The following is a 42,355-nucleotide window of genomic DNA, read 5'->3' on the forward strand; positions in this document are numbered from 1 at the left end:
GTGACGTAGGCGTAAAAAACGATTACCAATCGTCCATAAAAAAGCCCCGATCAGATCGGGGCTTTTTGCTTTCTCGATTCGCCGACTCAAGCAGCAATCGTCAAATCGTTCCGAGCGAGACCATTAGTCCCAGCTCAACGCACCACCAGTTTGATACTCGATCACTCTCGTCTCAAAGAAATTCTTCTCTTTCTTCAAGTCCATGATCTCGCTCATCCAAGGGAACGGGTTGGTCGTCCCTGGATACTCTTCCTTCAAACCAATCTGGCTCAAACGACGGTTAGCGATGAACTTGAGGTAGTCCTCCATCATCGCCGCGTTCATGCCCAGTACGCCGCGAGGCATGGTGTCGCGAGCGTATTCGATCTCCAGCTGAGTGCCCTGCAGAATCATCTGCGAAGCCTCTTCTTTCAGTTCAGCATCCCACAAGTGCGGGTTTTCGATCTTGATCTGGTTGATCACGTCGATGCCGAAGTTCAGGTGCATGGATTCGTCGCGCAGGATGTATTGGAACTGTTCTGCGACGCCGGTCATTTTGTTGCGGCGACCCATGGAGAGGATCTGGGTGAAGCCGCAGTAGAAGAAGATGCCTTCCAGAACGCAGTAGTAAGCGATCAGGTTGCGCAGCAGCTCTTTGTCGGTTTCAACGGTGCCGGTTTCGAACTTCGGATCGGAGATCGAACGGGTGTACTTCAGGCCCCAGGTTGCCTTTTTAGCGACCGACGGGATCTCGTGGTACATGTTGAAGATCTCGCCTTCATCCATGGCCAGCGATTCAATGCAGTACTGGTAGGCGTGGGTGTGGATCGCCTCTTCGAACGCCTGGCGCAGGATGTACTGGCGGCATTCCGGGTTGGTGATCAGGCGGTACACGGCCAGCACCAGGTTGTTGGCAACCAGGGAGTCGGCGGTGGAGAAGAAGCCGAGGTTGCGCATCACGATGCGGCGCTCGTCGTCGGTCAGGCCTTCCGGGTTTTTCCAGAGGGCGATGTCGGCGGTCATGTTGACTTCTTGCGGCATCCAGTGGTTTGCGCAGCCGTCCAGGTACTTCTGCCAGGCCCAGTCGTACTTGAACGGTACGAGTTGGTTAAGGTCGGCGCGGCAGTTGATCATCATTTTTTCGTCGACGGCAACACGCGCGCTGGCACCTTCGAGTTCGGCCAGGCCTTCAGCGATGTCCAGGGTGTCGAGTGCCGCTTTGGCGCGTTTGATAGCGGCCGAGTCGGAGGCTGTTACGGCGCGGGCTTCCTGGGCGGCAACACCACCGGCGGCGTCCAGGCGGTCCATGTTGGCTTCGGTGGCGTGACCGGCGTTGGCGCCTTTGACAGCGGTTTCACCTTCGTCTTCTTTGTCGAATTCGTCCCAGCTCAGCATGACGTGTCGTCTCCTGCGTGAGGGCCTATGCCCGTGTGGTAACACTGATGGTTTGGTTGGCACACGGCCATAGGCCACTTGGATCTAAGAAATGTTGCTGCAGTCGCGATGTACGCACGCAAAAACATGAATAGCTTCGGGGGCTGGCCCGCTGTCGCTAAGGGGCGCTGTCTGTTCAGCGTCTCCCTGGCCCATAAGGCCGGATCTGCGTGGTTTTCAGCCCGCTCAAAGGGATATGCAGCCCCCTTTGGAGGCCGGCAGTATACGGCTTTTGTACAGGGTATTTCAGCCAGTATTTTTTTAGCGTGGGCGACGAAACGCACTAAATCGGCCTGGACTTAAGCATAGTCGTTGCTGGGCGAGGGTTTGCTCGAAAGCAAGTTTTTCTGACGTAAGCCGGGAAGCGTGCAAACGCGGTGGCTTGAGTGAGGCGAGGGGAGGTTGCGTGGCGAACCAAGCCCGGTTGAAACCGGGCGTTGAGTCGATGCGATGTCAGCTCAGGCGATGCCCATTGGTGCGATCGTAACCGTCTTCGGCAAAATAAGCTGAACGGGTGCTGTCGTAACCGTCTTCGGCAAAAGAGGCAGAGCGTGTGCTGTCATAACCATCTTCAGCGAAGTGGGCCGAGCGGGTATGGCTGTAGCCATCCTCGGCAAATGTTGCGCTGTGGGTGCGATCATAACCATCAGCCGCAAAGGCTGCACCGGCTAGCAAGGACAGGCTCAGGATCAAAACACGTGTACGTTTCATTTAATATTTTCCTGGCGATAAAGGCGCAGGCAGGCAACTGTTCAATGCCAATGAATACACTTGAAAGTTGCAGTTAAGCGCCACATTAAATCGCTTAAACATATGAGTTGATTGACCGCTCTGAAAAAACGAAGCGCTCAATTAACCGTTGGAGCAGCCATTGCCCATGACGCGGTATTCCAGTGTGTGCTTCACACCTTGTGAATCTTCGTAAACCATGCGGGCCGGAACCACTTCGCAGACATTCGGGATTTCGCTCATGGAAATCACCTTGGCAATATCGAGGTCGGACGAGTAGGAGTAATGCTCAACGGCCGGTTGCTGGCTGGAGTCTTGAGTGTTTGCTTCACCTGCCAGGGCGGTCAGACACACACTGCTCAGTGCCAGAACTAACAACGCTTTCATGACTTGGTTACCTGTTTTTGGGGCGAGAGGGGTCACGCAACCCTTGTGAGGTTGCGTGTGAAACTAAAGGGTTAAAATGCGATTCAACTTGCCTTCGTGGGGGCTCTAACTTGCGTTAATCGCAGTGCCTTGGTAAGCGAGATGAATTTTAGGCCGGTGCAGGGCGGGCATATAGAGGGCGTTTTGATAAAGTCTGTTGACAGATTCTGCAACAATCGTCGAAAACAGGACGGGTTTTCAGGTTTCACACGATTTTCGTCCGGTGGTATCGCTCGGTAAGTACCGTGCTTGAGCCTTACGCTTAAAAACCACTGTTTTTCTGTGTGTTTCTTACTACCAACGTCGAATGGTTCTCAGGCCCGGGCCCGGCTAAAACAGGGTCATAAAACAACAACTACAAACATTGAGGTATGAAACATGAGTGCCGCTTCCCTGTATCCCGTACGCCCTGAAGTTGCAGCCCATACGCTGACCGACGAGGCGACCTACAAGGCCATGTATCAGCAATCCGTCGTTAACCCCGATGGTTTCTGGCGTGAGCAAGCCAAGCGTCTCGATTGGATCAAGCCGTTTACGACCGTCAAACAAACCTCTTTCGACGACCACCATGTTGATATCAAGTGGTTCGCGGACGGTACTCTTAACGTCTCTTACAACTGTCTGGACCGCCACCTTGCCGAGCGTGGCGATCAGGTCGCGATCATCTGGGAGGGCGATGACCCTTCTGAGCAGCGCAACATCACCTACCGCGAACTGCACGAAGATGTGTGCAGGTTGGCCAACGCCCTGCGCGGCCAGGACGTGCACCGTGGTGACGTGGTCACGATCTATATGCCAATGGTGCCGGAAGCGGTAGTGGCCATGCTGGCCTGTACCCGTATCGGTGCGATCCACTCGGTGGTGTTCGGCGGCTTCTCGCCTGAAGCGCTGGCCGGTCGGATCATCGATTGCAAATCCAAAGTCGTGATCACGGCTGACGAAGGCCTTCGCGGCGGCAAGCGCACGGCGCTCAAAGCCAATGTCGACGTGGCACTGACCAACCCTGAAACGTCGAGCGTACAAAAAGTTATCGTCTTCAAGCGTACTGGCGGCGAGATTGACTGGTACCGTCACCGTGACATTTGGTACAGCGACTTGATGGACGTGGCATCGATTCACTGCGCGCCCAAAGAAATGGGGGCTGAAGAAGCGCTGTTTATCCTCTACACCTCAGGTTCCACCGGCAAGCCCAAGGGCGTTCAGCACACCACTGGCGGTTACTTGTTGTACGCCGCGATGACCCATGAGCGGGTCTTCGACTACCGCCCGGGCGAAGTCTATTGGTGCACGGCCGACGTGGGTTGGGTCACGGGCCACACCTATATCGTCTACGGGCCGCTGGCCAATGGCGCGACCACTGTGCTGTTTGAGGGCGTGCCGAACTACCCGGACATCACCCGGGTGTCGAAAATCGTCGACAAGCATAAGGTCAACATCCTCTACACCGCGCCAACGGCGATTCGCGCCATGATGGCTGAAGGCCAGGCTGCGGTGAAAGATGCCGACGGTTCCAGCCTGCGTTTGTTGGGCTCGGTGGGTGAGCCGATCAACCCGGAAGCCTGGAACTGGTATTACACCACTGTGGGCAAAGAGCGCTGCCCGATTGTGGACACCTGGTGGCAGACCGAAACCGGTGGTTGCATGATGAGCCCGCTGCCGGGTGCCCATGCCCTCAAGCCAGGCTCTGCGGCCCGCCCGTTCTTTGGTGTGGTACCGGCGCTGGTTGATAACCTGGGCAACCTGATTGAAGGCGAGGCGGAAGGCAACCTGGTGATTCTGGATTCTTGGCCGGGCCAGGCCCGTACCTTGTATGGCGACCACGACCGTTTCGTCGACACCTACTTCAAGACTTTCCGCGGCATGTACTTCACCGGCGACGGTGCACGTCGTGACGCCGATGGTTACTACTGGATCACGGGCCGTGTGGATGACGTGCTTAACGTGTCCGGTCACCGCATGGGCACGGCTGAAATCGAAAGCGCTATGGTTGCTCACCCTAAAGTGGCAGAAGCGGCGGTCGTCGGCGTGCCGCACGACATCAAGGGGCAGGGCATTTATGTCTACGTCACCCTGAATGGGGGAGAAGAGCCGAGCGAAGCCTTGCGCCTGGAGTTGAAAAACTGGGTGCGCAAAGAGATCGGCCCGATTGCCTCGCCGGATGTCATCCAATGGGCCCCGGGCTTGCCGAAAACCCGCTCGGGCAAAATCATGCGTCGTATTTTGCGCAAGATCGCCACTGGCGAGTACGACGGCCTGGGCGATATCTCGACGTTGGCTGACCCGGGTGTGGTGCAGCACTTGATTGACACGCATAAAACCATGAACGTCGCGTAACACGCGAACCGCTTCACCGAACCCCGCCCGGCCATGCCGTGCGGGGTTGCCGTTTAATCGGTAGGAGCAGCCGGTCGACGCTCGATTGCTCGCGATCTTTTGATCCTTGGATCAAAAGCCAGATCAAAAGATCACGAGCAAGCTCGTTCCTACAGGCCTTGCTCCGTTCGGTCAGCGTCATTTAAGGGGGGCCTTGGATCAAAAGCACGGTGTTCACGCGTAGGAGCTCGATTGCTCGCGATCTTTTGACCTTTAAAACATCGCGAGTAATCGAGCGCCAACAGGCCTTGCTTTACCCCCAGCGCTTGAATGTCAGCGCCGAGATTCGCGTCTGCACATAGGTGTGGGCAGGCGAAGTGGCTACGCCGGTCATCATGATCAAGGCCAGGCTGTCCTCCTTAAACCGCAAGGTTCCGCACAGGGTTAACAGGCTGTCTTCATACGCCGCGGTGATTGCCAGCGATTGATGTGACAGCCCGCTGGCGGCTGCATTGATATCCGTGAAACCGGACACTTGAAAATGCTTCGATGCATGGACCAGGCTCCCATGTATTCGACCGAAACGCCCTTCGCTTTCAGCTTCTATATGCAGCTTCATGGCGGTCCCGTCGTGGGCCATCCAGGTGCCTGTCAAGCTGCTGATAGACCGCTTCGGTACCGAGGGCACCGGGGCTGGGGCCCCGTGAGGCGTGACAGTACTGCGGCGGTACACCAGCCTGTCGGCATAGGTGCCCGCGCCGGCCAGTGCCGGGAAGTCGCTGCTGGCCACCAGTAAGTGCGAGAGTGTCAGTACTTCTTCAGTGCCCTCAAGGCTGATTTGCCCGTACAGGCTGGACGACCAGTTCCAGCTGGGGTCGGCCGGGCCTTCGCCCACGGAGTGCCATTCGATGGCCAGTGCCACGGGCTGGCTCATCTCCGGGGTGGCTGGTGCGTGTAGTTGATAGCCCGTCACCTCATACAGGCCAACCGACCCGGTTGATGACTGGTAGAAACCGAAGACGTGCTGGCCGTAGACGCTCAGGGTCATCAACGAGCCATAGTCATTGGTCCAGGTGCCCGCGACAGAACCCTGATGGGGCTGAGGCGTGGAGGGCGTCGGTTTTGACGCGGGTGGCACCAGGCTGACTCTTTCAGTGGTAACTGCGCGGGGGCCAGGTGTGAAGGTTTTTTTAGAGGGGCGGGTAATGATCTGCGGCCCGTCGGGACGATTGAATAACCAGATGCCGACGGGAGCCAGCGAATAGCCCTGGCCTTTGCATTGCACGACTCGGTATTCGTAGACGGTGTAGCACTGTTCCATCACCAGTGAGCCGACCAGCACCAGGTCGGTTAAGCCCAGTGGCGCAAACTGTGGAATGGTTTGCCCTTTTTGTGGGCCTTCCTCGATCAACACGTTGTAGAGGTCGGCCCCTAATGTGATCTCACCGTCTTCGAATCCCAGTACGACATCCGGGTTGCCCCCCAGTGCGATGCGCTGCAGGGTTTTGCGCATCAGCGTGTCATCGCCCTTGAACTGCGATGAGCCGGAGTCCAGAGCGAAGCCGATGTCGGTGGCCAGGGTTTCGCCGCCGACGCTGTAATGGCTCAGCCCGGACGACCAGATGTATTCCACGCCGGGTACTGTGGTGTAGGCCGACCACGGCAGGAACAGATGCGGGCCTTTGAGTTTGCTCATATCAAGAGCTCCCATCCGGCAGGTGCCGCGGTGGGTGGCCGGGTCCCAGTCGAAGCACACGTAAGGCTGGACAGGATCTATGACGTGATTGCGTAACAGCTCTAGAAACAGAAACGAATTACGCTCCTCGGCATAGGCGCTGCTCGACGGCAGGCCAATGCCACCGTCCCAGTCCAGTTGGCGAAACTGTTCGCCGGAATAACGGGCTGCCAAAAACACATTCATGGCCATCGTATTTTTGTTGGGCAGCGTCAGTACATCGGAGCCGGCTTCGACTTGCATGGTGCCCCAAGGCCCGAAACTGTAGGGGCGTTGCAGGCAATCAGTGAAGGCAAAGGTGCGCGAGCGCTGGTAGTTAAAGCGTTTGGCGCTGTAATGCTGGCATTGATCCGGTTGGCACAGTGTCGACGTTGCCCAGGTGATGTTGGTGCCGGTGTCGAGTGCCAGTTTTAGGGGTTGGCCGGGGGTGCCCAACTGCAAGGGCGAGTACCAGGCCGTAGCTCCATTGTTTTGGAGCGGGCCACGGTACATGTGAAAGACAAGGCCGTTTTCCAGTGAGGGTGAGGGCATAGTGAGTGATTTCCTTATGAGGGGTGATGGCATATCCATGCCAGGCACGTATTGAAATGGGTTTTGGAGGGGTACGATGTCCTCCAAACCCAGGAACGTTGTCGGAAAGGGCAACAGTTTTTGCGAGACGCGATTACCGCAAGGCCTTGCCCTCGGTTTCGGGGATGAACAGGACCAGCAGTACGGTGATCAACATAAAGCCGTTAATCAGGGTGACGGTCAGGTTGAAGGACGAACCGTAGGCAATCAGCGCGCCGATCAGGCTGGGAGCCATGATATTGGCCACTCGTTGGGCGAACACCGCCCAGCCGTAGCCGATCGTGCGCAGCGGCGTGGGATAGAGCTCGCCGATCCACGCCCCCCACACGCCCCAAGCACCGAGGCTGAAGAAAGCCAGGGTGAAATTGCTCAGGTACAGCATGCTCAGGCTGTGTACGTTGGCAAAGCCATAACCCGCCACGACGGCGGCGCTGATAAATACGACGATGGTTTTTTTGCGCCCCCAACGCTGCGTCAACCATGATGCGGTCATATAGCCCGGGATCATGAATAACGCCGACAGGGCGATAAACCCATAGCTTTGTGGCAGGTTCAGGCCACGTTGCTGCAACAGGGTCGGGAGCCAGGTTTGCAGCCCCCAATAGCCCCACGAGAAGGTGAAGTTGACGATGATCAGCAGCACGCTGATTTTGCACAACGCGGCGCTGAACAGTTCCCGTTGATGCCCTCGGGTGGTCTGGTCGATGTGCAGTTGGCAACTGTCGGCGATGTTCACGGCCCCCCGACTCAAGCGGTGAATAACCGCTCGCGCTTGCTGCTGTTTATTCACGCCTGCCAGCCAGTAAGGTGACTCGGGAACCCAATAGGCGACGACCAGTGCCCACAGGCTGCCTAAAGAACTGAACACAATAATCGCGCGCCAGCCCAAAGGCAGCAGCCAGACGGTAGCGCCGAGCGCCAGCAGCATGCCCGCAGGCCACCCCGCTGCAAGGTAGACCGACAGCGCACCGCGATAACGCAGCGGTAACAATTCCTGGAAGTGGGCGAAGGTGACCACCATCATGCCCACCGCTGCCACCCCGGACAGCAATCGCAGCCCATATAGCGACAGGTAGTCAGGCGCAAAGGCGCTGGCCAGCGAGATAACCCCGTACAGTGCCAGGCTCCAGATGATGGCGCGCTTGCGCCCCATGCGTTCGGCAGCTTTGCCCCAGGCCAGCGAACCCAGCAGCATGCCGATAAACATGGCACCGATCAGGTTGCCCACCGCGAGTGTATCGAGGGCGAAATCCTGGGCGATCAACGGTGCGGTGTAGACGATGATCATCATCTCCCAGGCCTCGATGGCGAACACAAAGAACAGTGCCAGGCCGCTTTTCAAATGTTCGCGGGTCAAGGGCACGTCCCTGAAGAGCTCGCCCACCTGCAAGGTGGACGCGCCGGTATCGACAGCCGGTGTTGAGGTGTGATGGCTGATGCTCATGGAAGCCCCCCTAAGCGATGATGCGATGACCAATAGGTGCGGGTTCCTGAAACAGCCCGAACGCCTGTATTTCGGCTTCGGACGGGGGCTCGCAGCTGCCGACCTGGCTGGGGTTCCAGCCGAAGCGCCGCTTCATGCCGGCAAGGGCCTCGGCCATTTTGAACGCCGCGATAACCGGGTCGATGACGGGCACGCCGATTTCTGCCTGTACCTGCTCAAAGAACCCGAATTCAAGGGTGCAGCCAAGGACGATGGCCTCCGCGCCATCCTCTTCAACCGCCAGGCGTGCCTGTTGGATTATTTTTTGCCGGGTGAGGGCGTGATCCCGCTGGAACTCGTCAACCCCCATCCCGAGCGAGCGCATCGACGCCAGGCGTTTTTGCGCGCCGTATACCTGGACCCGCGCGTGCATTTGCTCCATCCATTTGGTGCGCCCGACAATGATCGAGAAACGGTTAGCCAGGTTGGCCGCGACCTGCAGGCTGGCTTGGCACGGGGCAAGGATGAGCGTGTTGCCCGAAATTTCGCGGGCGTCTTCCAGTGCCGGGTCGTAGAAGCACCCCACCACCAGCGCGTCTATCTGCTCTTGGGCGCTGGCGCGAGCGATGCGTACGATGGGGCCGTAAGTCAGCGCTTCATAGGCGCGGTACTCCAGGTGCGTCGGGCTGTGTTTAAGGTCCAGCGATACCACATCGACCTGAGTGGACGGTTGTTTGATGGCGTGCAGCAGTTGCGCAATCGGGGCATCGTAGGTGGGATGACCAATGGGGTTGAGCCAGCGCACCGATACGGGCACGTCATGGGGCAGAGCAGTGAAGGCAGGGGTGGCCATGGGTAAATCCTCAACAGTCTTCAGGGCGGGGAAAAGCAGCTAGAAAAACTTCACCAAGGCCAGGGTCAAGGCATTGGAGCGCTTGAGATTGGCGCTGTGGTAGTAGTCAAAATTCAAGTTGGCGGACACGAATAACCCTGCGCCGGAAAACCCGCTGTAGGTCATGGACGGCCCGATTTTGCCGGCCCGTGAGGGTTTGAAGTCGGAGGCAGAGGTGTTGTTGAGGTGGTAAACGTGATGCACCCCCAGCCACAGGTCTTCGTTCACCTGATACCCGGCGGCGATATCGGCCAGCCACAGGCTGACGCCCCCGCGCAGGCGAGTGGGGTCGCTGCTGCCCAGGTCTGTGTGGTTGCGGTTGCGGGCGGCGTAATGAATGCCGGCCGGTGTGAACGTGGCACCAAAGCGGCCGATTCGCAGGTAGTTGGCGACGCTGAAGCTCACGGCATAGCGGTTGGCAAAGGCACCGTGCCCGGCACTGTCGTCGTTGCCGTTGGGGAACTCCACCATCAGGGTCGGGTTGGTCCAGAAGGTGGTGTCGTTCGCCAATCCGTATGTGCTGCCCGGTTCCACCACGTTGTAGTAATAGGCAAATCCGAGGTTGGGCGAGGCCACGCCCCAGGCGTTGCTGTCCACAGCTCCTCGCGTACTGGCGTAACCGGGAACAGCACCGGCCCAGAACTGCAATTGATCACGTTGGGTGCCGGTAAAGCCGGTTTCAGAAAAATAGGCCAGCACGGTGTTGCCGGCGATGCTGGTCTTGCCATCGCTGGTGCGGTTGATGACGGGAAAGGACTCCACCGCCCAACTGCCCGGTTTGCCCGGTTGGCCGAAGCCAATGAATTGCTCGGCCATGGCGTGGGGGCTGAAGGTCAGCATCAGGGCGAATGAAAGACCTGCGAGCGGGCGCAGTGAGCGATGTGTGTTCATCTTCATGTGCTCTTCTTGTTGTTGTGGTGCGCAGCGTGACGAGCGGTTACGTGCGGTGTGACGGGGGTAGCCTCATCCCTTGAGGCCGTAGATCTGTTGTGCGGTCCGGGCGTCGATGTAGCCGTTTTTCAGATCGTTGCGCACCGCGCTTTCACAGCGCTGTGCGGCGCGCCCATAACCGCCTCCGGCCCCTGTGCGCACGCGCACCAGGTCGCCTGCATTCAGAGGAATGCTGCTGGCCATTGCATAACGCTCGCGCAGGCCGTTTTGGCGAATCACTTCCACGTAGTTGAGTGAGCCCGGCGCGCCGTGCTCCAGCCCCCAGGGCGGGATGACTGAACGGGTGTAGCCACAGGTCAGGAAGCTGTTGTCGGCACGGACCCGATAGTCGATGCACACCCCACGGCCGCCGCGAAACTCGCCGTGGCCGCCGGGCTCATCATTGAGCGTCATACGTTCGACGTACACGCCGTAGCGGGCCTCGCAGACTTCCGCGGGGCAGTTGTAGGTTTCGCCATGCAGGCCCGAGTACACGGCGTTGTTGCCGTCGCGGCCCGGCTCGCCCCCCCAGCCGCCGATTTCTGGCTCCACCAGGGTGAACACACGCCCGGTGTCCGGGTGACGGCCACCAATAATGGTGGCGCATACCGAGGCAAAGTTGCCTGCCGGGAGCCGATCCGGGAACGCCTTGGCCAGGCAGCGCAGAATCAGGTCGTGGACGCGAATCAGATTTTCGAAATAGAAACCTTCGGCGGCCGGAGGCCGGGCGTCAAACAGTGAGCCAGGCCGCGTGAGTACCGTGAGCGGGCGAAAGGTACCCCCATTGGTCGTGCCTTGCGGTGCGGTCAGTGCCTTGAATGCCATTTGTGCGGCCACCACTGCCCCGTCACGGCTGAGGTTGGTGGGGCCCTGGCACTGATCGGGGTTGTCGCGCAGGTCAATGATCAGTTCGCGGTCGCGGATCTCGAGGCTAAGGTGGAACTCGCTGCCGTCGTCCTGGGGCTCCCGCAGGCTCAGGCTGCAGTTGGGTAACGCGTGCAGGGCTTTTAGCGAGACCCTTTCGCCCAGGTCCATAAAGTCGCTCATTGCCTGCAAAAACACCTCGGTGCCATACTTTTTCGTCAACTGTTGCAGGCGCTGCGCACCGCCGCGTACGGCGGCCACGCCCGCCCATAGATCGCCTTCCAGAAAGTCCGGCATCCGTGAATTGGCCAGCAGGATCTGCAGCACGGAGCGAATGGGGTGCCCGCGGCTGATCAACTTGACCGAGGCCAGGCGCAAGCCTTCCTGGAAAATGTCGACAGCCTCGGTCGAGAGTGAACCCGGCACCATGCCGCCGACATCATTCCAATGGGCGATGTTGGCCGTCCAGGCCACCCGTGTGCCGTTGGCGAACACCGGCATGGCCAGCACCACGTCGTTAAGGTGAGTGACGGCCCCTCCGTCGTGGGGGTCGTTGCTGATAAACACATCGCCCTCCTCAATGTCCTCGGGCGTGTGTGTGAGCAGGATGTTTTTCACGGCCTTGTCGAGCACCCCCACAAAGGCCGGAATACCGGCCCCGGAACTGGCCATTTCGCCCTCGGCGTCGGTGATCCCCGTGCCCATGTCCAGTACTTCGTAGATGATCGGGCTCATGGCGGCTTGGCGCATGGCCGCAAACATTTCATCGGCAATGGCCTGCAATGCGTTCTGGATGATGTCGCGGGTAAACATGTCGAGGGTGTGCATGTTCAGGCTCCGTCACCCGCCAGGGTGATATGCAGGTTGCCCAAGTGATCGACCCCTACGTGGTTGCCGGGGTGGATCACGACGGTGGTGCCTGCGTCTTCAACAATGGCCGGGCCGTTGAAGTTCATCTGCGGCTCCAGCAAGGCGTAGTCATAGAGAGTTGCTTCGTGGATGCCTTCCAACACGTAGTCCACGAAGCGTTTTCCCTTGCAGGCCGCTGCCACTGAGCGACCGGTGACAGGCAAGGATTCGGGCTTCAATTTGCCGATTTGCGCGACCGCGATCAGGTGAAAGCCGACGATTTCCACGGGGGCTTCCAGGCGGTAGGTGTAGTGCTGTTCGTAGCACAGATGAAAGCGCTGTTCGATCTGTGGCCAGTGTGTGTCAATGCGCTCCTGATCATGGAGCGGCACTTGCACGGCGTGTTCCTGGTTTTGATAGCGCAGGTTGCAGTGGGCGGTCAGGGTGACCTGTTTGGCCGGGATGGCTTCGGCGTCGAATTGCTTGCACACGGTGAGCATCAGGTCGCCCAGAAAGGCCTGAGCCCTGGTCAGGGCGTCCACCTGGGTAGTGTCGGTAAAATGGTTAATAAACAGGTCTCGGCGCAGGTCGGAGAGGGTCATGCCCCACGCTGAAAACACCGCTGCGCTGCGTGGTACGATGACTTTTTTAACCCCCAACTCCTGAGCCAGCGCCACGGCGTGGAGCGCGCCACCGCCACCGAAAGCCATGAGGGTCAGTTCACGCGGGTCATGGCCGCGGCTCAGGGACACCAGCTTCAGTGCGTTGACCATGTTGTCGTTGGCCAGCCGCACGATGCCGCGAGCCACTTCCTGTGTCGGCAGTTGTAAACGTCGGCTGAGCAGGCTGAGGCCGTGGTCGACGGCGGCCAGGTCGGCCACCAGCTCGCCGCCGCAAAAGTAATCGGGGTTGATGCGGCCCAGGGCCAGGTTGGCGTCGGTGGTGGTGATGTCGACGCCACCGTTGCCATAGGCTGCCGGGCCGGGCCGGGCACCGGCGGATTGAGGGCCGACATGCAGCTTGTCGAAATCATCGACCCAAGCAATGGACCCCCCGCCGTTGCCGATCTCAACCAGGTCCACCACCGGCACCATGATCGGGTAACCCGCATTGACGTGATTGCGTTCGATCCAATAGTCGGTCTTGATCGTGACCTGACCATTGCGGATCAAGGCGCATTTGGCCGTGGTGCCTCCGATGTCCAGCCCCAGCAGGTTGGGCTCATTGATCAGCCCCCCCAACTCGGCCGCCGCCCAGAAACCACTGGCCGGCCCTGATTCGACCATCGTGATGGGGGTTTGCCGGGTGTGGGCCACGCTGTCGACGCCACAGTTGGACTGCATGATGTACAACGGTGCGGCGTAGTCTTCGGCTTTTAAGCGAGCTTGCAAGGCGTCGAGGTAGCGTGCGGCGATGGGTTGCACATAGGCCGACAGCACCGTGGTGCTGGTGCGCTCGTATTCGCGCCACTCGCGGGTGATTTGGTGCGATGCCACCACCGACACGTCGGGCCAGAGCCGGCGGACCTCAGTGAGCACTGCCTGTTCATGGGCGGTGTTGGCGTAGGCGTGCAGCAGGCAAATGGCAATGGCCTCCACCCCATCGGCGCGGAAGGCGTCCAGAATGTCGGGCAGCGTAGAGAGGTCCAGCGGCTCACGCTCCTGGCCATCGGTGCTCAGGCGCCCGCCAATTTCACAGCGCAGGTAGCGCGGTACGAAGGGCGGTGGCTTGACCCATTTCAGGTTGAAGTAGTCCGGGCGATTGGCCCGCGCAATCTCCAGAACGTCGCGAAAGCCCCGCGTGGTAATCAACCCTGTTTTAACCCCTTGCCGTTCGGTCAGGGCGTTGATGACGACGGTGGTGCCGTGCGCGAGATAGTCGACGGTGTTCAGTTCGACATTGGCCTTGCGAATAACGTTGAGTACGCCCTGAGCGAAGTCGGGTGGCGTGGTATCGACCTTGGCTGTGCGAATCACTTGCTGGCCAGTCACCGCGTCCGTTTCGAACGCCACCAGATCCGTGAATGTGCCTCCCACATCGGTGGCGACACGTACCGTTTTTCCATCCATCACCACGTGAACTCTCCTGGTGCTGTGTGTGTTGGGGTATGGGCGGGCGAATACCAGAAGGCCCTGACCGTTGAACACGATGCTAGGCGCGCCGGGTGCTGGTTGACAGGCGCGGGACGGGTAGGTTGGCGAGATTCCTGCGCAGGACTTACCCGCCTGGGTGGGGGGGTGAGTCAGAACCTCCCAATGGCCTGGAATCTAAGGGCGAACACCCTCCAGCAGGCCTTGGCGCAGCGCTGCGCTGATGGCCGCTGTGCGGTTGTCCACCGCGAGTTTTGCGTAGATGTTTTTGAGGTGGAATTTGATCGTGTTCTCGGACAGGTTCAGGCCTTGCGCGATGACTTTGTTTGGCAGCCCATTGGCCAGCAGGCCGAGGACTTGAGCCTCCTTGGGGCTTAATAGAATTGTGGGGCGCACGGGATGCGCTCGCCAGCCTCGCAGGCGGGTGATAACGCAGGGCATTGAGGGGAGGGCGTCGGGGTTGCGCTCAAGGGCGGGCAGTAACCACGGGCCCACTTCCAGTAGCAGACCGGGCAGGGCATCAGGCGAGATGGCGGCGAGGGTTTGCTGCTCTGCCTGAGGGTTGATATCGACCTGTGCCTTGCAGGCGGCAGCCAGTGCCATCAATTCCAGGCGCCAGCGGGGGAGCTGCAAGCCTTTTTCCTGAAGCTTTGTTCCTTCGCGTTGCAGGCGATTGAGGGCGACAAGGGCGGCACCGGTGGCGATCTGCAATCTGGCTTGGGCCAGCGTCGCGGCGTGTTGGGTGCGCCAGTCTTTGGGCGTGGCGGCCATGCCTTCGAGATTGATCTGCGTGGCCTCTTTTCGCGCCTGGGTCAACAGCCCGCATTGCACCAGCACTTCAATCCGCCAGGCGTGTACCAACTGATGCAAGCGCTGCCAGTTGCGTGCCGTGGCGTGCTCTGCAACGTGTTCCAGTTCATGCAATGCGGGTTGCAAGCCTTTGGCGCGCAATGTGGTGCGCCATGTCACCTCGGCTGTATTGGCCACAATATCCAGCCAGCCCTCGGTATGCTCCAGAGAGGCCCAGCCGTCCTGTAACCAGGGGGGGACGTGCGACCATTCGCCTTGCCAGTAGCAGTGTTGAGCTTTCAAGCACCCGATCAAGGCTTTTAGCGAACTCTCGGTACCGAAATGGCTGAGCACGAACGCCAGTGCCTTATCCATCAAGTGCCGGGCGGCCAGGATATCCCCGGACAGCGCCAGCGCCTGGGATTCATGAATGTTGCAGTAAATTTCTCCACGCGGGCTGGCAACCAGATGCATTTTGATTTGTGCGGTGCGAACGCTTTTCAGTGCGCCGTTGATATCGCCATTAATCATCAGCGCCATGGTGTCAACGCACGCCAGCGTTGCTTGTATCAACATCTCTTCCTGGGGATCGGTGCACAGCCGAGGGCGGTGTTCAACCGTGTGTTCAAAGTGGTCCAGGTAGGTATTTGACAGGGTGTTAATGAGGTGGAAGTCGCGGATTAACCGTGGGTCGCCCTGCAGGTTGTGTTCTGCCAGGCTCAGCAATTGGCTGCAAAACGCATGGTTACCCAATTTGGCATGCAGGTACGCTTGCAGCAGCAACAGGTCGGGTGCGGTTTGTCGAGCCTGCTCATCAAACTGCTGGATCAGGCTTTGGGCGTAGCGAATGCCTTTGCTCAGCACCAGTGACCAACCGCCCGCGCGCACCACCAGGCTGATGGCCAGGTCTGTGTCCCTGGCCTGCAGGGCGTGGGCCACAGCCTGTACCCAATCGTTGGCCTGCGCCAGCCATAGAGCTGCCGCCTGATGAATGTGCTGTGCCTGGTGGGTGTTGACCCTGGAGCTGAGAAAGTCTCGCAGCAATCGGTGATAGCGAAACCATTGGCACTCAGCGTCCAGCGGAACGAGCAGGGCCTCGAGATGACGCAGTTGCATCAGCAGGTGGGTGCTGTCGGTGCGCCCGCGCACAGCGTCTGCCAGCTCTGCATTAAAGCGGGCCAATAATGAGGTCTCCAGCAGGAAGGACTGGCACTCGGTCGACAGGCTCGCCAGGATTTGTTCGGCCAAATACTGCGCGATATCGGTGACACCTCCAGAAAATGCGGTGAGCCCGAACAGGCAGCCATGACTGCTGGCCAGCCACACGCGCGCCAATTGAACTGCCACTGCCCAGCCTTCGGTGGTGCGGTGCAGTTGCAGTGCGTCTTGCGGTGCCACCGTGGGCCCAAGAATGCGCCGGGTTTCGTCTGGGGACAGGCTTAACTGCTGTGCTGGCACTTCATGCATCCAGCCCTTTGCCCGCCAATGTGAGAGCGGCCATGCCGGGCGGGTACGGCTGGCGACCACGACGTGCAGCCAGGGCACGGTGTGTTCGATAAGGGTTTGCAAGATGTGATTGACTTCGTGGCCGCCCACCGCGTGATAGTCATCCAGCAGTAAGGTCACGGGCTGTTCTGACTGCTCCAGCGCGTGTGCCAGCGCCCGCAGCGTGCGGTGTGGTTGTGCGTCCAGCGACTGCGATTCGGCCAGCCGTGACAAATGCCCCAGCTTCAGGCCGCTGCGCTCAAGCGCCAGGATCAGGTAAGCCAGAAAGCGATTGGGTTCGCCATCGGCCTCGTCCAGCGACAGCCAGGCGACGTTGGCGTTGGGTGTGCATTTAAGCAGTTCCTGACGCCATTGCATCAGCAGCACCGTTTTGCCATAGCCGGCCGGTGCGACCAACAGCACCAGGGGCACGTGGCCATGCGTGTGCAAAGTGGCCAGCAGCGTCTCGCGTATCTGTGAGGTCACAAGCGTTTTGGGTGGTGTGATCTTGCCGATCCAGCACCATGAGCAGGAAGCGCTGTACAGAGGGTCATGTGTCATGGGGATAGGCCAATGTCTAATCTGGAGCCTTGAGAGATTGCAGGCCTGCAAGGGGTGATCAAAGTCGGTTGCCACTAATATTTCTGTAGGGTGGTTCTTGCGAAGCGCGAAGAATTCTCTGAAGAGTGCACAGGTGAATTTTGGGTGTTACCCGATATGTAACCGTCGTGCACCACGCTGGGGCCTATCAACACTGTTAGCACCGTTTTAGAGCGCTCGCGGGCGCTTAAAATAATAAGATGAAACGCTACACTTGCCGGAATAGAAGGCTTTGCGAATAATAGGCCCGCTATTTGCAACTCACATAGGTTCTATGTCTTTTGCTCTTGCATGAATTGGAAGAGCTGTCAATGCTGTCGGACGCCTTTCTCGATGCATTTGTAAGTTGTTGTCGCATTGAAGAAATAACGGCGTGAAGCCTGTCGTTAGAATGCCGATCACTCGCTCGTCGATGTCGTGCTGATATCAGCTCGACGCCAATCGGACGTGGCGCCGCATTCTCGGTTTAACCTCCGCATATTGGGCTCACGCTCATTCTGCATTTATTGCCCTTTACCGATGGAGTCCTAAGATGAAGAAACTCGCACTTCTTGGCGCCCTGGCACTGTCCGTGCTGTCCGTGCAGGCTTTTGCCGATGAAAAACCACTGAAAATTGGTATCGAAGCGGCTTACCCTCCGTTTGCCTCGAAGGCACCGGATGGCAGTATCGTGGGTTTTGACTACGACATCGGTAACGCGCTGTGCGCAGAGATGAAGGTCAAGTGTGTTTGGGTCGAGCAAGAGTTCGACGGCCTGATCCCGGCCCTCAAAGTGCGCAAGATCGATGCCATTCTGTCTTCGATGTCGATCACCGAAGACCGTAAAAAGTCGGTCGACTTCACCCACAAGTACTACCTCACGCCCGCACGCCTGGTGTTGAAGGAAGGCACGGCGGTGAGCGACAGCCTGGAAGAACTCAAAGGCAAGAAAATTGGCGTGCAGCGCGGTTCGATCCATGACCGTTTCGCCAAGGAAGTGCTGGCCCCAAAAGGGGCAACGGTGGTGCCTTACAGCTCACAGAACGAAATCTACCTGGACGTCCAGGCCGGTCGCCTTGATGGCACCGTGGCGGACGCCACCCTGCTGGAAGACGGTTTCCTGAAAACGCCTCAAGGCAAGGGTTTCGCGTTTGTAGGCCCGCAGTTCACTGACGCCAAGTACTTCGGTGACGGCATCGGTATCGCGGTTCGCAAGGGTGACGCATTGAAAGACAAAATCAACACCGCGATCGATGGTATTCGTGCCGATGGCACCTACAAAACCATCCAGGACAAATACTTCAACTTCGATATTTACGGCCCAGAAGCCCAGTAATACGTCGCAGCGGTCTGTCCTAAATGGCGCAAGCAACAGGATCTCTGAAGTTTGCGCCATTTTTTCATCCAAATTTTGAGGACCTGAATCATGTTGAAAGGCTACGGGGCTGTCATCCTCGATGGCGCTTGGCTGACGCTTCAGCTCGCCTTGTCGTCCATGGCCCTGGCCATTGTTCTAGGTCTGATTGGTGTTTCCTTGCGCCTGTCGCCGGTGCGCTGGTTGGCCTGGCTGGGCGATTTGTACTCCACGGTGATCCGTGGCATTCCTGACTTGGTGCTGATCCTGCTGATTTTCTACGGCGGCCAGGACCTGCTGAACCGCGTCGCGCCCTTGCTGGGTTATGACGACTACATTGACTTGAACCCGTTGGCCGCCGGTATCGGCACCTTGGGGTTCATCTTCGGTGCGTACCTGTCTGAAACGTTCCGTGGTGCCTTTATGGCCATCCCCAAGGGGCAGGCAGAAGCCGGCATGGCGTATGGCATGAGCTCTTTTCAGGTGTTTTTCCGGGTGTTGGTGCCCCAGATGATTCGCTTGGCGATCCCGGGCTTTACCAATAACTGGCTGGTACTGACCAAAGCCACCGCGCTGATTTCGGTGGTCGGTTTGCAAGACATGATGTTCAAGGCCAAGCAGGCGGCAGATGCCACCCGCGAACCCTTCACGTTCTTCCTGGCGGTGGCCGCGTTGTACCTGGTGTTGACCAGTGTTTCGCTGCTGGCCTTGCGACAACTTGAGAAACGCTACTCGGTAGGCGTAAGGACGGCTGATTTATGATCTTCGACTACACCGTCATTTGGGACAGCCTGCCGCTGTACTTCAGTGGGCTGTTGACCACCCTCAAGCTGCTGTCGATTTCGCTGTTTTTCGGCTTGCTGGCCGCTGTGCCATTGGGCCTGATGCGCGTGTCCAAGCAGCCCTTCGTCAACGGTATCGCCTGGTTGTACACCTATGTGATTCGTGGCACACCGATGCTGGTGCAACTGTTCCTGATCTATTACGGTTTGGCGCAGTTCGAAGCGGTACGCGAAAGTTTCCTGTGGCCATTGCTGTCCAGTGCAACCTTCTGTGCGTGCCTGGCCTTTGCGATCAATACCAGCGCCTACACCGCCGAGATCATTGCCGGCAGCCTCAAGGCCACGCCCAATGGCGAGATTGAAGCGGCCAAGGCGATGGGCATGTCCCGCACTAAAATGTACCGTCGTATCTTGCTGCCCTCGGCCATGCGCCGTGCGCTGCCGCAATACAGCAACGAAGTGATCATGATGTTGCAGACCACCAGCCTGGCGTCCATTGTGACCCTGATTGATATCACGGGTGCGGCGCGTACCGTCAACGCGCAGTATTACTTGCCGTTTGAGGCGTACATCACCGCAGGGGTGTTCTACCTGTGCCTGACCTTCATTCTGGTGCGCCTGTTCAAACTGGCCGAGCGCCGCTGGCTGGGCTATATGGCCCCGCGCAAGGCCTGAGCCGTGAATTGTATTGATCCAGTGTTGCCCGTGCGCCCCGTGCGCTTGCTTAACGACTGACTGTTTTTGTGAGAACCGACAGCATGTACAAACTTGAAGTCCAAGACCTGCATAAACGCTATGGCAGTCATGAAGTGCTCAAAGGCGTTTCCCTGGCCGCCAAGGCAGGCGATGTCATCAGCATCATCGGTTCCAGCGGTTCGGGTAAAAGCACCTTTTTGCGGTGCATCAACCTGCTGGAGCAGCCCCATGCGGGCAAGATCCTGCTGAACAACGAAGAGCTGAAGCTGGTCGCCAACAAAGAGGGGGCGCTGGTAGCCGCCGACCCCAAACAACTGCAGCGTATGCGCTCACGCCTGTCGATGGTGTTCCAGCATTTCAACCTGTGGTCGCACATGACCGCGCTGGAAAACATCATGGAAGCACCGGTGCACGTCTTGGGTATGACCAAGGCTGAAGCCCGGGAAAAAGCCGAGCATTACCTGAACAAGGTGGGCGTGTCCCATCGCAAGGAGGCCTACCCGGGCCACATGTCCGGCGGCGAGCAGCAGCGTGTGGCGATCGCCCGTGCGCTGGCGATGGAGCCCGAAGTCATGTTGTTTGACGAGCCGACCTCTGCCCTTGACCCTGAGCTGGTGGGGGATGTGCTCAAGGTCATGCAGGACCTGGCCCAGGAAGGCCGTACGATGGTGGTGGTGACCCACGAAATGGGCTTTGCCCGTGAAGTGTCAAACCAACTGGTGTTCCTGCATAAAGGCATCGTCGAAGAAAGCGGTAACCCGCGTGAAGTGCTGGTGAACCCGCAATGCGAGCGTTTGCAGCAGTTCTTGTCCGGTAGCCTCAAGTAAGTACAGCAGGAGCTGCAGGCGCTCGCGATCGTTTAAACCCATCAAAAGATCACGAGCCGTCGAGTCGCGGCTCCTGCAAGCAAGGCGTTTAGAGTTGTGTTCATTTACGGGCTAGCATTGGCCCTCGTCTTTACCACTGTTTTTCGCTTCGGATAGCACGCCATGACCGCCCATCGAATTGGTTTCCTCATTTGGCCCAGCACCAAAGCCTTGACTCTGGCGCTGGCTGAGGAAGCGTTGCGTGTTGCTCAGCGCGTGCACCCTGAAGTGGTTTACGAGCTGGCCTTCTTGCAGGCCGAGCCGCCGCTTGAAGGCGCGTGGCAACTGCCTGGCGTGCCGTGGGCAGGTAAGCTTGAAGGCTGTCAGAAACTGTTTCTGCTGGCCGACGAGCCGCCCCTGACGATGGTGCCAGCCTTGAGCACGGCGCTTAAACAACTGGTGCGCACTGGCTGTGTGATTGGCGGCTTGTCGGCCGGTGTTTACCCGCTGGCGCAATTGGGGTTGCTCGACGGGTATCGGGCTGCCGTGCACTGGCGCTGGCAGGACGACTTTGCCGAGCGATTCCCCAAAGTGATCGCCACCAGCCACTTGTTCGACTGGGACCGCGACCGCCTGAGCGCCTGCGGCGGCCTGGCCGTGCTGGACTTGTTGCTCGCCGTGCTGGCCCGCGATCACGGTGCCGAGTTGGCCGGGGCGGTGTCCGAAGAGCTCGTGGTGGAGCGCATTCGTGAAGGCGGTGAGCGTCAGCGTATTCCGTTGCAAAATCGCCTGGGCTCAAGCCATCCAAAACTCACGCAGGCGGTGCTGTTGATGGAGGCCAATATTGAAGAACCGTTGACCACCGATGAAATCGCCCAGCACGTGTGTGTGTCCCGCCGGCAATTGGAGCGTATTTTCAAGCAGTACCTCAATCGCGTGCCTAGCCAGTATTACCTGGAGCTGCGCCTGAACAAGGCCCGGCAAATGCTGATGCAAACCAGTAAATCGATCATTCAGATCGGCCTGTCGTGCGGCTTTTCTTCCGGGCCGCATTTCTCCAGCGCTTACCGTAACTTCTTTGGGGCCACCCCGCGCGAAGACCGCAACCAGCGACGTAGCAGCAGCCCGTTCGAATTGTCGTCCGCGCCTGCCGAACGCGGTTGACGCTTTTTCCTGTGCGCCCGCGTGCAGCCCCTGTGCCGGTGTGCGAATGACTGCCAGGTCACGGCGCTAAAAATCAAACCGCCAAGGTGCTGCCGTAAATCAAGCCCAGCGTTTAGACTGCGCCTTTGTGACGCAATATGTCGCATTGTCGACAGCTCTGGAAAAACGTGGTTTAGCGCTATAAGAAGTTGTCGCTTGACGACAAGGCGTGACCCCCTGCGTATCCCTACAATCCCCCATCGCTCGCCAGTTTAGGCAGGCGTTCCTCTTCAGGAGACTCCGATGTCCGTTGAGCAAGCCCCGGTGCAACGCGCCGATTTCGACCAGGTCATGGTGCCTAACTACGCACCGGCTGCCTTTATTCCTGTACGCGGTGCCGGTTCCCGAGTCTGGGATCAGGCCGGGCGCGAACTGATCGACTTCGCGGGTGGCATTGCCGTTAACGTGTTGGGTCATGCGCATCCGGCATTGGTCGGCGCGTTGACGGAGCAGGCGAACAACCTGTGGCATGTGTCGAACGTATTTACCAACGAGCCTGCGCTGCGTCTGGCCAAAAAACTGGTCGATGCCACGTTTGCCGATCGCGTGTTCTTCTGCAACTCGGGTGCCGAGGCCAACGAGGCCGCGTTCAAGCTGGCCCGTCGTGTGGCCCATGATCGCTTTGGTGAAGAGAAGTACGAGATCATCGCGGCCCTCAACAGCTTCCACGGCCGTACCCTGTTTACGGTGAACGTCGGCGGGCAGTCGAAGTACTCCGATGGCTTTGGCCCGAAAATCACCGGCATCACCCACGTGCCGTTCAACGACCTGGCCGCCCTCAAGGCCGCCATCTCGGACAAGACCTGCGCCGTGGTGCTGGAGCCGATTCAAGGCGAAGGCGGTGTGCTGCCGGCCGAGCTGGCGTACCTGCAAGGCGCTCGCGAACTGTGCGATCAACACCATGCGTTGCTGGTGTTCGATGAGGTGCAAACCGGCATGGGCCGTACCGGCGAGCTGTTTGCCTACCAACATTACGGTGTGACCCCCGACATTCTGACCAGCGCCAAGAGCCTGGGCGGCGGGTTCCCGATTGCCGCGATGCTCACCACCGAAGCGTTGGCCAAGCACCTGGTCGTCGGCACGCACGGCACCACCTACGGCGGCAACCCGCTGGCGTGCGCAGTGGGCAATGCGGTGATCGACGTGATCAACACCCCTGAAGTGTTGAACGGCGTTAAAACCCGGCACGATCAATTCAAGACGCGCCTTGAGCACATTGGCCAGCAGTACGGCCTGTTCAGCGAAGTGCGTGGCATGGGCCTGTTGCTGGGTTGCGTGTTGAGCGATGCCTGGAAAGGCAAGGCGAAGGACGTGTTCAACGCTGCGGAAAAAGAAAACCTGATGATCCTGCAAGCCGGCCCCGACGTGGTGCGTTTCGCGCCAAGCCTGGTGGTGGAGGATGCCGACATCACCGAAGGCCTGGACCGTTTTGAGCGTGCAGTCAAAAACCTGACCGCCTGATTCACGCGTTAACCCTGCAGGAGCGAGCTTTTTAAAAGATCGCGAGCAAGCTCGCTCCTACAGAGGCCCCCTTTTTTATTTTCTGGATTAAGGAGTGACACCATGCTGGTGATGCGCCCCGCACAAATGGCTGACCTGGACGAGGTACAGCGGCTGGCTGCGGACAGCCCGATTGGTGTTACTTCATTGCCGGACGATGTCGGACGCCTGCGTGACAAGATCGTTGCGTCTGAAGCGTCGTTTGCCGCTGAAGTGAGCTTCAACGGTGAAGAAAGCTATTTTTTTGTGCTGGAAGACAGCACCACCGGCAAATTGGTGGGCTGTTCGGCCATCGTGGCGTCGGCGGGTTACTCGGAGCCGTTTTACAGCTTTCGTAACGAGACCTTCGTTCACGCCTCCCGTGAATTGAAAATTCACAACAAGATTCACGTCTTGTCGCAATGCCATGACCTCACTGGCAACAGCTTGCTCACCAGTTTCTATGTGCTGCCGGAACTGGTCGGCACGGCCTGGTCCGAGCTCAACTCCCGTGGCCGCCTGCTGTTTGTGGCCAGCCACCCGGAGCGTTTTGCCGACTCGGTGGTGACCGAGATTGTTGGCTACAGCGATGAGAACGGTGACTCGCCGTTCTGGGACGCCATCGGCCGCAACTTTTTCGACTTGAACTACGCCGCCGCCGAGCGCCTGTGCGGGCTGAAAAGCCGCACCTTCCTGGCTGAGCTGATGCCGCATTACCCCATTTATGTACCGCTGTTGCCCGACAGCGCTCAAGAGTCGATGGGGCAGGTGCACCCGCGTGCGCAGATCACCTTCGACATCCTGATGCGCGAAGGCTTCGAGACCGATCACTACATCGATATTTTCGACGGCGGCCCCACGTTGCATGCCCGCGTTTCCGGCATTCGCTCCATTGCGCAAAGCCGCGTGGTGCCGGTCAAAATCGGTGAATTGATCAAGGGGGCCGGCCGCCAGTACCTGGTGGCGAATGCTCAGTTGCAGGATTACCGCGCCGTGTTGCTGGCGCTGGATTGGGCACCGGGCAAGCCCGTCACGCTGGATCTGGAGGCAGCCGAAGCACTGGGCGTTGGCGAAGGTGCCAGCGTGCGAGTGGTTGCGGTTTAACGCGTTTGAGCGAGTTTCGCGGGGTTCGCCAGCGCGCCCTGTCTAAGGAGATAGCATGATCGTTCGTCCTGTACGCAACAGCGATTTACCGGCCCTGATTGACTTGGCCCGCAGCACCGGCACCGGCCTGACAACCCTGCCCGCCAACGAAGAGCGCCTGCTGCACCGCGTGAGCTGGGCTGAAAAAACCTTCCGTGGCGAAGCCGACCGTGCCGATGCAGACTACCTGTTCGTGCTCGAAAACGACGAAGGCAAAGTGGTTGGCATCTCCGCCATTGCCGGGGCCGTAGGGCTGCGTGAGCCGTGGTACAACTTTCGCGTGGGCCTGACGGTCAGTGCCTCACAAGAGCTGAACATCTACCGTGAAATTCCGACGCTGTTCCTGGCCAATGACCTGACCGGCAACTCTGAACTGTGCTCGCTGTTTCTCAGTGCCGATTACCGCAACGGCCTTAACGGCCGCATGCTGGCTAAGGCGCGCATGTTGTTTATTGCGGAATTTCCGGAGCTGTTCGGCGACAAGATCATTGCTGAAATGCGCGGTATGTCCGATGAAGCCGGGCGCTCGCCGTTCTGGGAAAGCCTGGGCCGGCATTTTTTCAAAATGGAATTTAGCCAGGCCGACTACCTGACGGGCGTGGGCAATAAAGCGTTTATTGCCGAGTTGATGCCCAAGTTCCCGGTGTACACCTGCTTCCTCTCTGAAGATGCCCGTGCCGTGATCGGCAAGGTGCACACGCACACCGAGCCGGCCTTGAACATGCTCAAGAGCGAAGGCTTCAGCTACCAGGGTTACGTCGATATCTTCGACGCGGGCCCGGCGGTGGAGTGCGAAACCCGCAAGATCCGTGCGGTGCGCGACAGCGAAGCATTGGTGCTGGCCATTGGCACGCCGGGTGATGACGCCACGCCGTACCTGATTCACAACCGCAAGCGCGAAGACTGCCGCATCACCGCCGCCCCGGCACGGTTGGCCGCCGGCACGCTGGTGGTCGACCCCTTGACCGCCAAGCGCCTGCACCTGAGCGCAGGCGATCAGGTGCGCGCCGTTCCTTTGTCCGCCCAGCCAGTTGCCCCACGGGAGTCCAAATAATGAGCACGTCTTATATCGCAGGTGCTTGGCAGAACGGGCAGGGCGAGGCTTTTGAGTCGCTGAACCCGGTGACTCAGCAGGTGCTGTGGGCAGGGCAGGGGGCCAATGCCGAGCAGGTCGACGCGGCGGTCAAGGCGGCGCGTCAGGCATTTCCGGCCTGGGCCGGGCGCACGTTTGAAGAGCGCTTGAGCGTGCTTGAGGCCTTCGCCGCGAGCCTTAAGCAGCATGCGGATGAGTTGGCGCGCGGCATCGGTGAAGAAACCGGCAAGCCGTTGTGGGAAGCCGCCACTGAAGTCACCAGCATGATCAATAAAGTGGCCATTTCGGTACAGAGCTACCATGAGCGCACGGGCGAAAAAAGCGGCCCGCTGGGCGACGCCACGGCGGTGTTGCGCCATAAGCCTCATGGTGTGGTGGCGGTTTTTGGCCCGTATAACTTTCCGGGTCACTTGCCCAACGGGCATATCGTGCCTGCTTTATTGGCCGGTAACTGCGTGGTGTTCAAGCCGAGCGAGCTGACGCCCAAGGTGGCCGAACTGACCGTCAAGTGCTGGATCGAAGCCGGGCTGCCGGCCGGTGTGCTGAACCTGCTGCAAGGTGCCCGCGACACCGGCATTGCGCTGGCCGCCCATGCCGGTATCGATGGCCTGTTTTTTACCGGGTCGAGCCGTACGGGCAATGCCTTGCACCAACAATTTGCCGGCCGCCCGGACAAAATCCTGGCCCTGGAGATGGGCGGTAATAACCCGCTGGTGGTCGATCAGGTCGCTGATTTGGAAGCCGCGGTTTACACCATCATTCAGTCGGCTTTTATCTCAGCGGGCCAGCGTTGCACTTGTGCGCGCCGCTTGCTGGTGCCAGAAGGGGCCTGGGGCGATAGCCTGCTGGCGCGCCTGGTCGCGGTTAGCCGAGAGATTGAAGTGGGCGCGTTCGATCAACAACCCGCACCGTTCATGGGGTCGGTGATTTCCCTGGGTGCAGCGCACGCCTTGATGGAGGCCCAGGAAATGTTGTTGGGCGCGGGCGCGGTGGCCTTGCTGGAAATGCACCAGCCAGACAGCCATGCAGCCTTGCTCACGCCCGGTATCATCGACGTGACCGACGTGGCCGACCGTTCAGACGAAGAACTGTTCGGGCCGTTGTTGCAGGTGATTCGCTACGCTGATTTTGACGCTGCCATTGCCGAAGCCAACAACACCGCGTTCGGCTTGGCCGCCGGTTTGTTGTCGGATTCGAAGGCGCGTTACGAGCAATTCTGGCTGCAAAGCCGTGCCGGAATCGTGAACTGGAACAAGCAACTGACGGGGGCGGCGAGCAGCGCACCGTTCGGCGGTGTCGGCGCGTCGGGCAACCACCGCGCCAGTGCGTACTACGCGGCGGACTATTGCGCGTACCCGGTGGCTTCACTGGAAACGCCGACCCTGGCGCTACCCGCCGCCTTGACCCCCGGTGTGCGCCTGACCTGATGCGGCCATGTAGTCGCTGCCTTCGCCAGCGGCTACAGCGTTTTGATTGATGACTATTACAACCGTTTCCCGGAGCCTCGCTGATGAAGTCCTTTGAAGTCAATTTTGACGGTTTAGTGGGGCCGACCCATAACTACGGCGGTTTGTCATTTGGCAACGTCGCTTCCCAGAGCAACAGTCAGCAGGCCTCCAATCCGAAGGAAGCGGCGCTGCAAGGCCTGGAAAAAATGAAAGCGCTGATGGACATGGGCTTTGTCCAGGGCGTTATCGCCCCTCAGGAGCGCCCCGACGTTGCGGCCTTGCGCAGCCTGGGCTTTGGCGGTACGGATGCGCAAGTCATCGAGCGCGCGGCCAAAGAGGCCATGCCGTTACTGGTTGCCAGTTGCTCGGCCTCCAGCATGTGGGTCGCGAATGCGGCGACGGTCAGCCCCAGCGCCGACACCGCAGACGGTCGCGTACATTTCACGGCGGCCAACCTGAACTGCAAATACCATCGCAGCATTGAGCACCCCACCACCAGCCGAGTGCTGCGGGCAATGTTTGCCGACCAGCAGCATTTTGCCCACCACGCGGCCTTGCCGGCGGTGGCGCAGTTTGGCGATGAAGGCGCGGCCAACCATACGCGCTTTTGCCGCGATTACGGTCAGGCCGGGGTGGAGTTTTTTGTGTACGGGCGTAGCGCGTTCGACAGCCGTTACCCGGCACCGCAGACATACCCGGCCCGCCAGACACTCGAAGCCTCCCAGGCCGTAGCGCGCTTACACGGGCTGAGCGAAGAGGGCGTGGTGTTCGCCCAGCAGAACCCGGCCGTTATCGATCAGGGCGTCTTTCATAACGACGTGATCGCCGTGGGCAACGGCGAGGTGTTGTTCTATCACGAAGATGCGTTTCTCAATACCGAACCCATGCTGGCCGAGTTGCACGGCAAATTGGCTGCCCAAGGCGCGAATTTTCAGGCCATCTGCGTGCCCCGCGATCAGGTGGCGGTCGAAGATGCCGTGCGCTCTTACTTGTTCAATAGCCAGCTGTTGAGCCGTGCCGATGGCTCGATGCTGTTGATTGTGCCGCTGGAGTGCCGCGCCAATACGCGCGTGTGGCAGTACCTGCAAGGCCTGATCACTGCGGGCGGACCGATTCGCGAAATCAAGGTGTTCGACCTCAAACAGAGCATGCAGAACGGCGGCGGCCCAGCGTGCCTGCGGCTTCGCGTGGCACTGAATGAAACGGAGCTGGCCGCGGTCAACCCGGGAGTGATTTTGACCCCGACGCTCTACGACTCACTGACCCGCTGGGTCAACACCCATTACCGCGATGCCTTGCGTGAACGTGACCTGGCTGACCCGCAATTGCTACTTGAATGCCGCGCGGCATTGGATGAATTGACGCAAATCCTTAAACTGGGCGCGGTATACCCATTCCAGATCAATTGATCTACGGCGTGCATGCGCTTTAATCAACCGTGCACGCCATTTCCCCCTGCGATGAGAACGAAATTATGAGCGATTCCCTGCAACTGATCCTTGAAGACACTGACGGCACGCAACTGCAAACCACCTGCACCCGCGTTGCGGTCATGTGGCAGGGCAAAGAGCTGTGGATCCAGCAAGACGGCCGTGGCCAACTGTTGATCGGTGTAGACGTTGAAGAAGGTGACGCCGAATACGCCAACCTGCTGCTGCGCCCTCTGGCGACCAACCTGGTGAGCCTGCAACTGGAAATGGAACCGGCTGACATGGGCGATGACGAAGACGGTCACGTGCACGGCCCGGACTGCAATCACTGATTAAGGATGCCCTATGCTCGCCCTCGGCAAACTGCTTGACCTGACCCTGGCCGGACGTGAGCCGGCCGAGAAGACTCAACTGACTGTCGACGGCGTGCGCATGCGCTGGCTGGCCGAGGGTGCACTTGAAGTGCGTCCTCCCGAGGCGCGTGACAGCGGCCTGGATGTGCTGCTGTCTGCTGGCATTCATGGCAATGAAACAGCGCCCATTGAATTGCTCGATCGCTTGTTGCAAGCCATCGCACGGGGCACCATCAAGCCTCGGGCCCGTATTCTGTTTCTGTTCGGCAACCCCGGTGCCATGCGTACCGGGGCCCGCTATCTCGAAGAAGACCTCAATCGCCTGTTCAATGGCCGCCACGAAAGTAGCAGCGGCCCTGAAGCCCTGCGTGCGTGCGAGCTAGAGCGTTTGGCGCATGCGTTTTTCAATGTCGAGGGCCGCACCCGCCTGCATTACGACCTGCACACGGCCATTCGCGGCTCCAAAATCGAACAGTTCGCGCTGTACCCCTTCAAGGAAGGCAGGGCCCACTCCCGGAATGAATTGGCCCGTTTGCAGGCAGCAGGAATGGAGGCCGTGCTGCTGCAAAACAAGCCGTCGATCGTGTTCAGCGCGTATACCTACGACCGGTTGGGGGCAGAAGCTTTTACCCTGGAACTGGGCAAGGCGCGGCCGTTCGGGCAGAACGCCGGGGTCAATGTCGAGCGCCTTGAAACGCGCCTGACGCACATCATCGAAGGCACCGAGCCGGCGCTTGAAGATGTCTCCTTAAAGGGCTTGCAGCTGTTCCGCGTGGCCCGCGAAGTGATCAAACACAGCGATGCGTTCACCTTCAACCTGGCGGCCGATGTCGAGAATTTCAGTGTGTTGCCCAAGGGCTATGAGCTGGCGCGAGACAGCGGTGACACGACGTGGGTGATCACAGAGGACGGTGCGCGGATTATTTTCCCTAACCCCAAAGTCGCCATTGGCTTGCGGGCGGGCATTATCATCGAACCGGTAAACGCGCAGGCGTTCGTGTAGCCACAGCCTGCAGGAGCGAGCTTGCTCGCGATCTTTTGATCTTTAACACGGTGTCGCCTCGTCTTCTGCCTATCCATTGCTGCGGTTACGGCCACTTAAGGTTTCGGCTTTACGCCGTGGGCCCGCCGCGATCGGCCATCCCTGGCCGTGTCGCGGCTAACCCGGCACCCTGCCGGGTTAGCCACTGCGCAAAACCTGCGTTCGGCCAGCGTGGTTTAAGGGGGCCCTTAGATCAAAGGCCAGATCAAAAGATCACGAGCAAGCTCGTTCCTACAGGTCTTGCTTCGTGGTCCCGCTGCGTAAAACCGGCGCGAGACCCGCGAGGCTCAAGGGGTAGCCGCTCACGCGTAGGAGCAATCGACCGGCTGCTTCTACAAAGGGAGCGGGCGGGTTATCAAATCGTTACACGGCGCGTTTTTGCTGAGTCTCCAGGCGTTTGATGGCCCGGACTTTTTGCAGCGTGTCGACGCAAGTTTTTGCCGCTTCCTGACCCTTGTGCACAAAGTGGTCAAAGAAAAACTTCTGGTGCTCTTCGCCCGCGTGGAAGTGGTGCGGCGTGAGGCTGACCGAGAACACCGGCACTTCGGTTTCCAGCTGTACCTGCATCAGGCCGCTGACCACGGACTGGGCCACGAAGTCGTGACGGTAAATCCCGCCATCAACCACCAATGCCGCGCCGACAATACCGGCGTAGCGCCCGGTTTTGGCCAACAGCTTGGCGTGCAGCGGGATTTCAAAGGCACCGCCGACTTCAAAGAAGTCGATATCGCTTTCCTGATAACCCTGCACCAGCATCTCGGCCAGGAAGCCCTTACGGCTCTGGTCAACAATCTCTTTGTGCCAGGAGGCCTGGATAAACGCGACGCGCTCGTTGTGATGAATTGCGGTGGGTTGCATGTTCTGACTCCTGTTTGTGTGAAAAACAGGGCATATGAATCGAATGGGATTTAAGGGTACGTTCAGGCACAGTGCACGTGATGTGCAAACATCGGTGCTGCCCGGATAACGGCCCTTTGGCGCCAATCCCGTTCTCTCTTCATCCGGACTATGACCGTCGGCCCCGGGATCACACCGGGTCTGCTGACCTTGTTATGCCTCAGCCAAAGGATGAAGGCATGCCAAGCGCTCGCGGGCTATGCGCATTGCGCGCAATTACCGCCGGTGGGGAGTTACACCCCGCCCTGAGAACGTTGCCACCAGCTTTTCTGACGGCGGGCATTTTGTATCACAAATATTTCAAAGATGCATGGGGGGCTTTCTGCTAATAGACATCGATTTTTCAGATGGCTTTATCCGAAGGTCCTGACGCGGTAATTTGAAGGCTGTGACCACGTCACTGAAAATATGTGTGAAAGACATTCCCCCGATGAGCCTCCGTTGCTCATCCTATTGCCGAGGCGTTCTTGATGACGGTTATCGATCTTCGTAGTGACACCGTGACCCTGCCCAGTTGCGGTATGCGTGAGGCCATGGCCAATGCGCCGTTGGGTGACGATGTGTATGGCGAAGACCCTTCAGTGAACGCGCTGGAGTTTGAGCTGGCGGGGCGTCTGGGGTTTGCCGAGGCGTTGTTTGTGCCCACTGGCACCATGAGCAATTTACTGGCGTTGATGGCCCATTGCGGGCGCGGCGATGAATACATCGTCGGCCAGCAGGCCCACACCTATAAGTATGAAGGCGGCGGGGCGGCCGTGCTGGGCTCGATTCAACCACAGCCGCTGGAGATTCAGGCCGATGGCTCGCTGGACCTTGAACAGGTGGCTGCGGCAATCAAGCCTGATGACTTTCACTTTGCCCGTACCCGCTTGCTGGCGTTGGAAAACACCATGCAGGGCAAGGTGCTACCCATGGCGTACCTGGCCTCCGCGAGCCGCCTGACCCGCGAAAAGGGCCTGGCGCTGCACCTGGACGGTGCGCGGCTGTACAACGCGGCGGTCAAGCTGGGCGTGGACGCGGGTGATATCACCCGTCACTTCGATTCGGTCTCGGTGTGCCTGTCCAAAGGCCTGGGCGCGCCGGCGGGTTCGGTGCTGTGTGGCACCGCAGAATTGATCGGCCGGGCGCGGCGGCTGCGCAAGATGGTCGGCGGTGGCATGCGCCAGGCAGGCCAGTTGGCGGCTGCCGGGCTGTATGCACTGGACCACCAGGTCGCTCGCCTGGCCGACGACCACGACAATGCGCAGGTGTTGGCGCAGGGGGTGCAAGCGGCCGGTTATGAGGTGGAGCCGGTGCAGACCAATATGGTGTATGTGCAACTGGGTGACCGCGCCGAGGCGCTCAAGGTGTTTGCCCACGAACGGGGGATCAAGTTGAGTGCCGCGCCGCGCCTGCGTATGGTCACGCATATGGACGTCAGCCGAAGCCAGATTGAGCAAGTCATCGCGGTTTTGAGCGAATTTAACCGGCATTGAGTGTGCAGGCCGTCCAATTGCGTGTGCCTATCGTATAAACACGCTGTACCCAAGGCGAAGGGCCGATATAATGCGGCCCTTTGCGAGTCGCACTGTCGACGACATTATTGACTTGCCTCTGGCCGCAGCCTCCGTGGAAGAACCTATGAAAAGCGCAGAAATCCGTGAAGCCTTCCTTCGCTTCTTCGAGGAGCAAGGTCACACCCGTGTCCCTTCCAGCTCCTTGGTGCCGAATAACGATCCGACCCTGCTGTTTACCAACGCGGGGATGAACCAGTTCAAGGACTGCTTCCTGGGTCAGGAAAAACGTGCCTATACCCGTGCAACAAGCAGCCAGAAGTGCGTGCGTGCCGGTGGCAAGAACAGCGACCTGGAAAACGTCGGTTACACCGCGCGCCACCACACCTTCTTTGAAATGCTGGGCAACTTCAGCTTTGGCGACTATTTCAAGAAAGACGCCATCAACTTCGCCTGGACCTTTCTGACCGGCGTGTTGAAGCTGCCTAAAGAGAAGCTTTGGGTGACGGTCTACGCCAGTGATGACGAAGCCTATGACATCTGGACCCAAGACGTGGGCGTGCCTGCCGAGCGCATGATCCGCATTGGCGACAACAAGGGTGCGCCTTACGCGTCCGACAACTTCTGGACCATGGGCGACACCGGCCCATGTGGCCCCTGCACCGAGATTTTCTACGATCACGGCCCGGATATCTGGGGCGGCCCACCCGGCTCACCCGACGAAGACGGCGACCGTTACATCGAAATCTGGAACAACGTGTTCATGCAGTTCAACCGCACCGCCGATGGCGTACTGCACCCGTTGCCAGCGCCGTCGGTAGACACCGGCATGGGCCTGGAGCGGATCAGCGCGGTGATGCAACACGTCAATTCCAACTACGACATTGACCTGTTCCAGAGCTTGCTCAAGGCTGCCGCGCAAGCCATTGGTTGCGAGAACGAGGGCCAGTCGTCGCTCAAGGTTGTGGCGGACCATATCCGTTCGTGCAGCTTCCTGATCGCCGACGGTGTATTGCCGTCCAACGAAGGCCGTGGCTATGTGCTGCGCCGCATCATTCGTCGAGCATGCCGCCACGGCAACAAACTGGGTGCCACTGGCAACTTCTTCTACAAAATCGTCGCCGCGCTGGTGGCCGAGATGGGCCAAGGCTTTCCTGAGCTGGTACGCGAGCAGGCTACTATCGAGCGCGTACTCAAGGCCGAAGAAGAGCAGTTCTCCAAGACGCTTGAGCAGGGCCTGAAAATCCTTGAGCAAGACCTGGCCGACCTCAAGGGCACCGTGGTACCGGGCGATGTGGTGTTCAAACTGTATGACACCTACGGTTTCCCGATGGACCTGACGGCGGACATCGCCCGCGAGCGCAACCTGACCGTAGACGAAGCCGGCTTCGAGCGCGAGATGGAAGCCCAGCGTGTGCGTGCCCGTTCGGCCAGCGCATTTGGTCTGGACTACAACACCCTGGTCAAAGTTGACGTACCGACCGAGTTCATCGGTTACAGCGCTACTCAGGCCCCGGCCAAGGTGGTTGCCCTTTATAAAGAAGGCCAGTCAGTGACGGCCTTGAACGAAGGTGACGAGGGCGTGGTCGTGCTCGATCAGACCCCGTTCTACGCCGAATCGGGCGGCCAGGTCGGTGACTGCGGTTACCTGCAGGCCGGTGCTGCGCGCTTTGACGTGCGTGACACCACCAAAACCGGCGGCGCGTTCCTGCACCACGGTGTGGTGGCGGCGGGTGGCCTGAGCGTGGGCGAAGCCGTTGACGCACACGTTGACGCCGATGTGCGCCATGCCACGGCCCTGAACCACTCGGCCACTCACTTGCTGCATGCCGCGTTGCGCCAAGTGCTGGGCGAGCATGTGCAGCAGAAAGGTTCGTTGGTCGACAGCCAGCGCCTGCGCTTTGACTTCAGCCACTTCGAAGCGATTAAGCCAGAGCAGATCAAGGCGCTGGAAGATATCGTCAACGCTCAGATCCGCAATAACACGGCCGTTGAAACCGAAGAAACCGACATCGACACCGCCAAGCAAAAGGGCGCGATGGCGCTGTTCGGTGAGAAATACGGCGACAGCGTTCGTGTGCTGAGCATGGGCGGCGACTTCTCGGTAGAGTTGTGCGGCGGTATCCACGCCCAGCGCACCGGCGACATCGGCCTGATGAAAATCATCAGCGAAGGCGGTGTTGCGTCTGGCGTGCGTCGTATTGAAGCCGTCACGGGCGCTGCGGCGCTGGCCTACTTGAACGCGGCCGAAGAGCAGCTCAAGGAAGCCGCCAGCCTGATCAAGGGCTCGCGTGACAACATGCTCGACAAATTGGCCGCTGTGCTTGAGCGCAACCGTCAGTTGGAAAAGCAGCTTGAACAATTGCAGGCCAAGGCCGCAAGCGCCGCCGGTGACGATCTGTCATCCTCGGCGGTGGATATCAAAGGCGTGAAAGTGCTGGCCGCTCGCCTGGACGGCCAGGATGGCAAAGCGCTACTGGCGCTGGTAGATCAGCTGAAGAACAAGCTCGGCCGTGCGGTGATCCTGCTCGGCAGTGTTCATGAAGACAAGGTCGTACTGGTTGCAGGCGTAACCAAAGACCTGACTGGCCAACTCAAAGCCGGTGATTTGATGAAACAGGCCGCTGTGGCAGTGGGCGGGAAGGGCGGTGGTCGTCCGGATATGGCGCAAGGCGGCGGTGTTGACGCCAGTGCCCTGGACGCTGCGCTGGCTCTGACTGCGCCATTTGTCGAGCAGGGTATCTGAAGTCCAGAACGCGCCATCGTCTAGTGATGGCGCGTCGTTTGAATGATAAATGGGCGCCCTTTAGGGGCTGAGGCTGCTTTGAAATGGCTTTGATCGTACAAAAATTCGGAGGCACCTCGGTCGGCACTGTCGAGAGAATCGAGCAGGTCGCCGATAAAGTTAAGAAGTTTCGCGAAGCCGGTAATGACTTGGTGATTGTGCTGTCTGCGATGAGCGGCGAGACCAATCGCCTGATCGACCTGGCCAGGCAAATCAGCGATCAGCCGTTACCCCGTGAGCTGGATGTCATCGTGTCCACGGGCGAACAGGTAACGATTGGCCTGCTGGCAATGGCGTTGAACAAGCGCGGCGTGCCTGCGGTGTCTTACACCGGCAGCCAGGTGCGTATCCTCACGGACAGCTCGCACACCAAGGCCCGTATTCTGCAGATCGACGATCAAAAGATTCGTGCCGATCTGAAGGCCGGGCGCGTGGTGGTGGTGGCAGGCTTCCAGGGCGTGGATGAGCACGGCAATATCACCACGCTGGGTCGAGGCGGTTCCGACACCACGGGCGTGGCGCTGGCGGCAGCCTTGAAGGCGGATGAATGCCAGATTTACACCGATGTTGACGGTGTTTACACCACGGACCCGCGCGTAGTGGCGCAGGCGCAGCGTCTGGAAAAAATCACCTTCGAAGAAATGCTGGAAATGGCCAGCCTGGGTTCCAAGGTGCTGCAAATCCGGGCGGTCGAGTTCGCTGGCAAGTACAACGTTCCGCTGCGCGTATTGCACAGCTTCAAAGAGGGGCCAGGCACCCTCATTACTATTGATGAAGAGGAATCCATGGAACAGCCGATCATTTCGGGCATCGCTTTTAACCGCGACGAGGCCAAGCTGACCATTCGTGGCGTGCCGGATACCCCGGGCGTGGCGTTCAAGATTCTGGGCCCTATCAGTGCGGCGAACATTGAAGTCGACATGATCGTGCAGAACGTGGCGCACGATAACACCACGGATTTCACCTTCACCGTGCACCGCAACGACTATCAGGCCGCGATGCTGGTTCTGGAAAACACCTCGCGTGAGATCGGTGCGCGCGAAGTGGTTGGTGACACCAATATCACCAAGGTATCCATTGTAGGGGTGGGCATGCGCTCACACGCCGGGGTTGCCAGCCGCATGTTTGAATCGCTGGCCAAGGAGAGCATCAACATCCAGATGATCTCCACATCGGAGATCAAGGTCTCGGTGGTGATTGAAGAGAAGTACCTGGAGCTGGCAGTGCGCTCCCTGCACACCGCTTTCGAGCTGGATGCACCTGTTCGTCAGGGCGAGTAGCGCGTAACACCGAGGGGCGCGGTTGAGCCGCGCCCTTTGCTTTTATGACAGATGCGAATGAAGGCCACGTGTTTCATTCTGTTGGTCAATACTAAGGAGCGGCGGGCTATAGCTATTTAGCGTATAGGCCGAAGCCCTTTTTTTTTGCAAACTGTTATTCCTGAAATGAAAAGCATGAGGAGAGACGTATGCTGATTCTGACTCGTCGGTGCGCAGAAAGCCTGATCATCGGTGACGGCGAAATTACTGTGACCGTGCTCGGTGTCAAAGGAAACCAAGTGCGCATTGGCGTCAATGCTCCCAAGGAAGTCGCGGTACACCGTGAAGAAATCTACCAACGGATCAAGAAGGAAAAGGATGAAGGACCAAGTCTCTAATTTTATTTAAGTTTTTAGTTGCATGCGGGGAAAAGGCTAGTTATTATACGCCCCGTGTTGCGGAGAGCTGGCCGAGTGGCCGAAGGCGCTCCCCTGCTAAGGGAGTACACCTCAAAAGGGTGTCGGGGGTTCGAATCCCCCGTTCTCCGCCATTATTCATGTAGCACGTTCGAATCTAGCCCGTTTCAGTAAGTTGTTGAAATTATTGAAAAAAGTACTTGGCAGAGAGATTCAACGCTCTATAATACGCAGCTTCAAATGCACTCGTAGCTCAGCTGGATAGAGTACTCGGCTACGAACCGAGCGGTCACAGGTTCGAATCCTGTCGAGTGCACCATTTAAGAGTTAGTTGCTCCGGCAGTTAACTTGGCTTCAACCAGGGTGGTCTGGTTTAACAAACACACCTTGCACTCGTAGCTCAGCTGGATAGAGTACTCGGCTACGAACCGAGCGGTCACAGGTTCGAATCCTGTCGAGTGCACCAAACACCAAAAAGCCCACATTTATGTGGGCTTTTTGCTGTCTGCGATTTGCGCTTTGCGCTTTCTATGAGGCCTTCCTGGTTGCAGAAGGGGTGTCATGATGCAGGCTTCTATCGGCTTTACTCTGGCCATGGGATACCCGTCTGCGCTCCCTTGGTTTTGTAGCGCTGACTGAAAAAACCGAAAGGTCGGGAATTATTTACGAGCGCATGTGCTCTGACTCAATAATGACGCGTCGCAGATTGACCGTTGCGCCAAATGCTCGCAGCGCCTGCGCAAGGGTTTCAGAGCGGCGTGATTATTTAACATCATTAATTTTTAAGCCGTGTATGATTGCGCCCGACAGTCCCGCCGGGGCTTGTGGAATACCTCCATGGACTTACCCAGTAGACACTCAGCATCCCGTTTTCCCAATCATGAATTAACTGATTGATCCTTCCGGCGTGCCCTGCTGCTGGGAGTGGAGTTCGCCTATGACCGAAGTTGAAGTAAAGAAAACGCAAGACAGCCTGCAAAGCCGCCTCGCTCAAGTTATCGAGCTGCTCAATCGCCAGCGTGTGGTCGAAGACCTGACTCATCGTCAGGAAGGCCATCACCATGACCGGGTCGAGAACCTGGTCCACCGGCAAAACCTTGTTGAACTCCAGCGTAAGCTGGAAGATCTGCACTCCGCCGACGTTGCCTACATCCTTGAAGCATTGCCCCTGGACGACCGTCTCACGGTCTGGCAGTTGGTCAAGGCTGACCGTGATGGCGACATTCTGCTTGAAGTGTCTGACTCGGTACGTGAAACCCTGATCGCCGACATGGACGATCACGAACTCCTGGCAGCGGCCAAGGAGATGGATGCTGACGAACTTGCTGACCTGGCCCCTGAGCTGCCGCGAGACGTCATCCATGAGCTGATGGAGACCCTGGACGCCCAGCAGCGTGAGCGTGTCCGCTCCGCACTGTCCTACAGTGAGGATCAAGTCGGTGCCCTGATGGACTTCGAGATGGTCACGATCCGCGAGGACGTCAGCCTTGAAGTCGTTTTGCGTTACCTGCGTCGTCTCAAGGAACTGCCGGGTCATACCGATAAATTGTTTGTGGTCGATTACGACGGCGCGCTAAAGGGTGTGCTGCCGATCAAGCGCTTGCTGGTCAACGACCCCGACAAACAGGTTTCCGAAGTCATGGCCAGCGACCCGGTGAGTTTTCACCCGGACGAAGACGCCTACGATGCTGCACAGGCGTTCGAGCGTTATGACTTGATCTCGGCCCCGGTGGTCGACAAGAACGGCAAACTGATTGGCCGTTTGACCATCGATGAAATGGTCGACCTGATTCGTGAGGAAAGCGAAAGCGAAGTCCTCAACATGGCCGGTCTGCGCGAAGAGGAAGATATTTTCGCTTCCGTGTGGAAATCCCTGCGTAACCGTTGGGCGTGGCTGGCAGTCAACCTGATTACCGCGTTTATTGCTTCACGGGTGATTGGCCTGTTTGAAGGCTCGATTGAAAAGCTGGTGGCCTTGGCGGCACTGATGCCCATCGTGGCTGGTATCGGCGGTAACTCCGGCAACCAGACCATCACCATGATTGTGCGCGCCATGGCGCTCGACCAAGTCAACACCGGCAGTACTTCGCGCTTGATGCGCAAAGAACTGGCGGTGGCCTTGATCAACGGCGTGGTGTGGGGCGGCGTGATCGGTGTGGTCGCCTACTTGCTGTACGGCAGTTGGTCCTTGGGCCTGGTCATGACGGCAGCCATGACATTGAACCTGCTGCTGGCTGCATTGATGGGGGTTCTGATTCCCATGACGCTGGCCAAGCTGGGGCGCGACCCGGCGATGGGGGCCAGCGTGATGATCACCGCCATGACAGACAGCGGCGGCTTCTTCATCTTCCTGGGGTTGGCAACCATCTTTCTGTTGTAAATGTCTGCGGCGGCTCGGGTATCAACCTGGGCCGGCCATAGGCGGTGCTTATGCCTGAGCATCGCCCATAAAAAAGCCAGCTAAATGCTGGCTTTTTTGTGCCTGGCTGAATCAGGACGCGTCAGATGCTGACTCAGTATCGTGGGCGATCAATGAAACCAGGGCGTTTTGTTGGCGGTGGGACAGTTGGCGGAAGCGTTGCAGTAACTCACGCTCGTTCAGGGAGAGCTCGGGGCTGTCCAGGCGCATGCTGAGTTCTTCACCCAGGGCACCTTCTTGAATAAGGCTTTGCTCCAAACGAGCAATAATTTCAGAGTTCATGCTGCGGTGATGGTTGCGAGCCACTTCGGCAATGCGTTCGCGCATTCCGTCTGGCAGGCGTACTACGAACTTGTCAGCTGTGCGGCTGGAGTAAATTGCCTGTTTCACTGGGCGCATTATAATTAACCGGTTAGTTCAGGGGAGCGGTTCTCGGAATTGGCCGCAGGATGTGTTTTAAGACCGTCCTGCTGGCCAAATGTTCAACCTGAATTGCTAAGAGGCATGCATCATGCCTCAAGTCAGCCACTTCCCTGGCGTCAATTCTGTGACAAATATTGAACCGGATAAAGGCGTTATGCCAGCAGTGATTATGATAAATGTGCGTCAGGTTGGGTAGTTTATCTGCTTTACGGTCATTCAAAAGGTCTGAGCGGGCTTCTTGGCTTGGCATTTAGCCGCGCGAAGCCGTTTACGCCCCCCATCTTGGGCTGCGTACCGACACTGAAAAAGCCCACGGACGACATGACAAATCCAGGCTTGGCCGTTACCATGCACGCCGTTGATTGCACTGCACGCAACGTGCGGTGCATCTGATGTGTCTCAGTAGCTCAATTGGATAGAGCATCCCCCTCCTAAGGGGAAGGTTGCAGGTTCGAACCCCGCCTGGGACACCATATAAATCAAGGCTTACAGCCTGCTCACTCTGAAAGCTGAAACGTCCGTGACAGCAGGGTGACAGCAGCAGGCATAGAAACCTGAGTTTCTAATCCTCCTGCCAGGTGCTTTTTTGCGCTGAGTCAGAGGAAAAAATTTCAAATTCTTCTAGTCCAAAAATTGGACATCACTGGTCCAAAAATTGGACTTAGGTTTTCTGGTTGCGTCCGGTTACGTCAGGCCTTTGAATTAGCAGTCCAAAAAATGGACTGCTAATGACGTTTTTGAGTGTTTTGTTAGTCCAAAATTTGGACACCCTTATAATTTACCATCCATACCGACCAATACTGAGCGCTGTAGTGTGGTGCGCGTGAGGGCGTCGGGGCGTGCGCGGAATGCTACGGCAGTGGTTCGAATGAGTCGGTAACTACCGTGGATTTCTCGGGTGTTGCGAATGATGAAAGGGCACCACCCTGTGACGGGGTAGTGCCCTTGATACTACGAAAGCTTCCTTGTTTCAGGCTTGGTCGTACAGCAGCCGCACTGAGATGGTCAAGGAGCCGATCGCCAACAGGTCCATGAGGCTGCGTACGCTTGGGCGGATGTGTGAAGAGGCCGAGGCGCGCGGGCACCTGGTGCTGGCGATGAAGATCATGGAGCAAGCCGCCAAAGAGTGCGGCGACATCTACACCAATCGCCGGGCGAGAGGTGAGGCCGGGTGCGAGGTCCCAGCTACCCCGGTGCAGGTTGAATTCGTAAATTCAAGCGAACACACCCTAAAGCCATAGACGATGGCTCCCCAAAAATGGGGAAGCCCGACCTACCGCTAACGCTTCTAACGTTACTTTACCGTTACTTAACGTTAATCCGCGCCTGACAGCAGGTCGGAGCAGGTAGGTATAACGGCTCGCGTTTGAAAACACGCGGGCTCGCATTCATCGGCATTTCTGGCTCACATTAATTGCAAATGAGCTTGCATTCCACGGCGCGGGCTCGCATTTCATTGCGGCGGGCTCACATTAGCCGCAACTGAACATTCACTCGCGCAGGCTGCCTAAAAAGGCCGGAATGGCTCAACTGAGTATTCCGGATTTTCCGACGAGAACCAGCAACGCCAGGGCGACGAACAACCCGATGGAAACCCACTGCAGCATGGCCAGCTTGCGCTTGAGGCGCAAAGGGAAGCTGCTTATATCATCAGCGCTGACCCCTCCGCGTTTCAGGTAGAAGCCGGAGAAGGTTACGAAGCCGGAGATTCCGCCGATCAGCATCAAGCGTCCCCACGGACCGCCATTTCTAAGTGCTGCCAGTGCCACAACTGAAGGGCTGTTTTTGAGGTGCCCCAACATCTGATCCATGTAGACGTGGCCAACGCGCAGCGCGACCCCAATCCAGACGAACATGCAGACAAGCACCACGCCGCACAGGCCCCCAACAACGAGTTCGGCAGTGTTCATTTCGTCATCTCGTACAGGACTTCTCCCGTCATTTCACCGCCACTCCCTCCAAGTGCGCCGCCTGCTACAGACGCGCCGCCGACCAACACAATGCCACAAGCCAAGGTGGCCATACCGCCAGTGGGAACACCCAGCGCCAAGCAAACCGTACCAACTACAGGGGAGGTAAAGATCATCCCGGTAAATGCGCCGCCAGCGACACCTCCGGCGAAGCTTCCCGTCTCGGTGAACCGAATCTTCTTGCAAGCCTCGGTTTCACCAGCTGAGCACACGTCCTGAACCTTCATGTAGGAGGCCCCTCCGCCGATGGCCGTGCCGAACCAGCCGCCATATTTGACGACTTTGGCGGCCTTGGCCACCCCCTCTACGTGCGTTGCGTAGCCGGGGATCTGCTCAGGCGCGCCGGCTTTCGTCCACTGGTGCACTAGGCTGCGACTGGAGATCCCCAGCGCGCTCTTCAAATTCGGGTGATCAGGAAAGCCAATGCCCTTGCGAACCAGCCCGGTCAAACCGGTGTTAAGCTGCGCGAGCAGGCGCTTGCGCTCGACAAAAAACTCCGGTGAACGTAGGTGCCCATCCTTGAGGAAGGCGCGCTGATGCAGCGCTTCGATGTCACGCAGGGTGCCTTTCACGGCCTCCAGATTCCTGGCAAACATGGCCTCCCCCGCACCGATCGCGGTAGAACCCTGAGACAGGATGTAGTGGTCAACTAATCCCGGACACGACGTTAAGTTTTTTCTCGGCCTGAGCCGGCGTTAGCCCGCCATTAAATTGATGAGGCCGTATCCAGTTGTAGCGATGCATCAAATAATGACTGATGTCTCGTTGTGCCTGCTG

General features: G+C 58.7%; 32 protein-coding genes, 4 tRNA genes, 1 pseudogene and 1 riboswitch. Of the genes and pseudogenes, 22 read left to right on the forward strand and 15 right to left on the reverse strand.

Annotation, left to right across the window (positions count from 1 at the left end; genetic code table 11):
- Positions 1 to 123: 123 nt before the first annotated feature.
- The 3 genes from Q1W15_RS13820 to Q1W15_RS13830 all read right to left on the reverse strand — a co-directional run bounded on the left by Q1W15_RS13820 (position 124) and on the right by Q1W15_RS13830 (position 2,529).
- Positions 124 to 1,374: a ribonucleotide-diphosphate reductase subunit beta gene (locus Q1W15_RS13820; RefSeq protein ID WP_300729473.1), complete on the reverse strand. Its 1,251-nt coding sequence runs from the start codon at positions 1,372 to 1,374 to the stop codon at positions 124 to 126.
- Positions 1,375 to 1,866: 492 nt separating this feature from the next.
- Positions 1,867 to 2,124, reverse strand: coding sequence for a heme utilization protein (locus Q1W15_RS13825; protein ID WP_300729476.1), 258 nt, complete (start codon positions 2,122 to 2,124; stop codon positions 1,867 to 1,869).
- Between the two features lie 141 nt (positions 2,125 to 2,265).
- Positions 2,266 to 2,529, reverse strand: coding sequence for a DUF2790 domain-containing protein (locus Q1W15_RS13830; RefSeq protein WP_300729478.1), 264 nt, complete (start codon positions 2,527 to 2,529; stop codon positions 2,266 to 2,268).
- Between the two features lie 417 nt (positions 2,530 to 2,946).
- Here Q1W15_RS13830 and acs point away from each other — a divergent pair, with 417 nt between their 5' ends.
- On the forward strand, positions 2,947 to 4,902 hold the full coding sequence (acs, locus tag Q1W15_RS13835) for an acetate--CoA ligase (protein ID WP_300729480.1): 1,956 nt from the start codon (positions 2,947 to 2,949) through the stop codon (positions 4,900 to 4,902).
- A gap of 292 nt (positions 4,903 to 5,194) precedes the next feature.
- Here the strand turns inward: acs and Q1W15_RS13840 are convergent, their stop codons facing one another.
- The 7 genes from Q1W15_RS13840 to Q1W15_RS13870 all read right to left on the reverse strand — a co-directional run bounded on the left by Q1W15_RS13840 (position 5,195) and on the right by Q1W15_RS13870 (position 17,069).
- Positions 5,195 to 7,147, reverse strand: a complete 1,953-nt coding sequence (locus Q1W15_RS13840; RefSeq protein ID WP_300729481.1) for a pepsin-like aspartyl protease — start codon at positions 7,145 to 7,147, stop codon at positions 5,195 to 5,197.
- Between the two features lie 133 nt (positions 7,148 to 7,280).
- Positions 7,281 to 8,630, reverse strand: coding sequence for an MFS transporter (locus Q1W15_RS13845; RefSeq protein WP_300729482.1), 1,350 nt, complete (start codon positions 8,628 to 8,630; stop codon positions 7,281 to 7,283).
- A 10-nt stretch (positions 8,631 to 8,640) separates the two neighbouring features.
- Complete coding sequence (locus tag Q1W15_RS13850) at positions 8,641 to 9,462, reverse strand: aspartate/glutamate racemase family protein (protein WP_300729483.1); 822 nt, start codon at positions 9,460 to 9,462, stop codon at positions 8,641 to 8,643.
- A gap of 39 nt (positions 9,463 to 9,501) precedes the next feature.
- Positions 9,502 to 10,398 carry a hypothetical protein gene (locus Q1W15_RS13855; protein ID WP_300729484.1) on the reverse strand — a complete coding sequence of 299 codons (897 nt, stop codon included), beginning with the start codon at positions 10,396 to 10,398 and terminating at the stop codon, positions 9,502 to 9,504.
- A gap of 66 nt (positions 10,399 to 10,464) precedes the next feature.
- A complete protein-coding gene (locus tag Q1W15_RS13860; RefSeq protein WP_300729485.1) occupies positions 10,465 to 12,123 on the reverse strand; it encodes a hydantoinase B/oxoprolinase family protein in 1,659 nt (552 codons plus the stop codon).
- Positions 12,124 to 12,125: 2 nt separating this feature from the next.
- Positions 12,126 to 14,213 carry a hydantoinase/oxoprolinase family protein gene (locus Q1W15_RS13865; protein WP_300729506.1) on the reverse strand — a complete coding sequence of 696 codons (2,088 nt, stop codon included), beginning with the start codon at positions 14,211 to 14,213 and terminating at the stop codon, positions 12,126 to 12,128.
- Between the two features lie 198 nt (positions 14,214 to 14,411).
- Complete coding sequence (locus Q1W15_RS13870) at positions 14,412 to 17,069, reverse strand: LuxR C-terminal-related transcriptional regulator (protein WP_300729486.1); 2,658 nt, start codon at positions 17,067 to 17,069, stop codon at positions 14,412 to 14,414.
- A gap of 571 nt (positions 17,070 to 17,640) precedes the next feature.
- On the opposite strand from Q1W15_RS13870, the gene Q1W15_RS13875 reads away from it, so the two are divergent.
- From Q1W15_RS13875 to astE, 12 genes are all read left to right on the forward strand, one after another.
- A complete protein-coding gene (locus Q1W15_RS13875; RefSeq protein WP_300729487.1) occupies positions 17,641 to 18,423 on the forward strand; it encodes an ABC transporter substrate-binding protein in 783 nt (260 codons plus the stop codon).
- 90 nt (positions 18,424 to 18,513) lie between these two features.
- Positions 18,514 to 19,203, forward strand: coding sequence for an ABC transporter permease (locus Q1W15_RS13880; RefSeq protein WP_300729488.1), 690 nt, complete (start codon positions 18,514 to 18,516; stop codon positions 19,201 to 19,203).
- The gene (locus Q1W15_RS13885; RefSeq protein ID WP_300729489.1) at positions 19,200 to 19,898 is read left to right on the forward strand and encodes an ABC transporter permease; all 699 of its coding nucleotides are present in this window, start codon (positions 19,200 to 19,202) and stop codon (positions 19,896 to 19,898) included. The genes Q1W15_RS13880 and Q1W15_RS13885 overlap by 4 nt, the downstream gene beginning before the upstream one ends.
- Before the next feature lie 83 nt (positions 19,899 to 19,981).
- Positions 19,982 to 20,746, forward strand: coding sequence for an ABC transporter ATP-binding protein (locus tag Q1W15_RS13890; RefSeq protein WP_300729490.1), 765 nt, complete (start codon positions 19,982 to 19,984; stop codon positions 20,744 to 20,746).
- Between the two features lie 162 nt (positions 20,747 to 20,908).
- Positions 20,909 to 21,889 carry a transcriptional regulator ArgR gene (gene argR / locus Q1W15_RS13895; RefSeq protein ID WP_300729491.1) on the forward strand — a complete coding sequence of 327 codons (981 nt, stop codon included), beginning with the start codon at positions 20,909 to 20,911 and terminating at the stop codon, positions 21,887 to 21,889.
- A gap of 282 nt (positions 21,890 to 22,171) precedes the next feature.
- Entirely contained in the window at positions 22,172 to 23,389 is a 1,218-nt protein-coding gene (locus tag Q1W15_RS13900; protein WP_300729492.1) for an aspartate aminotransferase family protein, read from the forward strand.
- Positions 23,390 to 23,491: 102 nt separating this feature from the next.
- A complete protein-coding gene (aruF, locus tag Q1W15_RS13905) occupies positions 23,492 to 24,511 on the forward strand; it encodes an arginine/ornithine succinyltransferase subunit alpha (protein WP_300729493.1) in 1,020 nt (339 codons plus the stop codon).
- Between the two features lie 55 nt (positions 24,512 to 24,566).
- On the forward strand, positions 24,567 to 25,604 hold the full coding sequence (gene astA, locus Q1W15_RS13910; protein ID WP_300729494.1) for an arginine N-succinyltransferase: 1,038 nt from the start codon (positions 24,567 to 24,569) through the stop codon (positions 25,602 to 25,604).
- Complete coding sequence (gene astD / locus Q1W15_RS13915; RefSeq protein WP_300729507.1) at positions 25,601 to 27,070, forward strand: succinylglutamate-semialdehyde dehydrogenase; 1,470 nt, start codon at positions 25,601 to 25,603, stop codon at positions 27,068 to 27,070. The genes astA and astD overlap by 4 nt, the downstream gene beginning before the upstream one ends.
- 83 nt (positions 27,071 to 27,153) lie before the next feature.
- Positions 27,154 to 28,500: an N-succinylarginine dihydrolase gene (gene astB, locus Q1W15_RS13920; protein WP_300729495.1), complete on the forward strand. Its 1,347-nt coding sequence runs from the start codon at positions 27,154 to 27,156 to the stop codon at positions 28,498 to 28,500.
- 65 nt (positions 28,501 to 28,565) lie between these two features.
- Entirely contained in the window at positions 28,566 to 28,853 is a 288-nt protein-coding gene (locus Q1W15_RS13925) for a topoisomerase II (RefSeq protein WP_300729496.1), read from the forward strand.
- Between the two features lie 13 nt (positions 28,854 to 28,866).
- Positions 28,867 to 29,877 (forward strand): succinylglutamate desuccinylase, encoded by a 1,011-nt coding sequence (astE, locus tag Q1W15_RS13930; protein WP_300729497.1) that lies wholly within the window; start codon positions 28,867 to 28,869, stop codon positions 29,875 to 29,877.
- A gap of 402 nt (positions 29,878 to 30,279) precedes the next feature.
- On the opposite strand, the gene Q1W15_RS13935 is transcribed toward astE, so the two are convergent.
- Positions 30,280 to 30,774, reverse strand: a complete 495-nt coding sequence (locus Q1W15_RS13935) for a 6,7-dimethyl-8-ribityllumazine synthase (protein ID WP_300729498.1) — start codon at positions 30,772 to 30,774, stop codon at positions 30,280 to 30,282.
- A 126-nt stretch (positions 30,775 to 30,900) separates the two neighbouring features.
- A riboswitch (FMN riboswitch) is annotated at positions 30,901 to 31,070 on the reverse strand.
- A 213-nt stretch (positions 31,071 to 31,283) separates the two neighbouring features.
- Here Q1W15_RS13935 and ltaE point away from each other — a divergent pair.
- The 8 genes from ltaE (at position 31,284) to mgtE (ending at position 39,146) form a co-directional block, all read left to right on the forward strand.
- On the forward strand, positions 31,284 to 32,288 hold the full coding sequence (gene ltaE, locus Q1W15_RS13940) for a low-specificity L-threonine aldolase (protein WP_300729499.1): 1,005 nt from the start codon (positions 31,284 to 31,286) through the stop codon (positions 32,286 to 32,288).
- A gap of 145 nt (positions 32,289 to 32,433) precedes the next feature.
- On the forward strand, positions 32,434 to 35,052 hold the full coding sequence (gene alaS / locus Q1W15_RS13945; RefSeq protein WP_300729500.1) for an alanine--tRNA ligase: 2,619 nt from the start codon (positions 32,434 to 32,436) through the stop codon (positions 35,050 to 35,052).
- Between the two features lie 83 nt (positions 35,053 to 35,135).
- On the forward strand, positions 35,136 to 36,371 hold the full coding sequence (locus Q1W15_RS13950) for an aspartate kinase (protein WP_300729501.1): 1,236 nt from the start codon (positions 35,136 to 35,138) through the stop codon (positions 36,369 to 36,371).
- Between the two features lie 188 nt (positions 36,372 to 36,559).
- Entirely contained in the window at positions 36,560 to 36,748 is a 189-nt protein-coding gene (gene csrA, locus Q1W15_RS13955; protein ID WP_300729502.1) for a carbon storage regulator CsrA, read from the forward strand.
- Positions 36,749 to 36,809: 61 nt separating this feature from the next.
- A tRNA-Ser gene (locus tag Q1W15_RS13960) sits at positions 36,810 to 36,900 on the forward strand.
- Positions 36,901 to 37,008: 108 nt separating this feature from the next.
- Positions 37,009 to 37,085: transfer RNA gene (locus Q1W15_RS13965), tRNA-Arg, on the forward strand.
- A 70-nt stretch (positions 37,086 to 37,155) separates the two neighbouring features.
- Positions 37,156 to 37,232 (forward strand) — tRNA-Arg (locus tag Q1W15_RS13970).
- Positions 37,233 to 37,703: 471 nt separating this feature from the next.
- On the forward strand, positions 37,704 to 39,146 hold the full coding sequence (gene mgtE / locus Q1W15_RS13975; RefSeq protein ID WP_300729503.1) for a magnesium transporter: 1,443 nt from the start codon (positions 37,704 to 37,706) through the stop codon (positions 39,144 to 39,146).
- Between the two features lie 111 nt (positions 39,147 to 39,257).
- Here the strand turns inward: mgtE and Q1W15_RS13980 are convergent, their stop codons facing one another.
- A complete protein-coding gene (locus tag Q1W15_RS13980) occupies positions 39,258 to 39,584 on the reverse strand; it encodes an Arc family DNA-binding protein (RefSeq protein WP_300729504.1) in 327 nt (108 codons plus the stop codon).
- Positions 39,585 to 40,004: 420 nt separating this feature from the next.
- Between Q1W15_RS13980 and Q1W15_RS13985 the strand changes: the two genes are divergently transcribed.
- A tRNA-Arg gene (locus tag Q1W15_RS13985) sits at positions 40,005 to 40,081 on the forward strand.
- A 1,053-nt stretch (positions 40,082 to 41,134) separates the two neighbouring features.
- On the opposite strand, the gene Q1W15_RS13990 is transcribed toward Q1W15_RS13985, so the two are convergent.
- From Q1W15_RS13990 to Q1W15_RS14000, 3 genes and pseudogenes are all read right to left on the reverse strand, one after another.
- A complete protein-coding gene (locus tag Q1W15_RS13990) occupies positions 41,135 to 41,518 on the reverse strand; it encodes a hypothetical protein (protein WP_300729505.1) in 384 nt (127 codons plus the stop codon).
- Positions 41,515 to 42,174, reverse strand: coding sequence for a hypothetical protein (locus Q1W15_RS13995; RefSeq protein ID WP_367280640.1), 660 nt, complete (start codon positions 42,172 to 42,174; stop codon positions 41,515 to 41,517). The genes Q1W15_RS13990 and Q1W15_RS13995 overlap by 4 nt, the downstream gene beginning before the upstream one ends.
- A 49-nt stretch (positions 42,175 to 42,223) precedes the next feature.
- Positions 42,224 to 42,355 (reverse strand): annotated as a pseudogene (locus Q1W15_RS14000) (IS3 family transposase); the annotation flags it as partial.

Origin of the sequence: Pseudomonas sp., assembly GCF_030150285.1 — a bacterium.
Lineage (GTDB): Bacteria > Pseudomonadota > Gammaproteobacteria > Pseudomonadales > Pseudomonadaceae > Aquipseudomonas.

Bases quoted from the DNA above. Each gene is read 5' to 3' on its own strand.
- Q1W15_RS13820 (WP_300729473.1), bottom strand. From the start codon at position 1,374: ATGCTGAGCTGGGACGAATTCGACAAAGAAGACGAAGGTGAAACCGCT.
- Q1W15_RS13825 (WP_300729476.1), bottom strand. From the start codon at position 2,124: ATGAAACGTACACGTGTTTTGATCCTGAGCCTGTCCTTGCTAGCCGGT.
- Q1W15_RS13830 (WP_300729478.1), bottom strand. From the start codon at position 2,529: ATGAAAGCGTTGTTAGTTCTGGCACTGAGCAGTGTGTGTCTGACCGCC.
- acs (WP_300729480.1), top strand. From the start codon at position 2,947: ATGAGTGCCGCTTCCCTGTATCCCGTACGCCCTGAAGTTGCAGCCCAT.
- Q1W15_RS13840 (WP_300729481.1), bottom strand. From the start codon at position 7,147: ATGCCCTCACCCTCACTGGAAAACGGCCTTGTCTTTCACATGTACCGT.
- Q1W15_RS13845 (WP_300729482.1), bottom strand. From the start codon at position 8,630: ATGAGCATCAGCCATCACACCTCAACACCGGCTGTCGATACCGGCGCG.
- Q1W15_RS13850 (WP_300729483.1), bottom strand. From the start codon at position 9,462: ATGGCCACCCCTGCCTTCACTGCTCTGCCCCATGACGTGCCCGTATCG.
- Q1W15_RS13855 (WP_300729484.1), bottom strand. From the start codon at position 10,398: ATGAAGATGAACACACATCGCTCACTGCGCCCGCTCGCAGGTCTTTCA.
- Q1W15_RS13860 (WP_300729485.1), bottom strand. From the start codon at position 12,123: ATGCACACCCTCGACATGTTTACCCGCGACATCATCCAGAACGCATTG.
- Q1W15_RS13865 (WP_300729506.1), bottom strand. From the start codon at position 14,213: ATGGATGGAAAAACGGTACGTGTCGCCACCGATGTGGGAGGCACATTC.
- Q1W15_RS13870 (WP_300729486.1), bottom strand. From the start codon at position 17,069: ATGACACATGACCCTCTGTACAGCGCTTCCTGCTCATGGTGCTGGATC.
- Q1W15_RS13875 (WP_300729487.1), top strand. From the start codon at position 17,641: ATGAAGAAACTCGCACTTCTTGGCGCCCTGGCACTGTCCGTGCTGTCC.
- Q1W15_RS13880 (WP_300729488.1), top strand. From the start codon at position 18,514: ATGTTGAAAGGCTACGGGGCTGTCATCCTCGATGGCGCTTGGCTGACG.
- Q1W15_RS13885 (WP_300729489.1), top strand. From the start codon at position 19,200: ATGATCTTCGACTACACCGTCATTTGGGACAGCCTGCCGCTGTACTTC.
- Q1W15_RS13890 (WP_300729490.1), top strand. From the start codon at position 19,982: ATGTACAAACTTGAAGTCCAAGACCTGCATAAACGCTATGGCAGTCAT.
- argR (WP_300729491.1), top strand. From the start codon at position 20,909: ATGACCGCCCATCGAATTGGTTTCCTCATTTGGCCCAGCACCAAAGCC.
- Q1W15_RS13900 (WP_300729492.1), top strand. From the start codon at position 22,172: ATGTCCGTTGAGCAAGCCCCGGTGCAACGCGCCGATTTCGACCAGGTC.
- aruF (WP_300729493.1), top strand. From the start codon at position 23,492: ATGCTGGTGATGCGCCCCGCACAAATGGCTGACCTGGACGAGGTACAG.
- astA (WP_300729494.1), top strand. From the start codon at position 24,567: ATGATCGTTCGTCCTGTACGCAACAGCGATTTACCGGCCCTGATTGAC.
- astB (WP_300729495.1), top strand. From the start codon at position 27,154: ATGAAGTCCTTTGAAGTCAATTTTGACGGTTTAGTGGGGCCGACCCAT.
- Q1W15_RS13925 (WP_300729496.1), top strand. From the start codon at position 28,566: ATGAGCGATTCCCTGCAACTGATCCTTGAAGACACTGACGGCACGCAA.
- astE (WP_300729497.1), top strand. From the start codon at position 28,867: ATGCTCGCCCTCGGCAAACTGCTTGACCTGACCCTGGCCGGACGTGAG.
- Q1W15_RS13935 (WP_300729498.1), bottom strand. From the start codon at position 30,774: ATGCAACCCACCGCAATTCATCACAACGAGCGCGTCGCGTTTATCCAG.
- ltaE (WP_300729499.1), top strand. From the start codon at position 31,284: ATGACGGTTATCGATCTTCGTAGTGACACCGTGACCCTGCCCAGTTGC.
- alaS (WP_300729500.1), top strand. From the start codon at position 32,434: ATGAAAAGCGCAGAAATCCGTGAAGCCTTCCTTCGCTTCTTCGAGGAG.
- Q1W15_RS13950 (WP_300729501.1), top strand. From the start codon at position 35,136: ATGGCTTTGATCGTACAAAAATTCGGAGGCACCTCGGTCGGCACTGTC.
- csrA (WP_300729502.1), top strand. From the start codon at position 36,560: ATGCTGATTCTGACTCGTCGGTGCGCAGAAAGCCTGATCATCGGTGAC.
- mgtE (WP_300729503.1), top strand. From the start codon at position 37,704: ATGACCGAAGTTGAAGTAAAGAAAACGCAAGACAGCCTGCAAAGCCGC.
- Q1W15_RS13980 (WP_300729504.1), bottom strand. From the start codon at position 39,584: ATGCGCCCAGTGAAACAGGCAATTTACTCCAGCCGCACAGCTGACAAG.
- Q1W15_RS13990 (WP_300729505.1), bottom strand. From the start codon at position 41,518: ATGAACACTGCCGAACTCGTTGTTGGGGGCCTGTGCGGCGTGGTGCTT.
- Q1W15_RS13995 (WP_367280640.1), bottom strand. From the start codon at position 42,174: ATGTTTGCCAGGAATCTGGAGGCCGTGAAAGGCACCCTGCGTGACATC.